The 57,671-nt window shown below is 61.2% G+C and carries 45 protein-coding genes and 1 riboswitch (1 of these 46 running past the window's edge); of the genes, 26 read left to right on the forward strand and 19 right to left on the reverse strand.

Annotation, left to right across the window (positions count from 1 at the left end; genetic code table 11):
- The first annotated feature begins 595 nt into the window (after nucleotides 1-595).
- A riboswitch (SAM riboswitch) is annotated at nucleotides 596-705 on the forward strand.
- 72 nt (nucleotides 706-777) lie between these two features.
- The 3 genes from metK (at nucleotide 778) to H6B31_RS01490 (ending at nucleotide 3,377) form a co-directional block, all read left to right on the forward strand.
- Nucleotides 778-1,959 carry a methionine adenosyltransferase gene (metK, locus tag H6B31_RS01480; RefSeq protein WP_204896878.1) on the forward strand — a complete coding sequence of 394 codons (1,182 nt, stop codon included), beginning with the start codon at nucleotides 778-780 and terminating at the stop codon, nucleotides 1,957-1,959.
- 270 nt (nucleotides 1,960-2,229) lie between these two features.
- Nucleotides 2,230-2,688, forward strand: coding sequence for a MarR family winged helix-turn-helix transcriptional regulator (locus H6B31_RS01485; RefSeq protein WP_204896879.1), 459 nt, complete (start codon nucleotides 2,230-2,232; stop codon nucleotides 2,686-2,688).
- Nucleotides 2,685-3,377, forward strand: a complete 693-nt coding sequence (locus H6B31_RS01490; RefSeq protein WP_204896880.1) for a YczE/YyaS/YitT family protein — start codon at nucleotides 2,685-2,687, stop codon at nucleotides 3,375-3,377. Before H6B31_RS01485 ends, H6B31_RS01490 begins: the two co-directional genes overlap by 4 nt.
- A gap of 81 nt (nucleotides 3,378-3,458) precedes the next feature.
- On the opposite strand, the gene H6B31_RS01495 is transcribed toward H6B31_RS01490, so the two are convergent.
- Nucleotides 3,459-4,403: a LysR family transcriptional regulator gene (locus H6B31_RS01495; RefSeq protein ID WP_204896881.1), complete on the reverse strand. Its 945-nt coding sequence runs from the start codon at nucleotides 4,401-4,403 to the stop codon at nucleotides 3,459-3,461.
- A 65-nt stretch (nucleotides 4,404-4,468) separates the two neighbouring features.
- Between H6B31_RS01495 and H6B31_RS01500 the strand changes: the two genes are divergently transcribed.
- Both H6B31_RS01500 and H6B31_RS01505 read left to right on the forward strand, forming a co-directional pair.
- Nucleotides 4,469-4,654 carry a hypothetical protein gene (locus tag H6B31_RS01500; RefSeq protein WP_204896882.1) on the forward strand — a complete coding sequence of 62 codons (186 nt, stop codon included), beginning with the start codon at nucleotides 4,469-4,471 and terminating at the stop codon, nucleotides 4,652-4,654.
- Complete coding sequence (locus H6B31_RS01505; RefSeq protein WP_243418792.1) at nucleotides 4,651-5,700, forward strand: alcohol dehydrogenase; 1,050 nt, start codon at nucleotides 4,651-4,653, stop codon at nucleotides 5,698-5,700. The genes H6B31_RS01500 and H6B31_RS01505 overlap by 4 nt, the downstream gene beginning before the upstream one ends.
- Nucleotides 5,701-5,760: 60 nt before the next feature.
- Here H6B31_RS01505 and H6B31_RS01510 read toward each other — a convergent pair whose 3' ends face one another.
- The 5 genes from H6B31_RS01510 to H6B31_RS01530 form a co-directional block, all read right to left on the reverse strand.
- Entirely contained in the window at nucleotides 5,761-6,504 is a 744-nt protein-coding gene (locus H6B31_RS01510) for a tRNA threonylcarbamoyladenosine dehydratase (protein WP_204896883.1), read from the reverse strand.
- 854 nt (nucleotides 6,505-7,358) lie between these two features.
- A complete protein-coding gene (locus H6B31_RS01515; RefSeq protein ID WP_204896884.1) occupies nucleotides 7,359-9,095 on the reverse strand; it encodes a [FeFe] hydrogenase, group A in 1,737 nt (578 codons plus the stop codon).
- Nucleotides 9,089-10,924 carry an NAD(P)-binding protein gene (locus tag H6B31_RS01520; protein ID WP_204896885.1) on the reverse strand — a complete coding sequence of 612 codons (1,836 nt, stop codon included), beginning with the start codon at nucleotides 10,922-10,924 and terminating at the stop codon, nucleotides 9,089-9,091. Before H6B31_RS01520 ends, H6B31_RS01515 begins: the two co-directional genes overlap by 7 nt.
- Before the next feature lie 210 nt (nucleotides 10,925-11,134).
- The gene (locus H6B31_RS01525; RefSeq protein ID WP_204896886.1) at nucleotides 11,135-12,193 is read right to left on the reverse strand and encodes a DUF3810 domain-containing protein; all 1,059 of its coding nucleotides are present in this window, start codon (nucleotides 12,191-12,193) and stop codon (nucleotides 11,135-11,137) included.
- A 69-nt stretch (nucleotides 12,194-12,262) separates the two neighbouring features.
- Nucleotides 12,263-13,471, reverse strand: coding sequence for a tRNA(Met) cytidine acetate ligase (locus tag H6B31_RS01530; protein ID WP_204896887.1), 1,209 nt, complete (start codon nucleotides 13,469-13,471; stop codon nucleotides 12,263-12,265).
- 215 nt (nucleotides 13,472-13,686) lie between these two features.
- On the opposite strand from H6B31_RS01530, the gene H6B31_RS01535 reads away from it, so the two are divergent.
- Nucleotides 13,687-14,883, forward strand: coding sequence for an acetate/propionate family kinase (locus tag H6B31_RS01535; protein WP_204896888.1), 1,197 nt, complete (start codon nucleotides 13,687-13,689; stop codon nucleotides 14,881-14,883).
- A 346-nt stretch (nucleotides 14,884-15,229) separates the two neighbouring features.
- On the opposite strand, the gene tsf is transcribed toward H6B31_RS01535, so the two are convergent.
- From tsf to H6B31_RS01550, 3 genes are all read right to left on the reverse strand, one after another.
- Entirely contained in the window at nucleotides 15,230-16,150 is a 921-nt protein-coding gene (tsf, locus tag H6B31_RS01540; RefSeq protein ID WP_204896889.1) for a translation elongation factor Ts, read from the reverse strand.
- Nucleotides 16,151-16,238: 88 nt separating this feature from the next.
- Nucleotides 16,239-16,973: a 30S ribosomal protein S2 gene (rpsB, locus tag H6B31_RS01545; protein ID WP_087291238.1), complete on the reverse strand. Its 735-nt coding sequence runs from the start codon at nucleotides 16,971-16,973 to the stop codon at nucleotides 16,239-16,241.
- 205 nt (nucleotides 16,974-17,178) lie between these two features.
- Nucleotides 17,179-18,759 (reverse strand): S-layer homology domain-containing protein, encoded by a 1,581-nt coding sequence (locus H6B31_RS01550; protein ID WP_204896890.1) that lies wholly within the window; start codon nucleotides 18,757-18,759, stop codon nucleotides 17,179-17,181.
- A 206-nt stretch (nucleotides 18,760-18,965) separates the two neighbouring features.
- Between H6B31_RS01550 and H6B31_RS01555 the strand changes: the two genes are divergently transcribed.
- The 6 genes from H6B31_RS01555 to H6B31_RS01580 all read left to right on the forward strand — a co-directional run bounded on the left by H6B31_RS01555 (nucleotide 18,966) and on the right by H6B31_RS01580 (nucleotide 24,015).
- On the forward strand, nucleotides 18,966-19,634 hold the full coding sequence (locus H6B31_RS01555; protein ID WP_204896891.1) for a FadR/GntR family transcriptional regulator: 669 nt from the start codon (nucleotides 18,966-18,968) through the stop codon (nucleotides 19,632-19,634).
- A gap of 129 nt (nucleotides 19,635-19,763) precedes the next feature.
- Entirely contained in the window at nucleotides 19,764-21,227 is a 1,464-nt protein-coding gene (locus tag H6B31_RS01560) for an NAD(P)/FAD-dependent oxidoreductase (protein WP_204896892.1), read from the forward strand.
- Complete coding sequence (locus H6B31_RS01565; RefSeq protein WP_204896893.1) at nucleotides 21,227-22,492, forward strand: NAD(P)/FAD-dependent oxidoreductase; 1,266 nt, start codon at nucleotides 21,227-21,229, stop codon at nucleotides 22,490-22,492. Before H6B31_RS01560 ends, H6B31_RS01565 begins: the two co-directional genes overlap by 1 nt.
- Nucleotides 22,486-22,872, forward strand: coding sequence for a DUF1667 domain-containing protein (locus H6B31_RS01570; RefSeq protein WP_204896894.1), 387 nt, complete (start codon nucleotides 22,486-22,488; stop codon nucleotides 22,870-22,872). Before H6B31_RS01565 ends, H6B31_RS01570 begins: the two co-directional genes overlap by 7 nt.
- A 49-nt stretch (nucleotides 22,873-22,921) precedes the next feature.
- Nucleotides 22,922-23,569: a YigZ family protein gene (locus tag H6B31_RS01575; RefSeq protein ID WP_204896895.1), complete on the forward strand. Its 648-nt coding sequence runs from the start codon at nucleotides 22,922-22,924 to the stop codon at nucleotides 23,567-23,569.
- 2 nt (nucleotides 23,570-23,571) lie between these two features.
- Nucleotides 23,572-24,015 carry a hypothetical protein gene (locus tag H6B31_RS01580; protein WP_204896896.1) on the forward strand — a complete coding sequence of 148 codons (444 nt, stop codon included), beginning with the start codon at nucleotides 23,572-23,574 and terminating at the stop codon, nucleotides 24,013-24,015.
- 132 nt (nucleotides 24,016-24,147) lie between these two features.
- Here the strand turns inward: H6B31_RS01580 and H6B31_RS01585 are convergent, their stop codons facing one another.
- Nucleotides 24,148-24,318, reverse strand: coding sequence for a hypothetical protein (locus H6B31_RS01585; protein ID WP_204896897.1), 171 nt, complete (start codon nucleotides 24,316-24,318; stop codon nucleotides 24,148-24,150).
- 83 nt (nucleotides 24,319-24,401) lie between these two features.
- On the opposite strand from H6B31_RS01585, the gene H6B31_RS01590 reads away from it, so the two are divergent.
- The 12 genes from H6B31_RS01590 to galT all read left to right on the forward strand — a co-directional run bounded on the left by H6B31_RS01590 (nucleotide 24,402) and on the right by galT (nucleotide 40,243).
- Nucleotides 24,402-24,695 (forward strand): AbrB/MazE/SpoVT family DNA-binding domain-containing protein, encoded by a 294-nt coding sequence (locus tag H6B31_RS01590; RefSeq protein ID WP_204896898.1) that lies wholly within the window; start codon nucleotides 24,402-24,404, stop codon nucleotides 24,693-24,695.
- Between the two features lie 4 nt (nucleotides 24,696-24,699).
- Nucleotides 24,700-25,905: a macrolide family glycosyltransferase gene (locus H6B31_RS01595; protein ID WP_204896899.1), complete on the forward strand. Its 1,206-nt coding sequence runs from the start codon at nucleotides 24,700-24,702 to the stop codon at nucleotides 25,903-25,905.
- A 35-nt stretch (nucleotides 25,906-25,940) separates the two neighbouring features.
- Nucleotides 25,941-27,131 (forward strand): diaminopropionate ammonia-lyase, encoded by a 1,191-nt coding sequence (gene dpaL, locus H6B31_RS01600; protein ID WP_204896900.1) that lies wholly within the window; start codon nucleotides 25,941-25,943, stop codon nucleotides 27,129-27,131.
- A 180-nt stretch (nucleotides 27,132-27,311) separates the two neighbouring features.
- Nucleotides 27,312-28,670: a response regulator gene (locus H6B31_RS01605; RefSeq protein ID WP_243418793.1), complete on the forward strand. Its 1,359-nt coding sequence runs from the start codon at nucleotides 27,312-27,314 to the stop codon at nucleotides 28,668-28,670.
- Nucleotides 28,671-28,676: 6 nt separating this feature from the next.
- Nucleotides 28,677-30,395 (forward strand): histidine kinase, encoded by a 1,719-nt coding sequence (locus H6B31_RS01610; protein WP_204896901.1) that lies wholly within the window; start codon nucleotides 28,677-28,679, stop codon nucleotides 30,393-30,395.
- On the forward strand, nucleotides 30,382-31,359 hold the full coding sequence (locus tag H6B31_RS01615; protein ID WP_204896902.1) for a substrate-binding domain-containing protein: 978 nt from the start codon (nucleotides 30,382-30,384) through the stop codon (nucleotides 31,357-31,359). The genes H6B31_RS01610 and H6B31_RS01615 overlap by 14 nt, the downstream gene beginning before the upstream one ends.
- 175 nt (nucleotides 31,360-31,534) lie before the next feature.
- Nucleotides 31,535-32,827, forward strand: a complete 1,293-nt coding sequence (locus H6B31_RS01620) for a substrate-binding domain-containing protein (protein WP_204896903.1) — start codon at nucleotides 31,535-31,537, stop codon at nucleotides 32,825-32,827.
- Between the two features lie 198 nt (nucleotides 32,828-33,025).
- A complete protein-coding gene (locus H6B31_RS01625; RefSeq protein WP_204896904.1) occupies nucleotides 33,026-34,534 on the forward strand; it encodes a sugar ABC transporter ATP-binding protein in 1,509 nt (502 codons plus the stop codon).
- Between the two features lie 15 nt (nucleotides 34,535-34,549).
- A complete protein-coding gene (locus tag H6B31_RS01630) occupies nucleotides 34,550-36,205 on the forward strand; it encodes an ABC transporter permease subunit (RefSeq protein ID WP_204896905.1) in 1,656 nt (551 codons plus the stop codon).
- Nucleotides 36,206-36,421: 216 nt separating this feature from the next.
- A complete protein-coding gene (locus H6B31_RS01635; protein ID WP_243418794.1) occupies nucleotides 36,422-37,714 on the forward strand; it encodes a galactokinase in 1,293 nt (430 codons plus the stop codon).
- Between the two features lie 37 nt (nucleotides 37,715-37,751).
- Entirely contained in the window at nucleotides 37,752-38,744 is a 993-nt protein-coding gene (gene galE, locus H6B31_RS01640; protein WP_204896906.1) for a UDP-glucose 4-epimerase GalE, read from the forward strand.
- Nucleotides 38,745-38,746: 2 nt separating this feature from the next.
- Complete coding sequence (gene galT, locus H6B31_RS01645; RefSeq protein WP_204896907.1) at nucleotides 38,747-40,243, forward strand: UDP-glucose--hexose-1-phosphate uridylyltransferase; 1,497 nt, start codon at nucleotides 38,747-38,749, stop codon at nucleotides 40,241-40,243.
- An 81-nt stretch (nucleotides 40,244-40,324) separates the two neighbouring features.
- Here galT and H6B31_RS01650 read toward each other — a convergent pair whose 3' ends face one another.
- The 5 genes from H6B31_RS01650 to H6B31_RS01670 all read right to left on the reverse strand — a co-directional run bounded on the left by H6B31_RS01650 (nucleotide 40,325) and on the right by H6B31_RS01670 (nucleotide 45,507).
- Complete coding sequence (locus H6B31_RS01650) at nucleotides 40,325-40,915, reverse strand: metallophosphoesterase family protein (RefSeq protein ID WP_204896908.1); 591 nt, start codon at nucleotides 40,913-40,915, stop codon at nucleotides 40,325-40,327.
- Nucleotides 40,916-40,963: 48 nt separating this feature from the next.
- The gene (locus H6B31_RS01655) at nucleotides 40,964-42,901 is read right to left on the reverse strand and encodes a BMP family ABC transporter substrate-binding protein (RefSeq protein WP_204896909.1); all 1,938 of its coding nucleotides are present in this window, start codon (nucleotides 42,899-42,901) and stop codon (nucleotides 40,964-40,966) included.
- Between the two features lie 51 nt (nucleotides 42,902-42,952).
- Nucleotides 42,953-43,858, reverse strand: a complete 906-nt coding sequence (locus tag H6B31_RS01660; RefSeq protein ID WP_204896910.1) for a LysR substrate-binding domain-containing protein — start codon at nucleotides 43,856-43,858, stop codon at nucleotides 42,953-42,955.
- 78 nt (nucleotides 43,859-43,936) lie between these two features.
- Nucleotides 43,937-44,773 carry a glycosyltransferase family 8 protein gene (locus H6B31_RS01665; RefSeq protein ID WP_204896911.1) on the reverse strand — a complete coding sequence of 279 codons (837 nt, stop codon included), beginning with the start codon at nucleotides 44,771-44,773 and terminating at the stop codon, nucleotides 43,937-43,939.
- 122 nt (nucleotides 44,774-44,895) lie between these two features.
- Complete coding sequence (locus tag H6B31_RS01670) at nucleotides 44,896-45,507, reverse strand: TetR-like C-terminal domain-containing protein (protein WP_204896912.1); 612 nt, start codon at nucleotides 45,505-45,507, stop codon at nucleotides 44,896-44,898.
- Nucleotides 45,508-45,812: 305 nt separating this feature from the next.
- Between H6B31_RS01670 and H6B31_RS01675 the strand changes: the two genes are divergently transcribed.
- Nucleotides 45,813-48,320 carry an MMPL family transporter gene (locus H6B31_RS01675; protein WP_204896913.1) on the forward strand — a complete coding sequence of 836 codons (2,508 nt, stop codon included), beginning with the start codon at nucleotides 45,813-45,815 and terminating at the stop codon, nucleotides 48,318-48,320.
- Nucleotides 48,301-52,179 (forward strand): GLUG motif-containing protein, encoded by a 3,879-nt coding sequence (locus H6B31_RS01680; RefSeq protein WP_204896914.1) that lies wholly within the window; start codon nucleotides 48,301-48,303, stop codon nucleotides 52,177-52,179. Before H6B31_RS01675 ends, H6B31_RS01680 begins: the two co-directional genes overlap by 20 nt.
- Before the next feature lie 462 nt (nucleotides 52,180-52,641).
- Here H6B31_RS01680 and H6B31_RS01685 read toward each other — a convergent pair whose 3' ends face one another.
- The 4 genes from H6B31_RS01685 to H6B31_RS01700 form a co-directional block, all read right to left on the reverse strand.
- Nucleotides 52,642-53,208 (reverse strand): hypothetical protein, encoded by a 567-nt coding sequence (locus H6B31_RS01685; RefSeq protein ID WP_204896915.1) that lies wholly within the window; start codon nucleotides 53,206-53,208, stop codon nucleotides 52,642-52,644.
- A 511-nt stretch (nucleotides 53,209-53,719) separates the two neighbouring features.
- Entirely contained in the window at nucleotides 53,720-54,427 is a 708-nt protein-coding gene (locus H6B31_RS01690) for a M48 family metallopeptidase (RefSeq protein ID WP_054338597.1), read from the reverse strand.
- Nucleotides 54,427-57,519: a type I restriction endonuclease subunit R gene (locus H6B31_RS01695; protein ID WP_204896916.1), complete on the reverse strand. Its 3,093-nt coding sequence runs from the start codon at nucleotides 57,517-57,519 to the stop codon at nucleotides 54,427-54,429. Before H6B31_RS01695 ends, H6B31_RS01690 begins: the two co-directional genes overlap by 1 nt.
- Before the next feature lie 11 nt (nucleotides 57,520-57,530).
- Nucleotides 57,531-57,671 carry the 3' end of a hypothetical protein gene (locus tag H6B31_RS01700; protein WP_204896917.1) on the reverse strand. Its footprint extends 957 nt past the window's final position, so only the last 141 of its 1,098 coding nucleotides appear in the window; the start codon falls outside the window, past its right edge; its stop codon occupies nucleotides 57,531-57,533.

Genomic DNA, 57,671 nt, shown 5'->3' on the forward strand with positions numbered 1-57,671 from the left:
TCCATTTTTTCGCCCCCATATCTGTTTCTATTTTACCAGATATGGGGGCTTTGTGCTTGTTTTTTGACAGACTGAGAAATCCCCGCCAAATGGCGGGGATTTCTTTTTGCCAAGGTATTGTGCAGCCGCCCTCGGGGCCCCACGAAGGGGACCCAAAGCGGGCCCAGCGCAGCGGGCCGCTTTGGGAGAGGAGGAGCAAGGGAGCGGGCGCAGTTTTCGCCGTTAGGCGGAAACGGAGCTCAGCGGACTTTGCGACGACGATGGGGCGGCGCCGTAAGGCGCGTACAAGCGTTTTGTCCGAAGGACAAAACCTTGGCGGAAGGGCGGCTTTGCCGCCCTGAGCATTTAGATTAAGAGGTGTACCCGCGAAAGCAGAGCTTTCGTGGGACTGGCCGCACCGAGGGAAAAGCGTTGTTATCGACATCGAGGAGTAATTCTTACTCTTTGCGGAAATCCCCGCCGTTTGGCGGGGATTTCTTTTTGCCTGATTTCATGCGGTTTTTCTTGGTTATAATTGCGGGAAAGAGAATATTTTTCAAAACCTAGTTGACAGACTGGGAAAACCTGATATAATATTCCCTTGTAAAATTGAATTACCTTATCAAGAGCGGCGGAGGGAACGGCCCGATGAAGCCCGGCAACCTGCGGAGGAAGGAAAACTCTGCAAGGTGCTAAATCCGGCGGCAGTGGATCGAAAGATGAGGGTGCGAAGAATCCAAACGCTCCGCCGCGGCGGGGCGTTTTTTTCGCCTCAACACCAGAGAAAGGAATTGTACTATGGCAAAAAGACTGTTTACATCGGAATCCGTCACCGAGGGGCATCCCGATAAAATCTGCGACCAGATCTCCGACGCGGTGCTGGACGCGATCCTGGCTCAGGACCCGGCTGCGCGGGTGGCCTGTGAGACCACAGTGACTACCGGCCTGGTCCACGTGATGGGGGAGATCACCACCAGCTGCTATGTGGACATCCCCAAGATCGCCCGGGATGTGGTTCGGGACATCGGTTATGACCGGGCCAAGTTTGGCTTTGACTGCGACACCTGTGCGGTGCTCACCTCTATTGACGAGCAGTCCCCCGACATCGCCATGGGCGTGGACAAGTGCCTGGAGGCCAAGGAGGGGGAGCAGGACGACGGCCTGGACAACGGAGCCGGAGACCAGGGCATGATGTTCGGCTACGCCTGCGATGAGACGGAGGAGTATATGCCTCTGCCCATCTCCCTGGCCCACAAGCTGGCCCGCCGTCTGACCCAGGTGCGCAAGGAGGGGCTGGTGAACTATCTGCGTCCCGACGGCAAGACCCAGGTCACCGTAGAGTATGACGAGAATGACAAACCTCTGCGCATTGACGCGGTGGTGGTGTCCACCCAGCATGGGCCCGAGGTGGAGCTGTCTCAGATCCGCCAGGACATGATTGACCTGGTGATCCGTCCCACTATTCCGGCCAGCCTCATGGACAACGACACCAAGATCTACGTGAACCCCACAGGCCGTTTCGTGGTGGGCGGTCCTCAGGGGGACTCCGGCCTCACCGGGCGGAAGATCATCGTGGACACCTACGGCGGCAGCGCCCCTCACGGCGGCGGCGCCTTCTCCGGCAAGGACCCCACCAAGGTGGACCGCTCTGCGGCCTATGCCGCCCGGTGGGTGGCCAAGAACGTGGTGGCCGCCGGCCTGGCCACCCGCTGTCAGGTGCAGCTGGCCTACGCCATCGGCGTGGCCCAGCCGGTCTCCGTGCGGGTGGACACCTTCGGCACTGGGAAGCTGAGCGATGAGGAGCTGTCTGATATGGTCACCGCCGTCTTTGACCTGCGCCCCGCCGCCATCATCCGGGACCTGGACTTGCGCCGTCCCATCTACCGCCAGCTGGCCGCCTATGGACACTTCGGCCGGGACGACCTGGACCTGCCCTGGGAGAAGACCGACCGGGTGGATGCGCTTCTGGCCCAGAGATAAGCAAGCGAATGTGTGCCGGTTTAGGTATGCCGGCGTCCCGCGTTTTTTAGCGCGGCAGGTATCAATTTGAATCCATAAAATCCAGCCCAGCGAGGTTTCGCTGGGCTGGATTTTTTATGGGCTCATATCAGGTCATATAATAAAATTTACTCAATCTTTTGCCATGAGAGATGTGAATTTGAGGCACAATAGATCTTGACGAAAAATAATAAGCTTTCTTATAATAATGTCTGATACAGTAAGAATACATATTGTTTCAGAGGTGACTCTATGGAATCGCTGCACTATCTGTTGATGAAGACCCATACCATTCTGAACCGGCAAATTTTAAACTGCGCGGGAAAGGCAGGGCTGACGGCGGGACAGCCTAAGGTTTTAGAGTTTCTCTCTCAGCATGGGGAATCGGACCAAAAGACCATTGCCTCCTACTGTGAGATTGAGCCGGCCACGGTGGGCAGCATTCTGCTGCGGATGGAGCGCTCCGGCCTGATCGTCCGGCAGCAGCACGAGGGAAACCGCCGCTCCCTGTTCGTGTCGCTGACAGAGCAGGGGGAGCAGGCGGCAGCGGCAGTGGCAGAGATTTTCAGGGAGACAGAGACGGCTGCGGCTTCCGGCCTTTCTGCAGAAGAACTGGAACAGCTGAAAGGACTTCTGGACCGGTTGTGGAGGAGTATGGAGGCACATCGCATGCAGCATAACAGCGGAGAGGAGAAGAACGAAATCCAATGACAACAAAACGAACCATAGAAGAGTGGGGAAAGCGGTATCTGGTCTTATGTGTGGGACTTTGGATTATGTCCCTGGGAGTGGCCTGTTCTATCAAGGGGGCGCTGGGTACGTCGCCTATTTCCAGCCTTCCATACGCCATGAGCGGCTTTCTGCCCCTGACCGTAGGGACCTGCACCATTATCATGCACGTGGGCTTTATTCTGCTGCAGATTTTGATACTGCGGCGGCAGTACGACCCCATGCAGCTGATTCAGCTGCCTGTGGCCCTGTTGTTTGGGTATCTGACGGATTTTGCGCTGTGGGCAGTGGACTGGATTCAATGTACCGCTTACTGGCAGCAGTGGCTGGTGTGCCTGGCAGGTATCTGCCTGGTGGCTGTGGGGGTCAGCTGTGAGGTAATCGCCGATGCAGCTGTCCTGGCGGGAGAGGGTGTGGTCCTGGCCGTGTGTAAGGTTGCGCCGGTCCAGTTTTCCGCCATGAAGGTGATTTTCGATGTGACCCTGGTAGTCAGTGCCTGTGCCCTCTCACTGACGTTTACCGGAGAGATCTCCGGCGTCCGAGAGGGTACCCTGGCCGCGGCTCTCCTGGTGGGGACGCTGACTCGCCAGATCCGCCGCCCTATGGGGAGGCTGGAAGACTGGTTTACCGCGCAAAAGCCGAAGATTGGGGCGGAGTCGCCTCAGATGTGACGGACTGACATTTATGTAAGTCAAAATGCCCAGGAACAGAGATTACTCTGTTCCTGGGCATTTTTGTGGGCAGAGAGACGGTCAGCGGTCCGTCAGGGCGGAGCCCCGGTCGAACTGCCGGTAGTAGTCCTTGATGAGGTTCATAAAGGTACGGGCGGCGGGGGAGAGGAAGCCATTTTTCTTGTACACCAAGGCCATGGGGCTGGTGAGTGGGGGCTCCCCCACGGTAAAGAAGGAGAGGCGGTCCATATAGGGAGTGCGGCGGATGCCGCTCTCCTGAAGGAAGGTGAAGCCCATATTCTCGGCCACCAGGTTGATGGCAGTGGTGTTGTTGGTGGTGGTGAGGATGTTCACCGGCTCTACGCTCTGGACACTGAACATGTTGTAGAGCAGCTTGGACAGCCGCCAGTCCTCGGGGAGCATCATCAGCCGCTCCTTCTCCAGACGGCGCAGATCGCCGAAGGGGAGCGGGTCGTCGCAGGAGCTCTCCAGCCCCCGGACCAGAGGGTGGTCCCGATGGGCGATGAGCAGGATGCGCTCATGCATCACCAGCTCATAGCTCAGGTCGGTGAGGTCGCTGGGAATGTGCATGAGGCAGAAGTCGGTGACGCTGCTGGCGGCCAGATTCCCCAGCTGGGGCACCGGGGCCTCATGGAGGACCACCTGCACCTCCGGATAGAACTGGACGAACCGGGGCAGGATGTCCGGCAGAAGAATGGACCCCCTCCAGGTGGACACCCCGATGTGGAGCTGCTGGGGCTTTTGGGACTGCAGGGTCCTCAGATCGCTCTCCAGCTGGCGGTCCAGGTAGTCCTGCCGCTCCAGATAGGCGTAGAACAGCTCGCCCGCCGGCGTCAGCCGCAGGGGGGTGTGGGAGCGGTCCAGCAGGGTCACCCCCAGATTGGACTCCAGCTTGGCCAGGTACTGGCTGAGGTAGGGCTGAGACAGGTAGAGCCGGTCGGCGGCCTTGGAGATGCTGCGCTCCTTGACAATGGCGAGAAAGTATTCCGGATTTTTGACAAACATGGGAGAACGCCCCCAAATCGACGAATTTACAGCCATTATCATACCATGAAATGGAGAAAAAGGGAATGGAAAATGAAGATTTCTCCCTGAAAGAGGAAAAGCACGGCAAAATTCCGGACCGCTTGCCGCAGTTTCCCTCCTGTGGTACACTAAGAAAAAGCGGGGAGGCGGGCCATGGGCTCAACCGGGACGCGCCGGAGAGCCTGGCCCGGCTGCTGAATGGATCTTTGTGGGAGGAGGATGTGGGATGAAAGAGAACATGAGGGCGGTGGTCTACCGGGAGAAGGGCGTTTTTGCCCTGGAGGAGCGGCCTGTCCCCAAAATTCAGGACCCGACAGATGCCGTCGTCCGGGTGACCCTGGCGTCCATCTGCTCCAGCGACCTGCACATCAAGGGTGGATTTGTGCCCAGGGCGGTGCCGGGGACCATTGTAGGGCATGAGTTTGTGGGCGTAGTGGAGTCGGTGGGGGCACAGGTGGCCTCCGTACAGCCGGGGGACCGGGTGGCGGTAAACGTGGAGACCTTCTGCGGCAGCTGCTTCTTCTGCCAGCGGGGCTTTGTGAACAACTGCACCGACCCCAGCGGGGGCTGGGCCCTGGGCTGCCGCATCGACGGGGGACAGGCGGAGTATGTCCGGGTTCCCTACGCGGACAACGGCCTGACCAAAATTCCGGATTCTGTCACCGACCGGCAGGCTCTCTTTACCGGGGACATCCTGTCCACCGGCTACTGGGCGGCCCAGATCAGTCAGATCCAGCCGGGGGACACGGTGCTGGTGCTGGGGGCCGGCCCCACGGGCCTGTGCACCATGATGTGCGCCCGGCTGTACCGGCCCGCCCACATCCTGACGGTGGAGCCCGACCCGGCCCGCCGGGCGCTGGCCCTGGCTCAGGGCTGGGCGGACGAGGCGGTGGAGCCGGGGCCCCGGGCGGCGGAGGTGCTGAAGAGCTGGACCGATGGCCGGGGGGCCGACGTGGTGCTGGAGGCGGCCGGTGGGAGGGATACCTTCCAGACCGCCTGGCAGCTGGCCCGGCCCAATGCCACAGTCACTGTGGTGGCCATGTACGAGGAGCCCCAGGTGCTCCCCCTGCCGGATATGTACGGCAAGAATCTGACCTTCAAGACCGGGGGTGTGGACGCCTGCCACTGTGGGGAGATTTTGGAGCTCATCGCGGCGGGGAAGCTGAACGCCGAGCCCCTGATTACCCACACCTATCCCCTGGAGCGGGTGATGGAGGCCTACGACCTGTTTGAACAGAAGGGGGACGGTGTGTTGAAAATTGCCGTTCAGCCGTAAGAAAAAGCCCGGCGGGGCGCGTCTTAAAAAGGCGCGTCCCGCCGGTTTTGTGTGCAGGCATCAAAACTGCCCCAGATCCCGTACCACCGCGGAGGCCAGCACCAGCCCGGCGGCGGCGGGGACAAAGGAGATGGAGCCTGGGGTGTCCCGCCGGGCGGAGGTGCCGGGGCGGGTGTTGCTCCCCGCCGGGGCCTCCGCCTGGGCGGGGCGGATGGGGGAGCGGGGCTCCTCGGTGGAGTAGACCACCTTCAGGTGCTGAATGCCCCGCCTGCGCAGCTCCTTGCGCATCACCCGGGCCAGGGGACAGCCCTGGGTCTTGCTCAGGTCTGTGACCACAAAGGCGGTGGGGTCCAGCTTGTTGCCGGAGCCCATGGCGCTGATGATGGGGATGTTCAGGGCGGTGCACCGGACGGCCAGCTCCAGTTTGGCGGCCACGGTGTCGATGGCGTCCACCACATAGTCGTACTGGGTGAGATCCACTGTGTCCGCATTTTCCGGCAGATAGAACATCCGAATGGCCTCCACGTGGCAGGCGGGATTGATGTCTTGGACCCGCTCCTTCAGCACCTCCCCCTTGGGGCGGCCGATGGTGGAGTGGAGAGCGGCCAGCTGCCGGTTTAAGTTGCTCTCGGAAACGGTGTCGTCGTCGTACAGGTGCAGCGTACCGATTCCGGCCCGGGCCAGTGCCTCTACGCAGAAGCCGCCCACGCCGCCCACGCCGAAGACGGCCACCTTGGCGGCGGCCAGACGGGAAAGCGGCTCATCCCCAATGAGCATGCGGGTGCGGATGAATGGATCGGACATAGGGAAATCCTCCTTGTGCTGCGTTCAGATGGTCCCAGAATAGCACAGCTTGTCCCGCGCCGTCAAGCGGCGCCGGCGGCATCGGCTGGGGCGGCGGGCTGCCCCGCCGGAGCGGGATTCGTCTCTTTCACGGAAAAGGGTACTGCACCGTTCCATGCTGTTTTTGAATGCTATTGGAAAAATAATTGATTAAAACAAAAAAGGAAGAAAAGAGGTATTTTTTCAAAAATAATATTTTATTTTTACACATGGGCATAAACACGAAAATGTTGCACAAGACAGCCCGGGAGAGGGGAGAAAAGAACTGTCAGAGTGTACATTGACGGACTGGGGGAGATGGAGTAGGATATGTCTGAAAGAAAGGAGTGAGCGTATATGATGGATGCGATCACCGTTTTGGGTATGCTGGCTGTGGTGTGCGGCATGCTGTGGGCCTTCCAGTCCGAGAAGCTGCGTCTGGGCCGCCACGAGGGCTGATCCCAAGATAAGAAAGACAGGCCGGAGGTTCCTGCGGGAACAGTTCCGGCCTTGCTTTTTGTGTTTCGAATGACGAAGGAAGCGGACCATATTTTGGTCCGCTTCCTCAGGCTGTCGAAAAAGTCCAAGGACTTTTCCGACAGCCTGAAAAAATGCCGTTACTTTCCCGCCACTGCGCGGTGGAAAAGTCCTCGCTGCGCTCGCTGAACGCCTTGCCAAGCAAGGCATTCAGGGCATTCGATCCCACTCGAGGCGGGCTGCCGCCCCCTCGAGCTCCCCCGCCAATACTCGGGCGGATTCGTCTAAACAGAGGTTTTTCGACAAGCTGAGGAAGCGGACCATATTTTGGTCCGCTTCCTTTTTGTATCTGGAGACAATCACTTGGGCATATCCCAGGCCCTGTGGTCGGTGTGGAGGAGCTCCTCGGAGCGGTGGCTGAGGGGCTCGCCCAGAAACTCCCGGTACAGCAGCTGGACCTCCGGATTCTCGTGGGAGAAGCGCATCTTGCAGGCGCGGTCGATGTCATACAGACGCTCTCCCCGCACGCCGTAGAGCTCCTCGTCCTCCACGGACACCGGCTGGCCTCCGCCGCCCACGCAGCCGCCAGGGCAGGCCATGACCTCCACAAAGTCGTACTTGGCCCGGCCCGCCTTCAGATCCTGGATCAGCTTCCGGGCGTTGCCCAGGCCGCTGACCACCGCGCAGCGGATTTTACTTCCGCCCAGCTCATACTCCGCCTCCCGCAGGCCGGGGCCAGTGCGGACGGCGGCAAAGGCGTCCGGGTCCGGGTTCTCCCCGTTCACCAGATAGGCGGCGGTGCGCAGGGCGGCCTCCATCACGCCGCCAGTGGCCCCAAAGATGGCACCCGCCCCGGTGTAGGCGCCCAGGGGGCTGTCCAGCTCCTCCTCGGGCAGCTCCATGGGGTTGAGCTTGTCCGCCCGGATCATCCGCACAAACTCCCGGGTGGTGAGCACTAGGTCCACGTCGGGCCCGGTTTCCGTACGCATGGTGGGCAGCTCGCACTCCGCCTTTTTGGCCACGCATGGCATGATGGACACGCAGAAGATCTTCTCCGGAGCCACCCCCAGCTTCTGGGCAAACCAGCTCTTGGTGACGCTGCCGAACATCTGCTGGGGGGACTTGGCGGTGGACAGCTGTCCGGTGAGCTCCGGGTACTGGCTCTTCAAAAACCGCACCCAGCCAGGGCAGCAGCTGGTGAACATGGGCCAGCGCTCCAGGCCGCCCACCTTCAGCCGGTGGAGGAACTCGCTGCCCTCCTCCATGATGGTCAGGTCGGCAGAGAAATTGGTGTCAAACACATAGTCAAAGCCCAGACGGCGAAGGACGGCGGCCATGCGCTCTATGGTGGCCTGCTCCCGGGGCATGTCGAAGTATTCTCCCCAGGCGGTGCGCACTGCAGGGGCCACCTGGACCACGGTGATCTTGTCCGGGTCGGCCAGGGCGTCAAAGGCCCGCTGGGTGTCGTCCCGCTCCCGCAGGCCGCCCACAGGGCAGTGGGTGATGCACTGGCCGCACAGGGCGCAGTCCGAGTCCTTGATGACCCGGTTGCCCGACACGTCGATGGTGGTCCGTCCGCCGGTGCCCGCCAGATCCCAAATGCCAAGAGTCTGAATCTTCTCGCACACCTGAATGCACCGCATGCACTTGATGCACTTGTTGTAGTCGTGGTACAGGGGGAAGGTGGTGGTCCAGGCTTTCCGCAGGCCCTGGGGCAGCTGGGTCTCGTAGGGCAGGGTGAGGATGCCCAGATCGTTGGCCACGCTCTGCAGGTGGCAGCTGCCGCTGCGCACGCAGGTGGCGCACTTGCAGTCGTGCTGGGACAGAATCAGCTCCACATTGGTGCGGCGGGTGGCCCGGGCCCGGGGGGAGTTGGTGTGGACCACCATGCCCTCCCGCACCGGGGTGTTGCAGGCGGTGACCATGGCCCGCTCCCCCTCCACCTCCACGCAGCACACCCGGCAGGCGGCAATCTCATTGAGCCCTTTCAGATAGCACAGGTGGGGGATGTGGATGTCCGCCTGGGCGGCGGCCTCCAGGATGGTGGTGCCCTTCTCCACCTGGAGCACCTGTCCGTTGATGGTCAAGGTTACCATTCTGTATTCCTCCCTCCCTTAAAGCTGCCGAAGCCGAAGTGGTCGCACCTCAGACAGCGGCTGGCCTCCTGGTGGGCCTCCTCGTCGGTCATACCCTCCTTCACCAGGGAGAAGTCCCCGGCGTAGCACTCCAGCGTCCGGCTGTGCAGGTTTACCCGGCCGCAGGGGGGCATACTGGTCAGATGGGCCGGGGGGACCTCCACGTCGGTGCGGATCTTGTGGTTGAAGCCCAGGAAGCTGTCGATGTTGGCGGCGGCCACCTTGCCGGCGGCCACAGCCCGGATGACGGTGGCGGGGCCGGAGACCGCGTCGCCCCCAGCGAACACGTTGTCCACCCCGGGGACCGCGCTGGTGAGGTCGGCCTGGATGGCCCCCCGCTTGGTGGATACCCCGATGGCCTCGAAGGGCTTGGCCTCAATGGCCTGGCCGATGGCCACAATCACATAGTCACAGGGGATGCGGAACTCCTTTGCCTGGGCGTTCCCGGGGGCGGGCCGCCCGTCCCGGCCGTAGCGGCCGATGAGCTGGGGCCGGGTCCACAGGGCGGCCACCTTGCCCTCCTCGTCCGCCTCAATGCGGGCGGGGGCCTGGAGGGGCAGAATCTGGCACCCCTCCGCCATAGCCTCTTCAATCTCTTCTGCCAGGGCGGTCATGTCCTCCACCCGGCGGCGGTAGACGCAGATAACCTGCTCCGCTCCCAGGCGAAGGGCGGTGCGGGCGGCGTCCATGGACACGTTGCCGCCGCCGATGACGCACACCCGCTTGCCGGTGAAGTCGGGGGAGCTTCCTTCGCCCACCCCTCGGAGGAGCTCCACAGCGCTGATGACGTTGGTACTGTCCTCCCCCTCCAGGCCCAGCTTCTTGTCTGTGTGGGCTCCGATGGCGATGTACACCGCGTCAAAGCTGTTCTGAACGGTTTCCATGGGCAGGTCCCGGCCGATGGAGACCCCGGTCCGCACGGAGATGCCGGCGGACAGGATGTGGGTAATGTCCCGGTCCAGGATGTCCTGGGGCAGGCGATAGTCGGGGATGCCGTAGCGGAGCATGCCGCCCAGCTTGGGGCGCTGCTCATAGACGGTGACCTTGTGGCCCATGAGGGACAGGTAGTAGGCCGCCGTCAGACCGCCCGGCCCGCCGCCGATGACGGCCACCGTCTTGCCCGTGTCCTCCGCCCGCTCCGGGGCGGGCATGTCGGCCACATGGTCCACGGCGTACCGCTTCAAGCCGCAGATGTTCACCGAGTCGTCCACCATCCGCCGGCGGCACTGGCCCTCGCAGGGGTGCTCGCACACATAGGCGCAGGCGGCGGGGAAGGGGTTGTCCTTTCGGATGAGGCGCACCGCGTCCTCATACCGCCCCAGCCGGATGAGGGAGATGTACCCGGGGATGTCCACATGGGCCGGGCAGGTGGAGACGCAGGGCACCGGGTGGCTCAGGCCGCTGATGCACCGGCCGTGGAGCACGTGCTCCTCGTAGTCCTCCCGGAAGCCCCGCACCCCCCGGAGCACCATGTGGGCCGCCTCATAGCCGATGGCACAGTCGGCGGAGTCGGCGATCACCTGGGCGGTGCGCTCGATGAGGTCGATGGTCTCCATGGCGGCGGTGCGGTCCAGCACCTGCTCGATGAGCACCGCCAGCTGGCCCAGGCCAATCCGGCAGGGCACGCACTTGCCGCAGGTCTGGGCGTGGCACAGCCGCAGGAAGTTCAGGGACATGTCCACCGGACAAAGCCCCGGCTGGCTGGCGCTGATGCGCCGGCCCATGTCCCGGTACAGGTCGTTTAAGACCGTTTGGGCCCGGTCGGGGATCTCAATGGATAGACGGCTCAATGGTTTTCCCTCCTCGTTTATCGTAATGCAGTAGTTGTCAGTTCTCACAAAAAACAGATCGAAATACGCCCCCTGCTTTGATTTCTATGATACCGCCGGAGGATTCCACCGTCAACCTCTTTTTCCGAAAGGGCCTGCCCGGAATTTTCCCCTCCGGGCAGGGGAATAAAAAATCTGCGCCGCGCACTCAGTGCGCGGCGCAGAAGATTTTCAGACATTGTTTCCGAAATAGGACACCAGCAGGTCTACGCATGCCCCGTAGGAGCGGATGCCCAGCTCCTGGTCGTTGCCCTTCAAGAAGGAGTCGTACACCTGCTCCGCCGTCTCCTCCACGGGGGAGGACAGCTCCGCCCAGTAGGCGTTGTTGGCGTTCCAGTCGTTGGCCATCTCCTGGGTAAAATACTGCTGGACGATGGTGTTCCAGGCGTCTCGGTCCACGGGAGCCAGGGCGTTGCACAGCTGGACCAGGCCGAACAGGTACCCGGAGTATTGAAAGACCGGGTCCCCGCTGGTGACGGCAGCGGCGATGCCCACAAAGTTGGCCTCCTGCTCGGAGGCCACCATCCGCTGATGGGCCATCTCGTGGGCCACAGTGGCGGGGATCATGCAGGCCGGGGCGTCGATGTTCACGTTGGCCTCTCCGGTGAAGGGAAAATACACCCCGGTAAAGCCCAAAATACTCTGGAGCCGGGAGAAAAAGAGGGGCTTCACCCGCACAGAGGGCTCCAGCTCCAGAAAGGGAAACTCCTGGACCAGGTTCTCATAGACGGCGGGGCCCCGGTCAAAGACCTCCTCCAGGGACTCGGCAAACAGGCCGTTCTCGTCCCGCTCCACCTGGGTGGAAAACTCCGCCGCCTTCTGAGCAAACAGGGCGGTCACCTGGGCCAGGGTCTCCACCGAGTAGGGCTCTGCTTTGAGTCCGCTCCTCTCCTGAAAGCTGGAGGCATAGTAGGCGGCATTCCACATCCAGCTCACCGCCGCCCAAAGCCACAGCAGGGCGGAGCCGAAGGCCAGCAGGCGGCGCAGAAAGGGCCGGCCTGCCCGGTCCCGGACCAGCAGGACCACGGCCCGGATGAGCCAGACGGCGCTTCCCGCTAAAAACAGGGCGGTGAGCACCTCCGCCACAGAAAACCAGGGGAGCAGGGACCACACCCGCCCCAGGAACTGCTCCACCGGGGCCATGAAGCCGGACACCCAGCCGTCCATCAGGGCTTTTTGCCCCTTGAGGCACTCAAAGAGCAGGACCAGCAGAGCGGGCAGGATCAGCATGACGGGCAAAAGAATTTTTTGGGGAGGAAATCGGCGCATAGGGACTCCTTTCCGAGAAAATAGCGTGGGTCAGAGGCGGACCGGGCTGGTGGTCCACTCCCGGCCGGGGGTGGGGACGGCCTCCAGGCACAGGTCGTACAGGTCGGTGCACCGGGCCTCCAGGTCAAAGAGCCGCCGCCCCGGGCCGTCCAGGCTGCGGGCGTGGGCGGGTTTGGTGAGGATGGGCAGATGGGCCCGCTCCTTCATCTCCTTCAAAACGGCCTGCCCCCGGCTGTTAAAGCCCAGCACCCGGAGATAGGGGGGCTGGTCGGGCCGGTCCTCCCGGGTGAGGCCCAGCCAGGCCCACACCAGCAGCCGCCGCATGCGGGCCTGGGTCCAGTGCTTGGGCTTGGCCAGAGCAGTAAACTCCTCCAGAGAGCGGCACTGCTTTCCCGCCCGTTCCAGCCGGGGCGGCAGGCCCTCTCCGGCACCGCTGTCCGGGATGCGGGCCCAGTCCTCCGCCGTCATGGTGCGCAGGCGGGCCAGCAGGCCCCGCTCCGCCCGCTCCAGGCTGGGGAAACCGCTCCAGCCGGCCAGCAGCACTGCCGGCCCGTTTTGGGGGAGGTAGGGCTCCAGGGCCGCCCAGTCCTCCCCATTCAGAAAGGCGCGCAGCTGGGTTGCGGAGCAGAACCGGGGACGCTCCGTTCCCCGCAGCAGGCTGTCATGGGGGGCGCCCTCCCGGCGGACGGTCATGGGCCGAATGTCACGGTTCAGCCTGTCCAGGGCCCGAATGTATTCCACCCCCAGGTTGTTGTTGGGGGTGGACAGCAGTTCGGCCAGCTCCGGCCCCAGCAGCCCTTCTACCGCTCCCTGCCGGGCGGCAGCAAAGGGGGTCCCCCCCTCCACAAGGCGGCGCAGGCCGGCCTCGTACTCCGGGCTGTTGAGGCAGATGGCGGCGCGCTGGAGCTTGTCCGCGTCCCCGCACTCACTGCCGAAGGAGAGCACGTCCACCACCTGGGCGGCGGCCAGCAGCCCCACCGCCCCCCGGGCAAACGTCTCCGCCGAGGACACCGCCCACACTGTGGGCAGTTCCAGCACCAGGTCCGCACCCCCCAGCAGGGCCAGCCTGGTCCGGGTCCACTTGTCCGCAATGGCGGGCCGCCCGCCCTGCACCCAGTGGCCGCTCATCACTGCCACAATGGCGCAGTCCTCCCCCAGCTGTGCCCGGGTGCAGGCGATTTGATAGGCGTGTCCCGTATGAAAGGGGTTATACTCCGCCACGATGCCGGCGATTTTCATAGCGTGCCTCCCTGTCTGCGAAAACGGATTTGGAAAAAGAGTTTCTTTTTTCCCCGGGAAAAAAGAAATTTTTTCCCCGAAAGTGGTTGTCCTGGCGGTGGAAAAGCGTTACAATAAATTGAACCGCGGCGTTGGACTGTCTCTTTAGTTTACTACACTCCAAACGTCAAAGACAAGCCCGGCAGTTGTAATTTTGGAAAAGGAGATTGATTCCCATGAACATTCTTGTCATCAACGCAGGAAGCTCTTCCCTGAAGTACCAGCTTCTCAACCCGGACACCCAGGAGGTGCTGGCGAAGGGCCTGTGCGAGCGCATCGGCATCGACGGCAAGTTCACCTATAAGCCCGCCGGCAAGGACCCCATCAAGGACGCCGACGTGGCTATGCCCACCCACTCTGAGGCCATTCAGACCGTGCTCCACGCCCTGGTGGACGAGAAGAACGGCGTCATCAGCTCCATGAAGGAGATCGACGCGGTAGGCCACCGGGTGGTCCACGGCGGCGAGAAGTTCGCCCAGTCTGTTCTGATCACCGACGAGGTGATGGCTGCCATCGAGGAGTGCAATCCTCTGGCCCCCCTGCACAACCCCGCCAACATCATCGGCATCAAGGCCTGCCAGGAGCTGATGCCCGGCACCCCCATGGTGGCCGTGTTCGACACCGCCTTCCACCAGACCATGCCCCCCGTGGCCTACACCTACGCCCTGCCCTACGAGTACTATGAGCAGGATAAGGTCCGCCGCTACGGCTTCCACGGCACCAGCCACAAGTACGTGTCCCAGCGGGCTGCCGCCATGCTGGGCAAGCCCATCGAGGAGCTGAAGCTGATCTCCTGCCACCTGGGCAACGGTTCCTCCATCACCGCCATTGACGGGGGCAAGAGCGTGGACACCTCTATGGGCTTCACCCCTCTGGCCGGCCTGCCCATGGGCACCCGCTCCGGCGACCTGGACGCGGGCATCCTGGAGTACCTGATGCACAAGCACGGCTACAACATTGACGAGATGCTGAACGTGCTGAACAAGAAGTCCGGCGTGCTGGGCGTCTCCGGCGTCTCCTCCGACTTCCGCGATCTGGAGGCCGCCGCTCCCCAGGGCAACCAGCGGGCTCAGCTGGCGCTGGACGTCTTTGATTACAGCGTAAAGAAGTTCATCGGCTCCTACGCCGCCGCCATGGGCGGGGTGGACGCCATCATCTTCACCGCCGGCGTGGGTGAGAACGGCCCCGACACCCGGGCCAACGTGGTCTCCGGCCTGGAGTTCATGGGCGTGAAGATCGACCCCGAGAAGAACAACACCCGGGGCAAGGAAGTGGACGTGGCCACCGACGACTCCAAGGTGCGGATTCTGGTCATCCCCACCAACGAGGAACTGATGATCGCCATGGATACCGCCGCCATTGCCCGCGGCTGATTTCTAACGCAGCAGCCCTCCCGGCGCAGTGCGCCGGGAGGGCTTTCTTTGTTGGTGGGGATGACCAGAGAATTGCCGCGGCGCGGCAATTCGCGCAGGGCGAATTCACTTCGCCCGAGCATAAAAAAGGACCGGGGTCCCCGGCGGGCCTTGGCCCGCTGGGGAGCATCCCCACCAACGAGGAGCTGATGATCGCCATGGATACCGCCGCCATTGCCCGCGGCTGATTCCTAGCATTGAGGTCCTCCCGGCGCGCTGCGCCGGGAGGATTTTTTATAAAATATGAGGCCGAGGCAGCTGTGCTGCCTCGGCCTCTTTTTAGTCAATCCGTATTCAGGAAAGAGAATCAGTGGATCATGCTGGCCACTTCGGCAGCGAAATCCTCCTCGGCCTTCTCGATGCCCTCGCCGGTCTGGAAGCGGGTGAAAGCCTTGACGGCGATCTTGCCGCCCAGCTGCTTGGCCACCTCGGCGATGTGCTTCTCCACGGAGGTCTTGTTCTCCTTCACGAAGGCCTGCTGCAGCAGGCAGTTCTCCTCGTAGTACTTGCCGATGCGGCCCATGACCATCTTCTCGATGATGTTCTCGGGCTTGTTGGCGTTCTTGGGGTCCTCCTTGGCCTGGATGAGCAGGATCTCCTTCTCCTTGTCCAGAGTGGCCTGGTCCACGTCGGACTTGTCCAGGTAGGCGGGGTTCATGGCAGCGATCTGCATGGCAATGTCCTTGCCCAGCTCGGTGACCTTGTCGGCCTCGATGCCCTCAACCTCCAGGTTGACCAGCACGCCGATCTTGCCGCCCATGTGGATGTAGGGCACGTTCACGCCCTCGGCATAGCGGACGAAGCGGCGGACCTGGATGTTCTCGCCGATGGCCAGGACCTTGTCGGCGGTGACGTCGGCCACGGTGCGGTCAGTGCCGGGGTAGGTGCAGGCCTTCAGGGCCTCTACGTCGGCGGGGTTCTCGTTGGCCACGATGGTGGCCAGGTCCTTCACGAAGCCCTGGAATACCTCGTTCTTGGCCACGAAGTCGGTCTGGGAGTTGACCTCGATGACCACGCCCACGCCGTTGTCGGCGGTGATGGCGTAAGAAACACCCTCGGCGGCAATCTTGCCGGCCTTCTTGGTCTGGGCGGCCAGGCCCTTCTCACGCAGCCACTCAATGGCCTTGTCAAAGTCGCCGTCGGCCTCGGTGAGGGCCTTCTTGCAGTCCATCATGCCAACGCCGGTCATCTCGCGCAGCTTCTGTACGTCTTTCGCGGAAATTGCCATAGTGCATTACCTCCAAATAAAATAAAAATGGGAGCCATTCAAAAAAGCGCCCGCCCTCCGGCGGGCGCTTTGAAAGCGGTGTCGGGAATTACTCAGCGGTCTCGGGAGCGGCCTCAGCCTCGGCGGCGGGAGCCTCGTCCTGGCCCTGCTTGCCCTCCTGGATGGCGTTGGCCATCACGCCGGAGATCAGCTTGATGGCGCGGATGGCGTCATCGTTGCCGGGGATCACATAGTCAATCTCGTCGGGGTCGCAGTTGGTGTCCACGATGGCCACGATGGGAATGTGCAGCTTGCGGGCCTCGTTGATGGCGTTGCGCTCCTTGCGGGGATCCACCACGAACAGGGCGCCGGGGAGCTTCTTCATCTCGGTGACGCCGCCCAGGTACTTCTCCAGCTTGGCAATCTCGCCCATGTGCTTCATGACTTCCTTCTTGGGCAGCATGTCAAAGGTGCCGTCCTCCTGCATGCGCTTGAGCTGGTTCAGACGGTCCACGCGGCCGCGCATGGTCTTGAAGTTGGTGAGCATGCCGCCCAGCCAGCGGGCGTTCACATAGTACATGCCCACGCGGGAGGCCTCCTCCTTGATGGCCTCCTGGGCCTGCTTCTTGGTGCCCACGAAGAGGATGGTCTCGCCCTTCTCGCCCAGCTCGCGGACGAAGTTATAGGCCTCCTCCAGCTTCTTCACGGTCTTCTGCAGGTCGATGATATAGATCCCGTTGCGCTCGGTGTAGATGTAGGGCGCCATCTTGGGGTTCCAACGACGGGTCTGGTGGCCGAAGTGCACGCCGGCCTCCAGCAGCTGCTTCATAGATACGACTGCCATGTTTTGTTTCCTCCTAAAATTCAGTTTGATCTTTCTGGGCGCGTCATATTCCCCGCCAACCGGAGCGGTTCTGCCCCAGCACCGGGCGGAAAATCAGCACTCCCAGGCATAATGCCCTGGTAGTATACCACAGGTTTCGGTGGATTGCAAGCAGTATTTCCCAAAAAACGGCGGAATATTTACGAATTTCGAGGATGGGTCAGTCCTACGGCAGCTTGGAGAGCATCACTGCCAGCTCCGCCCGGGACACCGGGGCCCCGGGCCGGAAGGTGCCGTCGGGCATGCCGGTCACCACCCCGGCGGCGTACAGCCGCAGGACGGCCTCGTAGGACCAGGCGTTACCCCCGGGGCTCAGATCCGGAAATGGATTTTTCAGCGCGGTCCCACCGAGGCCGGGCCGGACCCGGTCCAGCATGACGGCGATCTCCTGCCGGGTGACCGGTTCGTCGGGAGCATACCGGCCGCCGCCCACCCCGGCGGCCAGCCCGGCCTCATAGGCGGCCTGGACATACCCGGCGGCCCAGTGGCCCCTCAGGTCGGAGAAGGCGGAACTGGAGCCCCTGGGGCTCAGCCCCGCTAGGCGGCACAGGACCACCGCCGCCTCGCCCCGGGTGAGGGTGCGGTCGGGGCCGAAGGCGGTGGCGGACAGTCCGGTCATCTTCCCCTGGTCCGCCGCGTCAATGATGTAGGGGACCGCCCAGTGGCCCTGGCTGTCCGCAAAGGTCCAGCCGTTGAGCCACAGGGAGTAGTAGTCCCACACCCGGGTGTCCTCCTGGCCAAGGCTCCAGCTCCCCGCCCCCAGCAGGCCGTACTCCTCCACCAGGGAGAGCTGGTTTTTCTTTGAAATCTCCGACTCGTACCAGATGGTATAAGTACCGGCGGTGAGGGTCACCCCGTTGATCACCGGCTTGGGGTCGGCGGCGGTTACGGTGATCCGGGCGTATGCGGAGCCGGAGGCGGCGTCCTGGGTCACCTGGCCCCGGTAGTTGGCAATCAGGGCCTGGATCTGGCTCTCGCTGATCCCGTGGCCCTGCATGAGGGAGCCGCTGTCGCTCCAGATGCGGCCGAAGAAGGGGAGGCCCAGCACCAGCTTGTCCGCTGGGACGTATTTGAGGGCGTACTGGATGGACTGCTCCTGAAAGGCCCGGCTGGCCACCGGGCCGGAGGGGCCCCCCTGGTAGTGCTCGTCGTAGGTCATAAGCATCAGGTAGTCGGCCGCCGCCCCCAGCCGCCGGTAGTCATAGGAGCCGTGCCAGCCCTGGGTGTAGCCGTAGGGGTTGGCAGCCACCGACACCGCCACAATTTTGTCCTCCGGCAGCTTTTGCCGCAGAAGCTCCACAAACTCCGAGTAGGCGTTCCGGTCCTGGTGGGTCACATTCTCAATGTCCACGTTCACCCCATCCAGGCCGTACTGGACCACCGCCCGGGCGATCTGCTCCGCCAGCTTTTTTCGATTGCTCAGGGCCTTCCGCCCCAGCTCCCGGTCCCAGTGGTTGCTGAGAAAGGGGACCACCTGCACCCCGCGCCGGTGCATCTGCTCCACGAAGGCGGCGGCGTCGCTCCCACCGGTGAAGTCCAGGGTGCCGTCGGAATTTAGGTTGAAGTAGTTGGGAGAGATCTCGTCCAGGGAGCCCTGGGTCCCATCCACCCGCTCCACATAGGAGGAGGGGCTGCCGAAGTAGACATAGGACATGCTAAACCGCCGGGCGGCCGCCGTGGGGGTGAGGAGGGCGGCCAGCAGCAGGGCGGTGCAGAGCAGGGAAGATAGGCGTCTTTGAACTCGCATGAAAAAACTCCTTAACATATTGAATAAGTAGGAATATACACAGACCAGTATACGGATTTTCAAGGCGGGTGCAAGGCAAAATGTTTTCCAGGAGTGGAGATGAGCTGGCCGGAGCGGGAAAAAGAGGCGTGGACAAGGGAACGCCGCCTGTGGTAAAGTGGAGAAAAGAGTGCGGCCGCAGGCCGGGCGGAAGCGGGAGGTGTCCTATGGAAAAACAGACTCTGGTGGAACAGACCACCCAGCGGCTTTTGGAGATGATCCAGCGGGAGGGGTACGGCCCGGGGGACAAGCTGCCCACCGAGACGGAGCTGGTCCAGCATCTGGGGGTGGGCCGGAATACCGTGCGGGAGGCCCTGCGGAGTTTGGCATCCCGAAACGTGGTGACCGTCCGCCAGGGGGCAGGCACCTTTATCTCGGAGAAGAACGGAGTGGCGGACGACCCCCTGGGCTTTGCCATGATGGAGGACCCGGAGAAGCTCACCCGGGACCTGCTCCAGATCCGGGTGATGCTGGAGCCCCCCATCGCCGCCCTGGCCGCCCAGAATCGGGGGGAGGAGGACCTGGAGCGGCTGCGGGCCCTGCTGGAGGAGATCGAGGGGCGCATCGCCCGCCGGGAGGAGTACGCCCAGCTGGACTCCCAGTTCCACGCCCAGATTGCGGTGTGCAGCCACAACGCAGTGGTGTCCAATCTGATCCCGGTGATCACCGAGGGGGTGCGGACCTTTGCACGGACGGTGGCGGAGCCGGAGTACGTCCAGACACTGGCCTCCCACCGGGCCGTCTATGAGGCCATCCGGGAGGGCCGAGCGGCGGACGCCCAGGAGGAGATGCTCTACCACCTGCTCTACAACAAAAAGCGCTACCGCCACGGGTAGCGGAAACAGGGAAGATTTATGGGAGGAATTTTGCGAAAATTCCTCCCATCCTTCTTGACACCACGGGATCAATGTGGTATATAAGGTCTTAAATTCATAGGATGAATTTAAGACCTTAGGAGGGTGGATATGGAGCAGCTATATGATGTGCTGATCATTGGCGGCGGCGTGGTGGGCAGCGCCATTGCCCGGGAAATGAGCCGGTACCGCCTGAAAATCGGCGTACTGGAGAAAAATCTGGACGTGTGCTATGAGACCAGCGGGCGGAACTCCGGGGTGGTCCACGGGGGCTTCGCCTACGACACCGGCTCTTTGAAGGCCAGGCTGTGTGTGGAGGGCAACCAACTCATGGGACAACTGACCCAGGAGCTGGACGTGACCTTCCAGCGCTGCGGCAAGGTGCTGGTGGGCAACACAGAGGAGGACCTGGAGAACCTGCGGCGCACCATCGCCCAGGGGGAGGCCAACGGAGTGCAGGGCCTGCGTCTGGTGGACGAGGCGGAGCTTCACCAGCTGGTGCCGGCGGTGGTAGGGAAGTTTGCCATGTTCTCCCCCAACAGCGGCATTGTGGACCCCTTCGGACTGACCATCGCCTTGGCGGAGAACGCTCACCACAACGGGGTGGACTACCACTTCGGCTGTGAGGTCACCGGCCTGCGCCGGGACGGGGACGGGAACTGGCGTGTCTCCACCGCCAGAGGGGAGTTTGCATCCCGCTGGGTGGTGAACAGCGCCGGACTGGGCTGCGGGGCAATTTCGGAGCTGCTGGGCATCCGCGGCTACCATGTGGTGGGGTCCAAGGGGGACTACATCATCCTGGACAAGCGGGTGGGCCATCTGCTGCCCATGCCCGTGTACCCGGTGCCCAGCAACACCTATATGGGCATCCACGTGACCAATACGGTGGACGGAAACGTGATTGTGGGCCCCAACGCGGAGCTCACAGACAACTTTACATACTACGGTGTGCCCCGGAAGAACATGGACTACCTGGCCCAGAGCGCCTCTCAGCTCTGGCCCCACATCCACAAGGGGGACTACATCCGCAACTACTCCGGTATCCTGCCCAAGTGGGTGGATGAGAACGGGGTGATTCAGGATTTCAAAATCGAGATCCGGGACGACCTAGCCCCCAACGCCATCAATCTGGTGGGCATCGAGTCCCCCGGCCTCACCGCCTGCGTGCCCATCGCCCGGTACGCTATCGCCCTGATGGGGGAGCGGGAGAAGCTGGAGCCCAACCCGGACTTTGACCCGGTGCGGAAGGGCATCCGCCGCTTCGCGGACATGTCCCAGGCGGAGCGGGAGGCGGCCATCCGGGAGAACCCGGACTACGGGGAGCTGGTGTGCCGGTGCGAGAAGGTAACCCGGGCGGAGCTGCTCCAGGCCATCCACAACCCTCTGGGGGTGAGCACCATGGTGGGCATCAAGTACCGCACTCGGTCCATGATGGGCCGGTGCCAGGGGGGGTATTGCCAGATGCGGCTGGCCCGGATGCTGGAGGAGGAGCTGGGCAGGAAGGAGACCGAGATCCTCTACGCCCGGGAGGGCTCCCAGATGTTTTACGGAAAAGTGCGGGAGGAGGCGGAGTGATGGAAGCGAATATCGTGCAGGAACTGGCTCTGGAGCCTGTGGATGTGGTAGTGGTGGGCGGCGGCCCCGCCGGCCTGGCCGCCGCGGTGGAGCTCCACAAGAAGGGGATCACCCGCGTGGTGGTGCTGGAGCGGGAGAAGCAGCTGGGGGGCATTCTGCGCCAGTGCATCCACGACGGCTTCGGCCTCACCCGGTTTCAAACCACCCTCAGCGGGCCGGAGTACGCCCAGCGCTTCATCCGGGAGGCGGAGGAACTGGGGGTCCGGTGCATCACCAACGCCTCGGTGGTGGAGATCACCCCGGACAAGGTGGTCACCGCCGCCACCCGGGCGGGACTGCGCCGGTGGAAGGCAAAGGCGGTGGTGCTGTCCATGGGCTGCCGGGAGCGCACCCGGGGGGCTCTGGGCATCCCCGGCGAGCGGCCGGCGGGGGTGTTCACCGCCGGCGTGGCCCAGGCCTACATCAATCTCTATAACCGCATGCCCGCCAAAGAGGTGGTCATCCTGGGCTCCGGAGACATCGGCATGATTATGGCCCGGCGGCTCACCTTGGAGGGGGCCCATGTCCACGGGGTGTTTGAGGTGCAGCCCTACCCCAGCGGCCTGCCCCGGAACATCCGGCAGTGCCTGGAGGACTACGACATCCCCCTGTATCTGAGCCACACGGTCACCGACATCCACGGGGGCAGCCGCCTGACGGGGGTCACCGTCTCCCAGGTGGACGAGAAGGGGACCCCCATCCCCGGCACAGAGCGGGAGTATCCCTGCGACACCCTAATTTTGTCGGTGGGGCTCCTGCCGGAAAATGAATTGTCCCAGGAGGCCGGAGTGGTGCTGGACGGCCGTACCCGGGGGGCGGTGGTGGATGAGCACTACCAGACCAGTGTGGCGGGGATCTTTGCCGCCGGCAACGTGCTCCATGTCCACGACCTGGTGGACTTCGTCTCTCTGGAGGCGGAGCGGCTGGCGGACTGGACCGCCCGCTATGTGCGGGAGGGGACATTGTCTCTGTGTCCTCTGGATGTTCAGGCCGGGAACGGCGTGGGCCACACGATCCCACAGAAAATCAGCGGGACGGAGGACGTGCGCCTGTCCCTGCGGGTGCGCGCCCCCTTCCGGGACGGGAGCATCGTGGTACGGCAGAACGGCCGGGAGGTGGTCCGAAAGCCTATGAAAAAGGCCCTCCCCGCCGAGATGATCTGGCTGGAGATTCCGGCGGACCGGCTGGACCGGCAGGGCGATTTGGAGGTGTGTGCGGAATGGTGAAGGAGTTTACTTGCATTGTGTGCCCCAATGGGTGTACTATTACAGCAGAGGCGGAGGCCAGAGGGGACGGCACCTATGCCGTCCGCTCGGTCCAGGGGGCGGCCTGTCCCCGGGGGACGGCCTACGTGGAGCAGGAGCTCACCGACCCCCGGCGGACCATCGCCACTTCGGTGCCGGTGAAGGGGGGCGAGCTCCCTCTGGCCAGCGTGCGCCTCACCGCTCCCATCCCCAAGGGGGAGATCTTTGCGGCCATGGAGGCCATTAAGGGCTGCGTGCTCACCGCCCCGGTGGAGGCCGGGACGGTGGTGATCTCCCGTCTGCTGGGATATGAGGCGGACGTGATTGTGACCAAATCGGTGGGGGAGAAGGGGCGCGCTTAGGCCCGTCCGGGGCCCCCGGAGGCCGAAAACCGACCAGTGAGGTGACCCCATGACGGAGTATTACATCCCCACCCAGGCCAGTGAGACGGAATTTGTGGAGAAACGCTCCCGATTCATCGGCCACGTGTGGCGGGTGGACAGCGAGGAGGAGGCGCGCGCCCGCATTGAGGAGATGAAGAAGCGCTACTACGACGCCCGGCACAACTGCTGGTGCTACCTGATCAAGGACGGCCCGGTGCGCTACTCCGACGACGGAGAGCCCCAGGGTACGGCGGGGCAGCCCATGCTCAACGTGTTTCAGCGGGAGGGCGTGGTCAATGTGGTGTGCGTGGTCACCCGCTACTTCGGCGGCATCCTGCTGGGGGCGGGCGGCCTGGTCCGGGCCTATACCCAGAGCGCCAAGGACGCCCTGGACGCGGCGGGGATCTCGGTGGTCCGCCGGTGGGTGGAGATTCTGCTGCCCTGCTCCTACGCCCAGTACGAGCGGGTGAAGCTGGAGACCGAGGGCTTCGGCGGCGTCATCGCCGAGGCGGACTACGGGGCGGACATCGCCCTCACCGTCCTGCTGCCCGAGGAGCGCTGGGAGGACTACCTGGCCCACATGCTGGACATCACCGCCGGGACCGTGGAGGGCATGGTCTGCGGCGAGCGGTTTCAGGACGTGCCCTGGCGGGCGCCCATAGAGAAGGAGGAGTGACCATGGAAGGGACTGCGGTAAACACTCTGTTGGCCTGTATGGAGAACTACAACGAGGCGGTGAAAAAGATGACCGCCAAGCTGCGTCCGGGGGACGGACTGCTGGGCTTTGGCCGGGACCCCAAGCGGGATCCCTGCCACATGGAGTTTTATGAGGCCGTGGGGGAGGCGGTGGGCCGGATGGTCCAGGAGGGCCTCACCCCGGCGGAGGCGGAAGAGACCGTACGGTTTTTGGTCACCCTGGCTCAGGAGGAGCGGTATTTTGACCTGACCCAGCCCATGCGGGAGGCCGTCCAGGGCCACGCCCGAACCTTGGTCCCCCTCCTGGAGCCGGAGACGGCCCGGGAACTGGCCGCCTGGTACAATAAAACGTATCCCCGCCGCCGCCGTCTGCCGGTGCAGAACCAGCTGCTCAAGGAGCTGGAGCGGCGGGCCAATGGAAAATAGGAATAGAACCGCTTGAGGGCCGGAGCTGGTATTAGCTCCGGCCCTCAGATTGTCAAAAAACCGCTGTAGAGATGAATCTGATCAAATTGGGGCGGGGGAGCTCGAGGGGGCAGCCGCCCGCCTCGAATGGGATCAAATGCCCCGGAAGCCTTGCTGTGCAAGGATTCCGGCAAGCGAAGCGCGGACTTTTGCGCCGCAGTGCGGCGCAAAAGTAACGGCATTTTTCAGGCTGTCGAAAAAGTCCAGGGACTTTTTCGACAGCCTGAGGGCCGGAGCTGGCATCAGCTCCGGCCCTTTTTGCATCTGCCGGCGGATTTGTCCTTGACAGAGGTGGGGCATAAAAGTATAATTAGTAATACAAGTAATACCGTGGAGGAGAGCAAAAGATGGAGGCCGGAAAATACATGAGCTCCGTGAAGGTGGGACCCAAGGGACAGATCGTCATTCCCAAGGAGGTGCGGGAGATGTTCCAGATTCAGCCGGGGGACACCATGCTGATTTTGGCCGACGCCCAGCGGGGCATCGCCCTGGAGCGCTACCAGGTGTTTGAGCAGATCGCCGACGCCATCTTTGCCGAACGGGCCAAGGAGTTCTACCCCGAGCACAGCGAGTCGGACTCCCGGGCCTTTGCCCAGGCCATCCGGGAGCTGAAGGATCCGAAGAACACGGAGGAGGGGTGAGGCCGTGGCGCGCATCGCCTTTTTCAGCATCTACGCCTTTGGCCACACCAATCCAACCCTGGCCGTGGTGAGAGAGCTGACCCGGCGGGGGCATCGGGTGCGCTACTACTCCTTTTCCCCATTTCAGAAAGCGATCGAGGCGGCGGGTGGAGAGTGCGTCCTGTGCGACGCCTATCTTCCGCCTCCTCGCCCTGATGTGGACCGCCAGGTGGGCCGGGATTTTGCGGGGCTGGTGGAGATGATTACGGACACCACCCTGGCCATGGACGGCCCCATCGGCCGGGATCTGCGGGAGTTTGCCCCCCACTGCGTGGTGTCCGACTCCCTGTGCTTCTGGGGAAAGCTGTGGAGCGCCAAGCTGGGGCTGCCCTACGTGTGCTCCACCACCACCTTCGCTTTCAACCGGGAGACGGCTGGGATGATGAAGCAGACGCCGGGGCAGCTGTTCCGCCTGCTGATGGGGCGAGGGCGCATCCGGCGGTGTATGAAACGGCTGCGGGAGGCGGGATACCCGGTGAGCGGCCTGCTGGACCTGATTCAGAACAGCAATGACACGGACACCATCGTCTACACCTCTCGGGCCTTCCAGCCCAAGGCGGATACGTTCTCCTCAAAATACGCCTTTATCGGTCCGTCCATCCCGGAGCAGATTGGAGCGGGGGAGGCGGAGTGGAAGGGGTGCTGCTACATCTCTCTGGGGACGGTGAACAACCGGAACCTCCCTTTTTATCAGGCGTGCATTGAGGCCCTCCGGCAGGAGAACTTCCCCGTGGTGATCTCCGTGGGGGAGCAGACCGACCTGGCCGTCTTTCGGGACGTGCCGGAGCATATATTCCTCCGGCCCAGGGTGGACCAGCTGGCGGTGCTGGCCCGGGCCGGCGTGTTTGTGACCCACTGCGGCATGAACAGCGCCAGCGAGGGCCTCTATTTTGGAGTGCCCCTGGTCTTGTACCCCCAGCAGGCGGAGCAGGGGCTTGTGGCCCGGCGGGTGGAGGAGCTGGGGGCGGGGCTCCGGCTGAAGAGGACCTCGCCGGAGGCCGTTCGGGCGGCGGTGCGCCAGATCCGGGAACAGCAGTCCTACCGCAGCCGGGCCCGGGAGATCGCCGCCGGATTCCGGGAGGCCGGGGGATACCGGCGGGGGGCGGACAAGATTTTGGAGGCGGCGGCCCGGGGAGGAGGGACTTGTGCGGAACATACCCCTATGCTATAATCCAGGCATCTAACAAAAGACAAAGGAGGCATACCGTGAAGCTTCAATACTGTGTGAACCGGACGGGGGCCATCCCCCCGGAGAAGCTGGCCCTCACCGGCCTGGAGGTGCAGAAGGCGGCCCAGACCTTCCACAGCACCATTCCGGGCTATGAGGCCACCCCGCTCACCGCTCTGGACCATCTGGCCCATCGGCTGGGGGTGTCCCAGGTGCTGGTGAAGGACGAGTCCAGGCGCTTCGGCCTGAACGCCTTCAAGGCCCTGGGGGGCAGCTATGCCATGGCCCGGCATCTGGGGGAACAGCTGGGGCTGTCCCAGGACCAGCTCACCTTTGAGGCGCTGGGGACGCTGGAGGCCCGGGAGAAGCTGGGGGAGCGGACCTTCGTCACTGCCACCGACGGCAACCACGGCCGGGGAGTGGCCTGGGCCGCCCGGCAGCTGGGCCACCGGGCGGTGGTGTACATGCCCAAGGGGAGCGCCCGGGAGCGGCTGGAGAACATCCGGGCCCAGGGGGCCCAGGCGGAGATCACCGACCTGAACTATGACGATGCGGTGCGCCTGGCCGACCGGATGGGCCGGGAGCACGGCTGGACCCTGATCCAGGACACCGCCTGGCCGGGGTATGAGGAGATCCCCGCCTGGATCATCCAGGGCTACACCACCATCGCCCAGGAGATCGCGGACCAGCTGGAGGAAAAGGGCTGGGAGAAGCCCACCCACCTGTTTCTCCAGGCGGGGGTGGGCAGCTTCGCGGGGGCCATGCTGGGCAGCTTTGCCGCCCGGTGGGGCAAGGACTGTCCCGTCACCTGCGTCGTGGAGCCGGACCGGGCGGACTGCCTCTACCGCAGCGCCAAGGCGGGGACCATCACACCGGTGACCGGTGACCTGGACAGCATGATGGCCGGCCTGTGCTGCGGCGAGCCCTGCACCGTCAGCTGGCCCATCCTCCAGAGGGGGGCAGCCGCCTTTGTGTCCTGCGGGGACGAGTACGCCGCCCGGGGCATGCGCCTGCTGGGCCGGCCCGAGCCGGGGGACCCGGCCATCATCTCCGGGGAGTCCGGGGCGGTGGGCGTGGGGGTGCTGGCCGCCATCCTGTGCGAGGAGGGGCTGGAGGACCTGCGCTGGACCCTGGGGCTCAATGAGAACTCCCGGGTGCTGTGCATCAGCACCGAGGGGGACACCGACCGGGAGAACTACCGCCGGGTCTTGGATGGCGCGCGGTTCTGAAAACGCCGCTGCTCTCCCGGCCTGTGCTATTATTTGCAATTTTTAGCAGCCTTGGGCGGACACGTTTGTGTCCGCCCTTTCCTTGTCCCTGCCCAAAATGGCGGGGGTTCCGCGGCAAGAAATATTTGAGCCCCATAGAATCATCTGCTATAATATTTCTAACATAAAGGCAGAAAACAGATGGGAGATTCCGGCCTGGAGCCGGATCTGCGCCGAGGCGGTTTCCGCAGGGCGCACTCCCATGTGGGAAAGGACGGGTACGCCATGGCTGGAAAAACGCCGTACACGGTGATTGTGGCGGATGACGAGGACGAACTGCGGGAGGCGGTCTGCATGATGACGCCCTGGCAGGACTTTGGCTTCTGCCTGGTGGGGAGCGCCAGCAACGGACTGGACGCCCTTCAGCTGGTGGAGAAGCACGAGCCGGACCTGCTGATCACGGATATCCGGATGCCCTTCATCTCTGGAATCGAACTGGCCCGGCAGGTGCGGGAGATCCGCCCCGCCACCAACATCGCCTTTCTAAGCGGCTACGACGACTTTGAGTACGCCCAGCAGGCGATCCAGTACAACATCATCAGCTATATGCTCAAGCCGCTGACCATGGAGGGGATAGCGGCGGAGCTGCGGAGAATCCGGGAGAAAATCGACGCCCAGTTTGCCCGGTTCCGGCAGGCGCCCTCCAAGATGCATGGGGTGGATCTGCAGGCCGCCATGCTGATGCCCCTGGTGCTGGACGACTACGCCGATCCGGAGGGAGCGGTGCAGGCGGAGGAGTACGCGCGGCAGTGCGGCCTGCTCCGGGATCTGGACGACCGGCCGTGCTGTACGGTGATGGTGTCCGTCCTGCTGAATGAGGGCGGGGCCAACTGCACCACCCCTGCCTTTGTGGCGTCGGTGGACCAGCTGGCCGCCAAATACCTGCGCTGCGTCAGCTTCTACACCTCCGGGAAGGTGGTTTCGGTTCTGATGGGCAGCCCCTCGGATTTCAGCGAATACCTGCATATTCTGGCCGACGAGATTCCGCAGATGGCGGAGCGGGTTTTGGGCAGTCAGTGCCGCATCGGCGTCAGCCGCATGGTGCACACCCTGACCGCCCTCCACGACGCCTACCGGGAGGCGATGGACGCCCTGCGCCAGGGGGACGGCGCGGAGGGAGGGACGCATTTCAGCCGGGACCTGGCCCCCGCCGCCAAGGGGGGCTCACTGTTGTGCCAGCGGGCCCTGGACGCCTTGGATCAGCTCTATATGGATGCGGACCTGTCCCTGGTCTCCCTGAGCGAGCGGCTGGACGTAAGCCCCAACTATCTCAGCGCCTGCATCAAAAAGTACGCCGGCGAGACCTTTATGAACATCCTGATCCGCAAGCGGATGGAGGCGGCCCGGGAGCTGCTGTCCACCACCCCACTCAAGGTGCAGGAGGTTGCTGGCCGGTGCGGTTATACCGATCAGCACTATTTCAGCTACTGTTTCAAAAAATACTGCGGCGAATCGCCCAACGCCCTGCGCCGCAGGACGGAGCAGGAAAGGGAAGGGTGAGGCGGCGTGAAGAGGGATATTTCCCGGCCGGGGCCCCGGACGACCACCATTCTGGTCGCTATGGTGGTAGGGGTAGTGGCCATTATTCTGTGCTGCTGCATTGTGCTGTTCCTGGACCGCTACCGCAGCGCTATGGTGCAGAGCGCCCGGACCGGCAGCGCCCAGACGGTCTCCCAGGTGTCCAGCACGGTGGGAAACTACCTGCGGGACATGGACCAGGCTATGGAACTTGTGGTGCGTTCCATGTCGGAGCCGCAGCAGAGCCGGGATGAGCTGCTGTCCGCCTTTTTACAGTTCCGGCCCGACGTGGTGGCCGTTACCAGCTACTCGGAGGCGGGGGAGCTGGTGGAGTGCTGGTCCCTGGGCCGGGAACCCCGGAAGGAGATCTTCCAAAATCTCTCCTTTGACTTGGATACGGCCCGAGCCTCCGACGGCCCCTATATGAGCACCCCCCATGTGGAGACCATCTTTGAGAGCTACTACCCCTGGGTGGTCACCATGACCGCATCGCTGGAACAGGGGGGCGAGGCCGCCTGGGTGTCCCTGGATCTGAGCTTCTCCAATATCTCCAACCACATCAACAATGTTGGCATCGGCCAGCGGGGCTACTGCTTTTTAATGGACCGCATGGGGAACATTATGTACCACCCCCAGCAGCAGCTGCTGTATGCGGGGCTGAAGTCGGAGGACACCGCGGCCCTGGCCGCCCTGGAGGACGGCACCTATGTGGAGGATACCGTGATCTATGCCGTCACCAGCGTGGAGGACAGCAGTTGGCGGGTGGTGGGCGTCAGCTTTGTGGACGAACTGGTCAACCGCAGCGTGCGGGAGATGATCGGGATCTCCGCCGGCCTGGCGGGTCTGGTGCTGGCGGCTGCCCTGCTGACCAGCTGGATTCTGTCCCGGATGCTGAGCCGTCCCCTGTGGGGGCTGGCCTCCGCCATGGAGCGCTTTGAGCGGGACGCCGACCACTTTTCCTACCGCCCGGTGGGGGGCACCCGGGAGGTGCGGGAGCTCTCCCAGTCCTTTGGACACATGGTGCTGCGGATTCAGCAGCTTATGTCCACTGTGCGGCAGGAGGAGATCAATCTGCGCAAGACTGAGCTGAAGGCCCTCCAAGCCCAGATCAACCCCCATTTTCTGTATAATACCCTGGACTCCATCGCCTGGATGTGCGAGCGGGGGCGGAACGCCGACGCGGTGAATATGGTGCACGCCCTGGCACGGCTGTTCCGCATCAGCATCAGCCGCGGCCACGAGCTCATCCCCATCGCCAAGGAGATCGAGCACGCCGAGAGCTATCTCCAGATCCAGAAGTACCGCTACAAAAACCAGTTCACCTATGAATTTGACGTGGACCCGGGGTGCCTGGATTACTACTGCAACAAAATCACCCTGCAGCCCATCATTGAAAATTCCATCAACCACGGCCTGGATCTTCTGGTGGAGGAGGGGCGCATCCAGGTGGAGGTGCTCCAGGACGGGGAAGACATCCTGTTCCGGGTACGGGACAACGGCGTGGGTATGAGCCAGGAGCAGGTGGACGCCATTTTGGAGCAGGACCCGGAGGACCGCACCGGCATCGGCATTCGGAATGTAAACGACCGGCTTCGGATCTATTTCGGAGCGCCCTATGGTCTGAACATCACCAGCGAACTGGATGTGGGCACCTGTGTGGAGATCCGGATGCCCAAGGTGAGGGAGGGAGAATATGAGGCGAAATAGGCGTGCCGTTCTGTGGGGGGCGCTGGCCCTCGCCCTTCTGTGCGGCTGCGGCGGGGAGCAGGACGCGTCCCAGCGGCACTCGGTGGCCCTGGTGGTCAAATCCACCCAGTCGGAATTTTTCCGCTCCGTCTTTGCCGGGGCGGAGGCCGCGGCCGCGGAGTACAATTTAGAGCTGAGCATCGCCGGTCCGGAGACGGAGGAGGACTACGAGACCCAGAACCGGCTGATCGCGGAGGCGGTGCGGGCCGGGGCGGAGGCCATTGTGTTTTCCGCCATTGACCAGGAAGAAAATGCTGCTGCCATTGACGCCGCCGCCCAGGCCGGGCTCCAGATCGTAACCATCGACAGCAGCGTGGACTCCGACCAGGTGAGCACCTACATCGGCACCGACAACTACGCCGCCGGACAGATGGCGGCCGACGCCGTTCTGGATCGGGTATCCGGCCCCCTGTATGTGGGGGTGGTCAATTACGACGTGAGCACCGCCAACGGGCAGGAGCGGGAGCGGGGAGCGTCCGACGCCTTCGCTGCCAGCGGCCGGGCGGAGATCACCGCGGTGGTCAACACCCTGACGGAGGCCGGCCGGGCCCAGGCGGATACCGCCGCCCTCCTGACCGAACACCCGGAGATCAACGTGCTGCTGGCCCTGAATGAGCCCACCAGCGTGGGCGCGGCCCAGGCCGTGAAAGCGCTGGGCCGCTCAGAGGATGTGTTTTTTGTGGGGTTTGACTCCAATGTGGTCACCGTGGACGGGCTGCAGGACGGGTGTGTGGACGCCCTTGTGGTGCAGAACCCCTACGCCATGGGCTATCTGGGGGTGGAGAGCGCCTATCAGCTGCTTGCTGGGCAGGGCGGGGCTCTGGATGAGACGGTAGATACCTCCACCCGGGTCGTGGATCGGGACAACTTGTTCACATTGGACAGCCAGAAGGCCCTGTTTTCCTTTGAAGAGCACCTGGATTAGACGTTTTCCACAAAAATGAAGTGAAAATTTTTTGCATATTATTTGCCCTGGATAAAATTTTAACTTTTTTTCAGTGGTTTTTTCCCTTGCTTTTTTGTGCATTTTCCTCTACTATAAACTTATCTTAAATAGAGTTTTTGTGCTCTATTTAAAACATGAGAAAAGGAGAATTGCTATGAAAAAAGCTCTTGCACTGACCCTGGCCGCCGCTATGGCCCTGGGCCTGGCTGCCTGCGGCAATGGCGGAGGAACCTCCAGTGCCGGTTCCACTTCCGGCTCTAACTCCGGTTCCACCTCTACCACCGAGGTCGCCAACAAGGACAAGCCCCTGGTCTGGTTCAACCGCCAGCCCTCCAACAGCTCCACCGGCGAGCTGGACATGAACGCCCTGTCCTTCAACGACAACACCTACTACGTGGGCTTCGACGCCAACCAGGGCGCCGAGCTGCAGGGCGAGATGGTCCTGAAGTACATCACCGACAACATTGACACCATCGACCGCAACGGCGACGGCATCATCGGCTACGTCCTGGCCATCGGCGACATCGGCCACAACGACTCCATCGCCCGTACCCGCGGCGTCCGCTCCGCTCTGGGCACCGGCGTTGACGCCAACGGCGCCATCGATTCCAACCCCGTGGGCACCAACACCGACGGCTCCTCCACCATCGTGCAGGACGGCACCATTGATGTGGGCGGCACCACCTACACTGTCCGTGAGCTGGCCTCTCAGGAGATGAAGAACTCCGCCGGCGCCACTTGGGACGCCGCCACCGCCGGCAACGCCATCACCACTTGGTCCGCCTCCTTCGGCGATCAGATCGACGTTGTGGTCTCCAACAACGACGGCATGGGCATGGCCATGTTCAACGGCTGGTCCCAGGCTCAGGGCGTGCCCACCTTCGGCTATGACGCCAACTCCGACGCCGTGGCCGCCATCGCCAACGGCTACGGCGGTACCATCAGCCAGCACGCCGACGTGCAGGCCTACCTGACCCTGCGCGTGCTGCGCAACGCTCTGGACGGCGTGGACATCGACACCGGTATCGGCACCGCCGATGACGCGGGCAACGTGCTCAGCGAGGACGTGTACCGCTACGATGAGGCCTCCCGCTCCTACTACGCTCTGAACGTGGCCGTCACCGCGGAGAACTATGAGGACTTCCTGGACTCCACCGTGACCTACGCCCCCGTGTCCAACCAGCTGGACGCCGAGGCTCACCCCACCAAGAACGTGTGGCTGAACATCTACAATTCCGCCGACAACTTCCTGGGCTCCACCTATCAGCCCCTGCTGCAGAAGTATGACGATCTGCTGAACCTGAACGTGGAGTACATCGCCGGCGACGGCCAGACCGAGGCCAACATCACCAACCGCCTGAGCAACCCCAGCGCCTATGACGCCTTCGCTATCAACATGGTGAAGACCGACAACGCGGCCTCCTACACCGCTCTGCTGAGCCAGTAATCGGACCCGCGGCCGGTTTTACCGGCGGCTGAATCAGGTAATATGACACGCTATTAGGGAGAAGGAATTCTTCGTTCGGGAGAAATAGATCTCCCTTCGGCAGAAGGAATTCTCCCTAATAGCGCTTTTTTGAGGGAAAGATCCGGCAGAATCGGACTTTTTACGGAAACTACTACTACATAAACGGGAGTAACGAGAATGGCAGATACGAAAGACGATATCGTCCTGTCGATTCGCGGTATGTGCAAGTCTTTCGGCCGCAACCGGGTGCTTGACCATATCAACCTGGACGTAAAGCGTGGAACGGTCATGGGACTGATGGGCGAAAACGGCGCCGGTAAGTCTACCATGATGAAGTGCCTGTTCGGCACCTACCAGAAGGACGAGGGAAAGATCTATTTGAACGGAAAGGAAATCAGCTTTTCCGGTCCGAAAGACGCCCTGGAAAACGGGATCGCCATGGTCCACCAGGAGCTGAACCAGTGCCTGGAGCGGAACGTCATCGACAACCTGTTCCTTGGACGTTACCCCACCAATTCCATGGGGGTCGTGGATGAAGGTGGCATGAAAAAGAAGGCCTCCGAGCTGTTCCGTAAGCTCGGTATGACCGTGAACCTGACCCAGCCGATGCGGAACATGTCCGTTTCCCAGCGGCAGATGTGCGAGATCGCCAAGGCAATCTCCTACAATTCCCAAGTAATCGTCCTGGACGAGCCCACCTCCTCTCTGACAGTCCAGGAGGTGGACAAGCTCTTTGAAATGATGCGGATGCTGAAGGAGCAGGGCATCGCTCTGATCTACATCTCCCACAAGATGGATGAGATCTTTGAGATCTGCGACGAGATCTCGGTCCTGCGGGACGGCAATCTGGTCATGACAAAGGCCGCCAAGGACACCAACATGAACGAGCTGATTACCGCCATGGTGGGCCGCTCCCTGGAGAGCCGCTTCCCTCCGGTGGACAACACACCTGGCGACACCATTTTCTCTGTCCAGCACCTCTCCACCAAATACGCCCCCCATCTTCAGGACATCTCCTTCGACGTGAGAGAGGGCGAGATCTTCGGCCTGTACGGCCTGGTGGGCGCTGGACGGACCGAGCTGCTGGAGACCATCTTCGGCGTGCGCACCCGAGCCGCGGGCCGCGTCTACTTTAAAAACCGGCTGATGAACTTCAACAACGCCAAGGAGGCCATCGAGCATGGCTTCGCCCTGATCACTGAGGAGCGCAAGGCCAACGGCCTGTTCCTCAAATGTGACCTGACCTTCAACACCACCATCGCCAGTCTGGAGCAGTACAAGACGGGCCTGGCCCTGTCCGACTCCAAGATGGTGAAGGCCACCAACAAGGAGATCAAGATCATGCACACCAAGTGCATGGGGCCGGACGACATGATCACCAGCCTGTCCGGCGGCAACCAGCAGAAGGTCATCTTCGGCAAATGGCTGGAGCGGGAGCCCCAGGTCTTTATGATGGACGAGCCCACCCGCGGCATCGACGTGGGCGCCAAGTATGAGATCTATGAGCTGATCATTCAGATGGCAAAGCAGGGCAAGACGATCATCGTCGTCTCCTCTGAGATGCCCGAGATCCTGGGTATCACCAACCGCATCGGCGTCATGTCCAACGGACGCCTCTCCGGGATTGTGAACACCAAGGAGACCGATCAGGAAGAACTTTTGCGACTGAGTGCAAAATACCTATAATGGGAGAAATTGCATATGGCAACGGAAAACACAAAGATTCTCACGGCGGAACAGGAACAGCAGCTCCGCCAGCCGATCGACGAGTATGTCGGCGGCATCCAAGCAAAGATTGACGCCCTGCGCAAGGACGGTACCGACCAGGTGGTCGAGATCCAGAGCAGCATGGACAGTCTGAAGCGCGACCGCATCTACACCCAGCAGGAGAAAGAGGCCAAGCTGGCCCAGCTGAAGGCCGAGCTGGAGAAGGCCAAGGCCGTGGAGAGCCAGAACAAGGGCGAGGTGGACAAGCTTATCGCCGAGGCGGAGAGCTATCTGAACAGCCACTTCGGCGAGTACTACCAGGCCGTGGTGGAGAGCGGAAAGGCGGAAAAGGTCCAGGCTCAGGAGAAGTACCAGGCCGCCGTGGCCCAGCTCAACAAGGAGCACCAGGAGACCATGGCCAAGCTCAGCGACCAGCAGGAGATCAAGGACGAGAAGTACGTCTATAAGAACCGCCTGTTTGACGCGAAGATGGACCTGAACAAGGACCTCCAGGAGATCAAGGACCGCCAGCATGCCGCCTTTGATCACAAGTACCACCTGATCGACATGCTGCGCATGTCCAAGTTCACCTTTGCTGAGACTGTGGCCCAGCGCTGGGAGAACTACAAGTACACCTTCAACCGCCGGGACTTCCTGCTGAAGAACGGCCTGTATATCGCCATCATTATCATCTTCATCGGCCTTTGTATTGCCACCCCCATCCTCAAGGGCGGCACTCAGCTGCTGACGATGAACAACGTCCTGAACATTCTCCAGCAGGCGTCCCCCAGAATGTTCCTGGCTCTGGGCGTGGCCGGCCTGATCCTGCTGGCCGGTACCGACCTGTCCATCGGCCGTATGGTGGGCATGGGCATGACCGCCGCCACCATCGTGATGCACCAGGGACCCAACACCGGCGGCGTCTTTGGACACATCTTCGACTTCAGCACCATGCCGGTGCTGGTGCGGGTCCTTCTGGCCCTGGTGGTGTGTATCGTTCTGTGCACCGTGTTTACCACCATCGCCGGATTCTTTACGGCCAAGTTTAAAATGCACCCCTTTATCTCCACCATGGCCAATATGCTGGTCATCTTCGGCCTGGTGACCTACTCCACCAAGGGCGTGTCCTTCGGCGCCATTGATCCCAGCATCCCCGGCATGATCATTCCCCGGTTCAACGGCTTCCCCACCATCATTCTGTGGGCTGTGGCCGCGGTGGTCGTGGTTTGGTTCATCTGGAACAAGACCACCTTCGGCAAGAACCTGTTCGCCGTGGGCGGCAACCCTGAGGCCGCGTCGGTCTCCGGTATCTCCGTGTTCTGGGTCACCGTGGGCGCCTTCGTGCTGGCCGGCATCCTGTACGGCTTTGGCTCCTGGCTGGAGTGTATCCGCATGGTGGGTTCCGGCTCCGCCGCTTACGGTCAGGGCTGGGAGATGGACGCCATCGCCGCCTGCGTGGTGGGCGGTATCTCCTTCACCGGCGGCATCGGTAAGATTTCGGGCGTGGTCGTGGGCGTGTTTATCTTTACCGCTCTGACCTACTCCCTGACCGTGCTGGGCATTGACACCAACCTGCAGTTCGTGTTCTCCGGCATCATCATCCTTGTGGCTGTCACGCTGGACTGCCTCAAGTACGTCCAGAAGAAGTAATTCTTCTCATTTGTGCAGAAAGCCGCTGCAAGGCAGACATAGGAATCCGTCTGCTTTGCGGCGGCTTTTCCCCGGCTCTCCGGCCGGGGCGGCGCCGCGTCAGAAGGCCCCATAGAATGCTTGGAAAAGCAGGCGGGCTGTGCTATGATAAAAAGACAGAAGACCGGGCCGGACGGAATCAACAGACCGGCCGCCCGGAGAGAAAAAGGAGTTCGGATGACCATGCATAATTTGGGCGAAGTACGCACTGCGCTGGCGGCCGGCGAGCTGGACGAGGCTCTGGCCCGCCTGATGTGCGGGGACCCCGCGCCCGGCCGGCAGCGGGTATCCCAGCTGCTGGACGGTTTTCAGCGGACCTTCGGCGGGGGGGAAGACACCCCTGTGACGCTGTGTTCCGCACCGGGCCGCACGGAGATCTGCGGCAACCACACCGACCACCAGCACGGCAGGGTGCTGGCCGCGGCGGTGAACCTGGATTTTTCGGCCTGCGCCGCCCCCAACGGCACCAACACCATCCGCTTCCAGTCGGAGGGCTGGCCCCTGGTGGAGGTGGAGCTGGACACCCTGGACCCCAGGGAGGAGGAGAAGGAGTCCACCGCCGCCCTGGTGCGGGGGATGGCTGCCCAGGCCGCCCGGCGGGGCTACCCTGTGGCGGGCTTTGACGCCTACGCCCTCTCCGACGTGCTGCCTGGCTCCGGCCTGTCCTCCTCGGCGGCCTGCGAGGTGCTGCTGGGCGTCATCGAAAACCACCTGTTCTGCCGGGATGAGCTGACTGCGGTGGAGATCGCCCAGATGGGCCAGAAGGCGGAGAACCTCTACTTCGGCAAACAGAGCGGCCTCATGGACCAGACCGCCTCCTCCGTGGGAGGGGCCGTGGCCATCAACTTCGCCGACCCGGCCGACCCGGTGGTGCGGTCGGTGGCGGTGGACCTGAACGCCCTGGGCTACGCACTGTGCATCGTGGACTCGGGGGCCAGCCACGCCGCCCTCACCGGCGAGTACGACTCCATCCCCAAGGAGATGCGGTCGGTGGCCGCCTTCTTCGGCAAAAACGTGCTGCGGGAGGTGGACGAGGCCCAGGTGCTGAGCCATCTGCCCCAGCTGCGGGAGGCGGCGGGAGACCGGGCGGTCCTCCGGGCCCTCCACTTCTTTGCCGATGACCGGCGCGCGGAGCAGGAGGCCGACGCCCTGGAACAGGGAAACATGGAGGCCTTCCTGACCCTGGTGGAGCAGTCGGGCCGCTCCTCCTGGGAGCTGCTCCAGGACATCACCCCCACCGGGGCGGTCCGGGAGCAAGCCATGGCCGTGGCCCTGACGGTGGCCGAGCGGGCCCTGAACGGCCGGGGCGCCTGCCGGGTGCACGGCGGCGGCTTCGCCGGCACCATCCAGGCCTTTGTCCCCCTGGACCTGCTGGAGTCCTTCAAATCCCAGGTGGAGAGCGCGCTGGGCGCGGGCAGCTGCCACGTGCTGAGTATCCGCCCCGTGGGCGGCACCGTCCTCTGGGGCTGATTTTCGATCGGAATCGAAGAAAGGAGCGCATAGAACTATGGCGATCTTAGTATTGGGCGGAGCCGGCTACATCGGCTCCCACACGGTATATGAACTCATCGACGCGGGCCGCGAGGTGGTGGTGGCCGACAACCTTCAGACCGGATTCCGGGCCGCCGTCCACCCCAAGGCGAAATTCTATCAGCTGGACATCCGGGACAAGGGCGCCCTGGACACCCTGTTCCAGGCGGAGCACATCGAGGGCGTGATCCACTTCGCCGCCTCCTCCCAGGTGGGGGAGTCCATGTCCGACCCTTTGAAGTATTACGACAACAACCTCCACGGCACCATGGTGCTCCTGAGGTCCATGGTGGAGCACGGGGTGGATAAGATTGTCTTCTCCTCCACCGCCGCCACCTACGGCGAGCCCGAACGGGTGCCCATCCTGGAGGACGACAAGACCGTCCCCACCAACTGCTACGGCCAGACCAAGCTGGCCATGGAGCACATGATGGGCTGGGTGTCCAAGGCCCACGGTCTTCGGTATGTGGCTCTGCGGTACTTCAACGCCTGCGGCGCCCACCCCTCCGGGGCCATCGGCGAGGCCCACAACCCGGAGACCCACCTCATCCCCATCATCCTCCAGGTGCCCCTGGGACAGCGGGAGGCGGTGTCCATCTTCGGCGACGACTACCCCACCAAGGACGGCACCTGCATCCGGGACTATATCCACGTCACCGACCTGGCCCAGGCCCACATCCTGGCCCTGGACTACCTGCTCAATGGCGGGGACAACAACGTGTTCAACCTGGGCAACGGCGTGGGCTTCACGGTGAAGGAAGTGGTGGACGTAGCTCGGGCGGTCACCGGCCACCCCATCCCGGCCAAGATCGCCCCCCGCCGGGCGGGCGACCCGGCCCAGCTCATCGCCTCCTCCGAGAAGGCCATCCAGGTGCTGGGCTGGAAGCCCAAGTACAACGACCTGAACACCATCGTGGCCTCCGCCTGGGCCTGGCACAAGAGCCACCCCCACGGCTTTGAGGAGGGATGAACATGGAACGGGATCAGGCCATTGCCAAGCTGATCTCCTACGCCCTGGACAAGGAGCTGATCCAGCCGGAGGAGAAGATCTGGGCGGTGAATGCCCTGCTGGAGGCCCTGGAGCTGGACGGCTGCACCCTGCCGGAGGGAGTCTCCTGTGGCGCGGAGGAGCTGCCCCAGGTGCTGGATGCCCTGCTGGACGACGCCTATGCCCGCGGGGTGCTCAAGGAGAACTCCATCGTCTACCGGGACCTGTTTGACACCAAGCTGATGGGGGCGCTCACCCCCCGGCCCGCCCAGGTCATCGGGAAGTTCCAGTCCCTGCGGGAGCAGGACCCGAAGAAGGCCACCGACTGGTACTATCAGTTCAGCCAGGACACCAACTATATCCGCCGGGACCGCATTGCCAAGGACGTGCAGTGGAAGACGGACACCCAGTACGGGGAGCTGGACATCACCATCAACCTGTCCAAGCCGGAGAAGGACCCCAAGGCCATCGCCGCCGCCCGGAACCTGCCCGCCTCCAACTACCCCCGGTGCCAGCTGTGCGCCGAGAACGAGGGCTACGCCGGTCGGGTGAACCACCCTGCCCGTCAGAACCACCGCATCGTGCCCATCACCATCAACGGATCCCCCTGGTTTTTGCAGTACTCCCCCTATGTGTACTACAACGAGCACTGCATCTGCCTGAACCGGGAGCACGTGCCCATGAAGATCGACCGGGCCTGCTTTGCCAAGCTACTGGACTTTGTGGGGCAGTTCCCCCACTACTTTGTGGGCTCCAACGCGGACCTGCCCATCGTGGGCGGTTCCATCCTGGCCCACGACCACTTCCAGGGCGGGCGGTACACCTTCGCCATGGAGAAGGCCCCGGTGGAGACGGCTATCTCCTTCCCGGGGTATGAGGACGTCCGGGCGGGCATCGTCAAGTGGCCCATGTCGGTCATCCGCCTCACCGCCCCCCAGCCGGACCGGCTGGTGGACCTGGCCGACCGCATCCTCACCTCCTGGCGGGGCTATACCGACGAGAGTGCCATGATTTTGGCTGAGACCGACGGAGAGCCCCACAACACCATCACCCCCATCGCCCGCCGGCGGGGGGAGGACTATGAGCTGGACCTGGTGCTGCGCAACAACCTGACCACGCCGGAGCACCCTCTGGGCCTCTACCACCCCCACGCGGAGCTCCACCACATCAAAAAGGAGAACATCGGCCTCATCGAGGTGATGGGTCTGGCCGTCCTCCCCGCCCGCCTGAAGGCGGAGCTGGCCGCAGTGGCGGACAAGCTGGTCTCCGGCGGCGATCTGCGGGAGGACCCCCTGATGGCGGCTCACGCCGACTGGGCGGAGGGCTTTGCACCCAACTACACCTTCACGGCGGACAACGCCATGGACATCGTGCGCAAGGAGACCGGCCTGGTCTTTGCCCAGGTGCTGGAGTGTGCCGGCGTCTATAAGCGTACCCCAGAGGGACAGGCGGCTTTCCTGCGCTTTATCCAGCAGGTGTAAACGGCTGAGCTCCAAGAGAAAAGAGAACATCCCGGCTTCGGCGGTCCGCCGAAGCCGGGGTGTTTTTTGCATGTTATTTCGTCAGTAGTCAAATTTGCAGTAGTCGTAGGCATTGATGATGTTGGTTGTCCCCCGCACCGTCCACTGGGGGATGTTGACCCCGTAATTTCGGTGGATGTGGCCGTGGACGAAGTACTTGGGCTGGTACCGGTCCAGAAGCCCCACGAAGCACTGAAATCCCTGGTGGGAGAGGGTGTCAAAGTCGTTGATGTGCCGGGCGGGGGCGTGGGTGAGCAGGATATCGAACCCCTTGTTTTTCCACAGCTGGAACTGCATTTTTCGGATGCGGCGGCTCATCTGCCCCTCGGTGTACATATTGCGGCCGTTCTGATAGCGGTGGGAGCCGCCCAGCCCCAGAATCCGCACGCCCCCGCAGACCACAATGCGGTCCTCCGCACAGATGCAGCCCTCGGGCGGCGAATCCAGAAAGCTGTCGTTGTGGTTGCCCCGGACGTATACCACCGGGCAGCGGGCCAGGGTGGCGAGAAATTCCAGATACTCCCGCCGCAGATCCCCGCAGGCCAGAATCAGGTCGAACTCGCTCAGCTTGCCCGGGGTGTAGTAGTCGTAGTAATAGGCGGACTCCTTGTCCGCGACAGCCAATACTCTCATGTATCCGCCCTCCTGTCCAGACAGCGGGCGGCGTTCCCCCATCCGGTGTTAAGTGTCAGTCTGTTTTTCCTTGGTGGAGGGGACCCCCACAATGCCCACCGTGGCCTTGGCGGCCTCGCTCAGCTCATCATAGGTGGGGATGGAGCCCACGATGTTGTCCACCAGCCAGTCCATGTTGATAATGTCCTCTGTGCTCAAGGTGTCGGACGCTCCAATGATCTGCCGGCCGCCCTGTGCGTACAGGGGGCCGCGGAAGGGGTGGCAGTTCCCGCTGCAGATGCCGTCCCGGAGGATGGCGGCCAGCTTCTGGGCGCTGTCCGGCAGCTTATCCGAGCAGCACAGCTCCACCACGCCGGCGGACATGCCCCAGTAGTAGTTCAGGGCCTTCCGGCTCTCCTGGTACTCCGACTGGAAGGATTTGTTTCGGATGCGCCGCAGCAGCTCCTCGTAGTACACACCCCACCGCCAGACCGGCATGGCCAGGTTTACCTGGCCGTCCTCCCCCACCAGAGAGAGACCGAAGCTGCTGTCCTTCCAGCCTCCCAGCTTGGTGAGGTCCTGGGCGGAGATGAGGCGGATGCCCCGGTCGGTCAGACGCTGGACCGCCGACTCCCCGCTGGACACGGAGGACCACTCCAGATAGACCCGGGTGCGGGGATTGGTCAGCTGGACCCCCAGAGCGAAGGCGTTGATGGAGGCCACCTGGCCGAAAATGGGGTAGTCCCCCACATAGCCGATGCTGTCTCCGCCGGCCAGCGCCCCCGCGATGGCGCCGCTGATGAACTTTACCTCGTACATCCGGGCGTAGTAGGTGCGGATGTAGCGGTGGGAGGTGTTCAGCGAGCAGTTCAGGATGAGCGCCTCCGGGTGGTCCACTGCCGCCCGCAGGCTGGAGGGGAGGAGACGGGGGGAGGTGGTGAAGAGCACCTGACACCCCTCCCGGATGGCCTGTTCCATTACTACCAGGGGATCGCCGTCCAGAGCATTGCAGTAGGCGCAGGTCTCCACCTGTCCGGGAAACACCGCCTCCAGGTGCCGGCGGCCCAGCTCATGCCCATAGGTCCATCCGGAGGTCTCCGGCGCCTTGTCGTGGAGAAAGGCCACCTTTAGGGGCTTTGGGGCCGCTTTTGGGAGCATCTTGGAGAGCAGGTCCCGCTTTCGGGGCTCCTCCTCGGGGGTCAGCTTCACGTCGATGGGCTCTTCCTCCTGCTGGAGGGTGATCTCTTCCCAGGCCCGGGCCACTGCCCGCCGGATCTCCTCACCGCTGACGCCCCGGAGGCTGGGGTAGCCGTAGATCTCCATGTAGGCCAGCATGGCGTCCCCCACCGTGGAGGTGAGCCGCCGGCCGCCGTTGTCCTCATAGGCCCGGCGGAAGTAGTAGTAGGCGGTGGAGAAGCCGCTGCGCTCCTCGTCGGTCCAGGAGTCGCCCACCCGCTTGCCCACCAGCTCCTGGAGGCGGATGTAGCTGCCCGGCTTGGAGAACTCAATGAAGTTGATCCGGCTGCACCGGCAGAAGTCAATCAGCTCATAGTACAGCTCGGACTCCCGGGTATCCGTCCGCTTGGGCAGGATGCGGGTCACATGGGCATAGATGCTGTCCGCCTCAAAATACTTGAGGACGCTGACCCGCTTGTTCCCCTCCGTCACATAGTAGCGGTTCAGGTACTCATAGGCGGAGATGGGGTCCCGGATGCCCTCCTCCAGTTGGGACTGGCACAGTTTTTTCCACTTGAAGGCAAATTCCGACTCCTCTTCCATCAGCGGCATGAAGTTCCGGGCGAAGGCCTGGGTCCGCCCGTCCGTCTGGGTGCCCACCACAAACTCCAGCGGCACCTGGATGGTGCCCAGATCCACCGTCCGCAGCAGATCCTCTTGTGAGACAAATTCGTCCAGAACCGGGAGATAGGGGTACTCCCCCTTGGCGGTGCAGGAGCGAAATTCCTTCTGCGCCCGCTTCAGAGCGTCACGGTAATACTCAGAGGGCATAGCGTCATTCCTTTCCAGCGATAGAAGTGATCGGCAGATTGAAAGGGACAGTTAGTGGGGGGAACGCGGGACCTCAGGCTGTGCTGCGAGGGATATGTAGGTTTTAGAGTAGTCGAGAAAGGCGGCTGCGGCGGCGGAGAAAGGCTGTGCCTTTTTCCACACCAGAACTGTGTTGGACTCCATGCTGGGGGACAGAGGAATAAAGCGGAGCCCCTCGTAGGTGCAGTCCAAGTTCAGGGTAAGAACTCCGCTTCCGCTGTCACGGGCCAGGGAGGCCAGGTTGTAGAGCAGGTTTCCGCTGGCTGTGATGCGCAGTCCCTCGGCGTATGGGCCGAACCAGTTGAGCAGTTCGTTCTGGACGATTTCCCGCCCCGGCATGATCAGCGGAACGGCGGCCAGATCCGCCGGATAGACCCGATCCTTAGCGGCCAGCTTCGAGTCCTCCCGGATCAGGACGCCCCACTGCTCCCGGACCGGCGTGCGGACGAAGCTGTATTTGGTGATGTCCACCGGCTCCTGCAGAAGACCCACGTCCAAAAGACCACGCTCAATGCGCTCTTTGATGTTGTCCGCGTTTCCGCTGTAGATGGTGAAATAGACCAGGGGATGCTCCCGCTGAAAGGCGGTGATCAGCTGAGTCAGGAACCGGGAGCTGCGCAGCTCCCCGCTGCCGACGGCGATAGTACCCGAGAGCTGTTTCTGCCTGTGGTGCAGATCCTCCTTTGTCTTGTTGGCCAGGGATATGATCTCCTCCGCCCGGCGGCGCAGGAGCATGCCCTCCTGAGTAAGGACGATGCGGTGCTTGCTCCGATGGAACAGTTTGACGCCCAGTTCCTCCTCCAGCTGAATCATCTGCCGGGACAGAGTGGGCTGAGTCAGGTGCAAAAGGGTGGCTGCCTTAGTAATATTTTCCTCTCGAGCGACCATGAGAAAATAGTTCAGCACGCGGATCTCCACACGGAACACCCCCTTTTCTCTATGAGGATACCACAGGAGTTCATGAAATTCAACCGAAACAGAATGCGGTCCGCACCCTCAGCCGCCTGCGGCCCGGCAGGCCCTCCGGGTCAGCTGGGCGTAGTGGTGGTAGAGCACACCGAAGCGGTAGACGTAGCCGGGTTTCCACGGCTTGGCCTTTCCGCAGAAGTGGAGGATGGCGGTGTGCTGCATCACCCAGGGCAGGTCGTGGGTCCCGGCGCTGCGCAGCCGGTAGTTGTTGTAGTTGCGGGCGTCGTAGTTCCAAAGGGCGTCGTCCAGGGGCAGGATGCGCCGGCCGTACAGGGCGTTGAGCAGATCCTGGTCGGGGAGCAGCAGCTCCTTTTTGTGTTCGGCCACATAGCGGAAGATCTCCTCCGGGTCGATCTCCCTGCGGGCGGCGGCCAGGTCCATCAGCAGCACGCCGGAGTTGTAGTAGTCACTTCCGCTGTTGAGGCGCATCCGGTTGACGCTGTTGGCCAGCTCTGTCTTTCCCGTATGGGCGGCGGCCGCGAACAGATTGCCCGCCAGGTCGGTCTCCCACAGGGGGCGCAGGGGGTTGAGCACCAGAATGTCCGGGTCCAGATAGAGCACCCGGTCCAGCGTGTCCGGCAGCAGGCGGGAGGCCAGCAGCCGGTAGTACATCTCCTTGGGGTACTGGCGGCTGACTGGGGCGCCCTGGAACAGGGCGTCATCCACCAGCACCGGGAAAAATCCATAGCCGAAGGCGGCGCACTGCCGTTCCACTCCGGCCAGACCCTCCGGAGAGACGGCGCTCTGAAGCAGATACAGGTCCATGTGCTCTCCGGGGTTGTTCAGGCGCAGGGAGGTGAGCAGCACGTGGAGCTGAGGCAGGTAGTGCTCGTCCAATGCGGCTAAAATGGAAATGGTGTCCATGAAAAGATTCTCCTTTCAGATCCCACCGCACGGGAGGCGCTGGGGATGGGGTACAGGCTGTATTGGGCGGCAGACAAAGCGCTGGGAGAAATGGCACAGAGGCTGTTTCCGGAGCATAAACGTCAACCTCCAGGCAATTTGGAGTTCAGGCCCTCCCCCGTCAGCCGGAGGGCGGCGCCCCGGACATGGTCCTTCAGCAGCTGATCCACAAATTGAATCAGGGCCTCCGGGCTCTCCTGGATCTCCCCCAGCAGCCAGTCCTCCATCATGCCGGCCAGCGCCCCCACATAGACCTTGGTCAGCAGTGTGACCTCCCGCTCGTCGGCGGGGTACCGCAGCTCCGCGGCAATCTCCCGGATGGTGTTCTGGATGATGGCCTGGAGATCAGTCCGGAAAAAGTCCTTCAGGTGCTCGCGGCTCATGGAGTGGAGGGCACACAGACAGACCGCCCGGTTTTTCTGGAGATATTGGAACAGCTGGAGCAGGCCGTCCTGCCACAGGGTGACGCCTTCGTGTTCCCGCAGCAGGGCCACGGCCTCCTCCTCGAACATCCACCGCACCGCGTCGTAGATGTCTTCAAAATGGTAGTAGAAGTGCTGCCTGGCCATGCCGCAGGCGCGCATAATCTCGGTTACGCTGATCTTGGTCAGCGGCTTTTGCGCCATCAGTCCCTTGAGGGCGGCGCAGATCTCCCGCTTGGCGGTATCGCTCGCCAAATAGGTCCGTTTTTTCATGCCTGCCTCCCGTACCTGTCCCTTGGGCTCTCTCTTTCCATTCAAATTTAGCACAGATTCAAAAACAGGTCAAGTGTCAGATTTCTGACACTTGACCATATTCTGCATCTTGTATTTGCCGCGTCCATCTCATATACTGAAAGAAAATGGGGACAGCTCGGCTGAAAGACGGAGAGAGCCCCGCCCAGCCGAAACCACAGCGGGACGGGCGTCCCTGACCCGCCGCAAACCGCTTGCGGCGGGCTCTTTCAGCTTGGCCAGCGCTCCCCAGCGGCCATCCGCAATGTCCAGGAGGAATCAGCACTGTGAGCAAAAACACCGGAACGACATCCTTTTTTGAAAAGCTGGCCACATTCATTGTGGATAAGCGCAATCTCATCTTTTTTCTCTACGTCTGCGCCCTGATCTTCTGTCTGTTTTCCCGGAGCTGGGTTCGCGTCTGCAACGACATCACAGAGTATCTGCCGGATACCACAGAGACCCGCCAAGGGCTGACCCTCATGGAGGAGGAGTTTACTACCTTTGCCACCGCCCGGGTCATGGTTTCCCATGTAACCTATGAGATGGCGGAGGACTTGGCGGAGCAGATGGGACAGATCGAAGGAGTTTCCTCGGCCGCCTTTGGGAGCGGTGATGCCGGCGCGGACGCGGAGGAGGACAGCGAACCGGAGACACCGGAGGACATCGCAGAATACTTTAAGGGCGCGGACGCCCTGATCTCCGTGACCTTTGAGGGGGAGGAAGAGGACGAAGTCAGTCTGGCTGCCCTGTCGTCTATCCGGGATCTGCTGGAGCCCTACGACTACTACATCGACAGCACCGTTGGAAACTCCCAGGCCGCATCCCTGGCCAATGAGATGGGGATTATTCTGGCGGTTGCGGCGGTGATCATCGTGCTGGTGCTGCTACTCACCTCCCGCTCCTACGCGGAGATCCCGGTGCTGCTGCTCACCTTTGTGGCGGCGGCGGTGCTGAACCTGGGGACGAATTTCATCTTCGGAGAGATCTCCTTTGTGTCCAACTCGGTGACCGTGGTGCTGCAGCTGGCCCTGGCCATCGACTACGCCATCATCATGCTCCACCGCTTCCTGGAGGAGCGGGAATATGCCGGGGACCGGGAGGCCTGCATTGCGGCGGTCAGCGCCTCCATCCCCTCCATCTCCGCCAGCAGCCTGACCACCATCTCCGGTCTGGCCGCCATGATGTTTATGCAGTTCCAAATCGGCTTTGACATGGGAATCGTTCTCATCAAAGCAATTTTGTTCAGCATGCTGTCCGTTTTTACTCTGATGCCGGGCCTGCTGATGCTCTTTTCCAAGGCCATGGAAAAGACTCGGCACCGCAGCTTTATCCCCAAAATTGACCGCTGGGGCAAACTCACCCTGAAACTGCGCTATGTGGGGGCGCCCCTGTTCGTGGTGGCCGTTGTGGCGGGTTTTCTTCTGTCCAACCAGTGTCCCTATGTGTACGGATACAGCCAGATCGAGACCGCCAGGCAGAACGAGACCCAGATCGCGGAGCGGCGGGTAAACGAGACCTTCGGCACCCAGAACATCATGGCCCTGCTGGTGCCGAAGGGCGACTACGCCAGTGAAAAGGCTCTGCTGGACCGGCTGGAGAGCTATGACCAGGTGGACTACGCCATGGGGCTCTCCAACGTAGAGGTCACAGACGGCTATACCCTCACCGACTCCCTGACGCCCCGGCAGTTTTCTGAGATGACGGATCTGGACTATGATCTGGTGTGCCTGCTGTACACCGCCTATGCGGCGGAGGGGGAGGAGTACGGCCGGATTGTGGGCGGGCTGAATGACTACGCGGTCCCTCTGATGGATATGTTTTTCTTTGCCTATGACAAGGCAGAGGAGGGCTATGTAAATCTGGACGAGGAGCAGCAGGCGGATCTGGATGACTTGTACCAGCAGCTCTCTGACGCCCGGAAGCAGCTTTTGGGGGATACCTACACCCGCATGCTGATCAGCCTGGATCTGCCCGAGGAGGGGGAGGAGACCTTCGCCTTTCTCCAGACCATCCACCGGGAGGCGGAGCGGTACTATGACGCAGACCATGTCTATCTTGTGGGGGACTCCACCAGCGATTACGACCTGTCCGTCTCCTTCGCCCGAGACAATGTGATGATCAGCGTGCTGTCGGTGGTGTTCGTTATCATTGTCCTGCTGTTCACCTTCCAGTCGGTGGGGCTGCCCCTCCTGCTGATCCTGGTGATCCAGGGCAGCATCTGGATCAATTTCTCTTTCCCCGGCATCACCCGGCAGCCCATTTTCTTTATGAGCTATCTGGTGGTGACCTCCATTCAGATGGGCGCCAACATCGACTACGCCATTGTGATCTCCTCCTGGTACAACGAACTGAAAGGGAACATGTCCCGGCGGGAGGCCATCATCCAGGCGCTGGATCTGTCCTTCCCCACGGTGCTCACCTCGGGGAGCATCCTGTCCGCCGCGGGCTTTCTGATTGGCCGGATTACCACGGAGCCCGCCATCGTGGGCATCGGAGTGTGCCTGTGCCGGGGAACGCTGATCTCCATGTTTCTGGTCATGTTCATCCTGCCCCAGATCCTGTTTTTGGGGGACCAGGTCGTGGAGCGGACCCGCTTCAATCTCAAGGTGCCGGAGGTCAGCCGGACGGTCCACGGCACCGTCTATGTGAACGGCCGGGTCCGGGGCCGGATCTCCGGCGTGGTGGACGCCCATATTCAGGGCGTGATCTACGGCGACGTCTCCGGCATGCTGGAGACCGGAAACTATCAGAACAAGGAGGCTTCAAACGACAATGAAACGGAACATCAGTAAAATTCTGAGCCTCCTTCTGGCGGCGGTTCTGATTCTCTCTCTCATTGCTCCCGCCGCTCTGGCGGCTGAGAGGTCCGATACCGTCTACCTCCGCACGGCGGAGGATCTGGCGGAGCTGTCTCGGAACTGCACCCTGGACAGCTGGTCCCAGGGGAAGACGGTCTATCTGGAGGCGGACATCGACCTGACCGGCGCGGACTTCGTCCCCATTCCCACTTTCGGCGGCACTTTGGAGGGGCAGGGCCACACCATCTCCGGGCTGTCTATCACCGGCAGCGGCAATGTGCGGGGCCTGTTCCGGTACATACAGCCCAGCGGCGCCGTGCGGGATCTCAACGTCACAGGCAGCATCTCTCCCACCGACCGCAAAAACACCCTGGGCGGTCTGGCAGGGGAGAACCAGGGGAGCATCACCAACTGCTCGTTTTCCGGGGCGGTGAGCGGAGCGGACAGCATCGGCGGGATCGCGGGCATCAACGAGGCTCAGGGACAGATCATCAACTGTTCCTTCTCCGGCTCTGTCACTGGGGAGCACTATGTGGGCGGCATCGCCGGGCAGAACTACGGCTCCATCGTCCAGTGTGAGAACAGCGGCAGCATCAACACCACAGAGGTGGACGCGGAGCTGAACCTGGACAATCTGAATCAGGACCAGCTCAACGCCGCGGAGAATGTGCCGGTGTGCACCGATATCGGCGGTATCACCGGATTTTCCTCCGGCATCCTGCAAAGCTGCGTCAACACCGGGGCGGTGGGGTACGCACACGTGGGATACAACATCGGCGGCATCGTGGGGCGGCAGTCCGGCTATCTGAACGGCTGCACCAATTCCGGGACGATTTTGGGCCGGAAGGATGTGGGCGGCATCGCCGGACAGCTGGTACCGGAGGTGCGTCTGCTCTACAACGAGGGACAGGTGGGCGACCTGCTGGACGAATTGGATGTGCTGCGGGGCCTCATTGACCAGACAGGGGACGATGTCCGCGGGGCCTCCAATGAGATCTCGGAGCGGATGAAGGCCATCTCTGACCGGGCGGGGGAGGCCCAGGAGGCCATAAGCAATTTGATGGACTCCACCGCGGACTGGGCCAATGAAAATATTGACGAGATCAATGACCTGTCCGCCCGGCTCTCCTGGCTCACGGATGAACTGGCCCCCATCCTGGACGACGCCACAGACGCGATGGATCTGATGGAGGAATTGGCCAGCCAGATGAACGATGTGATGGACGAGGCGCAGGAGGCCGGCGGCCTGGCCCCCGATGCGGCGGGCCGGTTTGAGGATGCCATGGGGGATTTGGGCTCCGCCGCCCAGCGCGGCCGGGATTCCGTGGAGCACCTCAGAACAGCCCTGACCCACCTGCGGAACGTACTGGGCAAACCGGACGTGGAAACGGCCCTGTCGGAGATTCAGACGGCGGTCTTTGAACTGTCCACGGCACTATCGGACATTTCAAACTGCTTTGCGCGGATGCGGCAGATCCTGCAGGAGACGGAGAGCGAGCTCCAGGGGACGCCGGAGTGGGATGCATTTCTGGAAAAGCTGGAGGCATTTCAGGCGGCCTGCGGCGCGCTGCCGGGCTGCCTGCGGGAGGTCGGCGACGCGCTTGCCCAAGTGATTCGGACCGGTGCGGACAATTCGTACACACTGGCACGTCTGCAAACCGCTGCCGGGAACCTTCTGGCCGCCGGTCAGACATTTGGGGAGGCCGGCGCAGAGCTGGCCAAGGCGCTGGCAGATACCGCCCCCGGGCAGGAGCCCGATCTGACCGCCGCCTATGAGAGATTGCAGACGGCGTCCCAGCAGCTTACGGCCGCGCAGGCGGAGGTGGACAACATCCTGAGAGATTTAAGCGCCTCCGAAGCTGGACAAAATTTGCAGGCGGAGCTGGATGAGCTGAATGACGCCATCGCCGCCGCAGAGCAGGCCGCCACAGAGGTGGTGGACGCCCTTGCGGCACTGGCCGGCACGGAGGCGGCTCAGACCGCCGCTGAGGCACTTCGGACCGAATTGACCGCCATCTATGCCAGCCTGGGAGACGCCAAGACAGCCGTGCAGGAGATCGGAGCGGCCGCGGCGAAGCTGGTGCTGCCCTCTGTGGATACCGAGGAGCTGGAGGCCGCCCGCCAGGAGGCCCGGGCTGCCGGGGATAGCCTGTCCTCCGCCCTGCGGTCTCTGAAGCGCGGCTTGGACAGTGGGGAAAAGGCCGCCCGGCAGCTGCGGGAACTGCTGAAGCAGGCCGGAGACGTTATGGATGAGCTGCAGAAGGCCGGCGATACCATGGAGGAACTAGCCTCTCTGGCCGCAAATCTCAGCGGGGACCTCTACGATGTGCTGCACGAGCTGTCCGAGATGCCCACCATCACCATCCACCCCATCAGCAGCGGCTTGCGGGAGCAGGGGGACGCCCTGGGAGACATCTTCTCCAGCCTGCTGGACGACGGGGACGCCCTGCGGGAGTCTATGTCCAGCAGCACGGACATTCTGCTGGACGATTTGGACGCCATCAACCGGCAGTTCGGCGTCATTACCGACCTGCTGCGGGACATTCTGGCGGGTTCAGATGAGGAGCTTGAGGACCGGTTTGAGGATGTGTCGGATGAAGCGCCTGAAACCACAGATACGGGGTATCTGTCCGACGCCTGGAACGACGGAACTGTGAAGGGCGATATCAACGTGGCCGGGATCGTGGGCTCCATGGCCATTGAGTACGACTTTGATCCGGAGGACGACCTGATCCAGGAGGGAGACCGCTCTCTGGACTTCCGGTATCAGACCAAAGCTGTGGTCGCCTCCTGCATCAATACGGGGGAGATCACTGGAAAACAGGACTATACCGGAGGCGTAGTGGGCTTGATGGACCTGGGCCGGGTGAGCGGCTGTGAAAATTATGGCGGAATCTCCAGTTCCGACGGCGACTATGTGGGCGGGATCGCTGGGGCCTCCTGGGGCAGTATCCGGGAGTGCTGGAGCAAGTGCCGCCTGTCCGGCGGGGACTATGTGGGCGGCGTGGCCGGACTGGGGGCCACCCTGGTAAACTGCCATACTCTGGTGACCATCGACGAGGGCTCCGCCTATCTGGGCGCTGTGGCGGGAGATGTGGACGGAGAAGGTACCATATCCGGCAACACCTTTACCAGCGAGAGCATGGGCGCTCTGGACGGCATCAGTTATGCCGGGCAGGCGGAGCCGGTGGATTTTGACGCCCTGTGCAGCGCGAAGGGGGTGCCGGCACTGTTTTCCCGGCTGGAACTGACCTTTGTAGCCGACGGGGTCACCGTGGCTGTGGTCCCCTTCCAGTACGGGGAGGGGGTGGAATCTCTGCCGGAGATCCCGGCGAAAAAGGGGTACTCCGCCGCCTGGCCGGATTTGGATTATACCCATTTGACTGCCAGCCAGACCCTGGAGGCGGTGTATACCCCCTATACCTCCGCTTTGACCGATGGAGGGGAGCTGCCGCAGATCCTGGTGGACGGCAGCTTCAGCAGCCGGGCAGAAGTCTCCCACACAACGGAGGACGTGACCTGGACTGATGCCCGGGGGCGGACGCACACCGGAACCGCCTATACGGTCGCGGTGGAGGACCCTGACCTGGAGCAGGTGTCCTACACAGTACACTACCGGCTTCCGGACTCCGGAAAACGGTATGCCCTCTGGGTGCTGGGGGAGGACGGCTGGAACCAGGCGGAGCATGAGATCGACGGCCAGTATCTTCTCCTGACCAGCCGGCAGGAGGAAATTACATTCTGTGTCCTGGAACGCCCGGTCAACCTTCTGGCCTGGGGCGCGGCGGCAGGCGCTCTGCTGCTGGCAGCGGGAGTCTGTGCGGCTGTTCGGTTCCGAAAGAGGCGGCATTGAGCGGGGCGGAGAAAAGAAAGGCGCAGTATGGGAACGGAGTAAATAAAGATTCAGGCTGAGTGCCGTCCATCTCGACCGGCGACGATCCTTACTTGGAAGTGCCGCCTAGAGCGAGTAAAAATTAAGACTTTGCTGGCGGAGAATCTGCAAAAGATGGCATATTCTGAGTGTCAGCAATCACTTGAACAAAAACACAGGATCCCGATAAAAGGGACCCTGTGGCACTTATTTTTCAGTTATATCCATAAAAATCGGATGGAGAATACATTTTGGGGGTCAAAGATAAAATATTCGCAATTATATCGATGCTTTGTCCGCTGATTTGGAACGGTCTGTTTTATCGTAAAAATACCATGATCAAATCGAGAGATTGCACGGAGTTTAGGCCATAAATGGCTGCCACCAAAGATTCCCTCAATTTGAGACCGATTAAGACCACTGCCTCAAAATAAGTTTTATCGCTTATTCTTCTTCCGTATATTCGTAAAAGGCGTTAAAAATATAACCTTGATCCAAATCCTGGTCGCCCAAATGTTTTCCAAAATACTGGCAGAAAACTCTGGGCGGTTCCTGAGAGAAAATATCAATCCATGTGTCCTCGGCGGCAATGACATAGTGAAAAAAATCAGTTTCTCCCTCAAAAAAGCCCTGCTGCATACACCAATTATAGTAATTGGAGTATTTACACCGGTAGAAGTGAAAAATAGGCTGCGGCAAGTTTGCTGCGGCAGACCGATGCTGCAGGTCAAAAAGTTTATTTTCCTGATGTACTGTCATCGCAAACATCCGCATACTTTTGATGGTACAGGGAAAGACCACCTTCAGCGTGAAGGAGCGCGGATTGAAATTGTCCCCATCATTATATTGAAAAACAATGCCGCATTCATTCCAGAAAAATCCATCAAAATTGACAGCAGTATTTGGCGACAGGTTGGGGCAAGGCGTTAGGAATTCTACGCAGTAGCGGGGGTCCATTTCTTCAAAGTCATAAATAAGATTGCCTTCGTAAGCCGGCAGCTGTTGTTCCATGACACGGTCCTCCTGTTTATTGATTTAACGGTATTTTATTGATGGTGTGCACAGTATAACATAACAAATTGTGCAAAGCTTTTAATTATTTCTTAATTCCAGCTTCTTACCGCCCGCCAGAGTCAAAGAAGCGTCGGGCCGCTTACGGCCCTTTCCCACCTGTTGCCGCTGTTCAGAGATAGCTAGCAAATCTGGCTCGTACAGTCGATGGAACGCAAAAAACCCGCAGAGCCCGATCTGATGGGCTCTGCGGGTTTGAAATTCTAATTATTCCCACTCGCCGAGTTAAATCCATTTCTAAACTTTTTTGTATAGAGGATTTAATTCGTCGTGGTTTTCTTTGATGCAGATTATCCTTATCCTAAGGTCTATTCGGACTTTTGCTATCAAAAATCTATCCGAGCCATCCTATCAGGGGTTTTGCTTGAGATGGATGATTGGGTGGCTTAGGAGTATTATAGCATGGTTTTATCGAATTTTCTATAGAAATTTCATTTTGCCTAATCAGACATTACTCGCTCATATAATCCAGCATTTGCTGATTCAGTGTTTCCTTTACTACTCGCCACTCCGGGAAAAAGGCGTCCATATACTTCTGGAATAGCTCATTGTGATTTCGCTCCAGCAAGTGCACCAATTCATGGGTCACGACATAAGCGAGACACTCTGGAGTTTTCTTTGCAAGCTGGAGGTTAATCCAAATCCTTTTTCGGTCTATATTGCAGGTTCCCCATTTGGTACGCATGTTTTTGACCTTCCACTCAGATGCATGGACACCTACAACCTGTTCACATTTTTGAATCACTTCCGGCAGCTTGCTTTTTAGCTGCTCCCGATACCAATCATTCAAAACACGCTCGCGCTGCTCCGGGGTGCTTTCAGGCCTCACTTGCAAAATCAGATGCCCGCCTGTAAGGGACACCTCATTCCTAACATTTGAGTATTGCACATCCAGACGATAACGACGCCCCCAGACATAGTAGCTCTCTCCGGTCACATACTGTCGCTTCGTTTGTCGTGCCTGTGCTGCGAAGTTTGCACGCTGCTTTTTAATCCAGGAAATTCTGGATACCGCAAACATTCGGATTGCGTCATCCCCAGCAGAGTGCGGTGCAGTAATTTGGACTTTCCCATCGGGCGGCAGAACGCGGATGTACATATTCTTGATGTTCTTTTTTGTAACGGCAATACTCATGTTGCCGATTTGCAGTTCATCCACTAGAATTCACTCTGCTCCTTTACCAATGCAAGCAACTGATCGGCTTCCTGGTCATCTTTTACGACAGCACGAATAGCCCGCCAGATTTTACGCTCTTTGATTTTGCTTCCCCGGAAATTGTCCTGTTTGCTTGACATGACTGCGTCATATATCTGATTGGCAACAGCCGTATCCCCATTAAGATGGTCATAAAAGGCTCGCTTGGCAGCACTCTCCCGGATTTCCGGAGGATATTCTGCGCCACTTTCCGGCTTATGTACCTTCCTTGCCAGTTCCACAATCTGACGCAGATACTCCTCATAGTTGATCACGTCATTTTTGCGTTTTTCAATCAATTCACGAAGAAGCGCAGACATCTTCTCGTAGTATTTGGGGTTACTTTGGGTTCTTTCAACAATTTCCTTGCCAATATTGTTTTCAATAGTCTCTGCAACTGCTTCCTGCTCTTTGGGTGTGGAGGCAGGCATATCCTTCAGCGCGGAAATCCCGTTGTCTACCAGCAGCTCGACCAGTGTTGCTCCTCCAAAAGAAGTCAACACACGACTGGGATCGGCCGACAAATAGGTATCGATTAAATGGCGCATGTCCGGATCATATTTCTTCAAATCCACATAGTCACCGCTGGCCAGACGCACATCGTCACGCACTTTGATGTAGTAGGTAACTTCTCTCTCCAGCGCCTTGATCTGTTCCACAGTATAGTGGTACTTTTCCTGTAATTCGCCCGATACTTCACCAAAAGCGCGAAGAGCGGTTGCCGACAGATTATAAAGCTGTTCCCGCTTGGGCATATTCTCTTTCAATTCATCCAAGTCAAAGGCTTCGGTGTTGGCACCGCAGAAATAATGGTAGTAGTCCACCATATCTTTAGGCGGAGCCACAGGTTCGCACAGTGCACGAAGAGCTTCCAGCGAATCCTCCAGCTGTTCCTTAGCCTTGTCTAAACGATCTGTCAGCAGGCCGGAGACATCTTCCTTATCGTAGCAGTCAAATGCTTCGGAGGTATAGTCTGCAACCGCATTTTCCAAGGATCGAAACAGGTCTTTGTAGTCAATAATATACCCAAATTCCTTATCTTCACCATCCAGACGATTGACGCGGCAGATTGCTTGGAACAAGCCATGGTCTCGCATAGACTTATCAATATACAGATAAGTGGCAGGCGGAGCATCAAAGCCTGTCAGGAGCTTGTCAACCACAATCAGAAGTTTCATCTGTTCCGGCTGCTTGATAAACTTTTCCTTGACCTCTTTTTCAAATGCCTTCGGGTCTTTCCCACCCAGCATCTTCATGTAGATCTCGTATTGCTCCACAGCCTCAGTCTCGCCATCATCGCCCAAAGTTTCGGTACGAATATCGCCCACCGCTGGTTCGTAAGAGGTCACGATAGCGCACTTCCCCTTCAGCTCGGTCTCCTGGAACAATTCATAAAATTTGCACGCCTGATAGATACTGCCAGCCACCAGCATAGCATTACCCCGCCCATCGTGCAGGCGTGGTTTTGTCTCCATATCGAAAACAATATCCGCTACAATCTGTCCCAACCGGGCCTTGGAACTGAACATCTTTTGCAGATTACCCCAGCGCTGTTTTAGCTTGGCTTTTGCCACACCGGTCAGACCGCGCGTTTTTGCCTCAAACCAAGCGTCGATCCGATCCTGCTGGACAACATTCTGCTCCACTTCACGAGCCTCATAACGCAGATCCAAAACCACTTTATCCCGCACTGCTTCATCAAACTTGTAGCGATGGATGTAAGAGCCAAATACCTCCAGACTGGTCTCCTTATCCTTTTTCATCAATGGAGTTCCGGTGAAACCAATAAAGGTTGCATTCGGCAAAATGGTTTCCATCGCTTTGTGGAGTTTGCCGGATTGGGTACGGTGGCATTCATCCACAAAGACATAGAAATCGCCTTTGGGAGAAAAGTTTTCCGGCAGTGAGCGTTTCAGCTCCTCAATAAATCCAGCATAGTCAGTCTCGCCGCTCTTGCTTCTGTTTTTCTTGCCGAACTTATGGATCAGGGAACACATCATGACAGGCGAAGTGTCGTTGATCTTCTGAATCAATTCACTTCCCCGTCGAATGCGGACAATGCTCTCATTGACCCCGGCAAACACCTGCTCGATCTGCACATCCAGCTCGTCCCGGTCGGTGATAATCAGAATACGGCTGTCAGAAATATTTTCCTTAATCCACTTGCTGAGCCACACCATGGTCAAGGATTTTCCGGAGCCTTGGGTGTGCCAGATGATGCCTCCCTCACGCCGCCGCACAAAATCCCGTGCAGCCATATTGCCGAAGAACTGATTAGGCCGACAGGTCTTTTTCACTCCGCTGTCAAATACGATAAAATTGTGCAGCAGCTCTACAAGCCGCTCTTTCCGGCACAGAGAAATCAGGTTTTTGTCCAGACGCAGGGGATATTTTTCGATTTGAGTGCGTACCGCTACGGAAACCTCATCTTTGGCATTGGGATCTTCTTTCCAGGAAAGATAATACTTTTCTGGTGTGCCGGTGGTACCGTAACGCGCCCCCTCCGAATCATTGCCAGCCAGGACAAGCCCAATGGTGGCAAAGAACTGCATGATCATATCCGGGCGCTGGTTGGTCAGGTTCTGGCGGATGCCCTCCGACATGGAAACTGTGCTGCGCTTCAGCTCGATGACAGCAAAAGCGATGCCGTTGATGTACAGCACCAAATCAGGGCGCTTGTGTTTGATGGTTACTTCTTCGGCAATGTAAAAATCATTTTCCAGCGGATGCTCCCAATCCACAAACTGGACTGTGATCTTATGCTGGCCGACAGACTCGCTGACCTTGACGCCGTAGCGCAGCTTTTTATATGTCTGCTCATTCAGGTCGTAAAGGTTCACCGACTGATCGCCGGCAGCATCCTGCAGCTCCTTCAAGGCCCGGCTGATAAGTACCGGCGAATAGCCCTTGCGGGTCAGAAATTTCGTCAGCAGTTCGGTTTCAATATTGAAGTTTTTCCGTTCGGTGAAATCGCCCAGATAGGTATAACCAAGTTCCTGGGCAAATAGCTTTATGACACGCTTCTGCGTAGCTTTTTCTCGTTGGCCGACCCCCATCTTTATCCCTCCTAAGCACCACTTGTATTCCTGATGGAGTAAATCCACTCAAACACTACCGGAATAATAATTGAGCTTGCAAGAAATTCAAAAACCGTCGTACTTGCCTCGTATTCTTTAAAAAAGGGCTGATACCGGTTCAAAATCACTAT

The organism is Pseudoflavonifractor capillosus (assembly GCF_016899775.1).
Classification (GTDB): Bacteria; Bacillota; Clostridia; order Oscillospirales; family Oscillospiraceae; genus Lawsonibacter.

Excerpts from the sequence above, each read along its gene's own strand:
- metK (WP_204896878.1), top strand. The coding sequence starts at position 778 with ATGGCAAAAAGACTGTTTACATCGGAATCCGTCACCGAGGGGCATCCC.
- H6B31_RS01485 (WP_204896879.1), top strand. The coding sequence starts at position 2,230 with ATGGAATCGCTGCACTATCTGTTGATGAAGACCCATACCATTCTGAAC.
- H6B31_RS01490 (WP_204896880.1), top strand. The coding sequence starts at position 2,685 with ATGACAACAAAACGAACCATAGAAGAGTGGGGAAAGCGGTATCTGGTC.
- H6B31_RS01495 (WP_204896881.1), bottom strand. The coding sequence starts at position 4,403 with ATGTTTGTCAAAAATCCGGAATACTTTCTCGCCATTGTCAAGGAGCGC.
- H6B31_RS01500 (WP_204896882.1), top strand. The coding sequence starts at position 4,469 with ATGGAAAATGAAGATTTCTCCCTGAAAGAGGAAAAGCACGGCAAAATT.
- H6B31_RS01505 (WP_243418792.1), top strand. The coding sequence starts at position 4,651 with ATGAAAGAGAACATGAGGGCGGTGGTCTACCGGGAGAAGGGCGTTTTT.
- H6B31_RS01510 (WP_204896883.1), bottom strand. The coding sequence starts at position 6,504 with ATGTCCGATCCATTCATCCGCACCCGCATGCTCATTGGGGATGAGCCG.
- H6B31_RS01515 (WP_204896884.1), bottom strand. The coding sequence starts at position 9,095 with ATGGTAACCTTGACCATCAACGGACAGGTGCTCCAGGTGGAGAAGGGC.
- H6B31_RS01525 (WP_204896886.1), bottom strand. The coding sequence starts at position 12,193 with ATGCTGATCCTGCCCGCTCTGCTGGTCCTGCTCTTTGAGTGCCTCAAG.
- H6B31_RS01530 (WP_204896887.1), bottom strand. The coding sequence starts at position 13,471 with ATGAAAATCGCCGGCATCGTGGCGGAGTATAACCCCTTTCATACGGGA.
- H6B31_RS01535 (WP_204896888.1), top strand. The coding sequence starts at position 13,687 with ATGAACATTCTTGTCATCAACGCAGGAAGCTCTTCCCTGAAGTACCAG.
- tsf (WP_204896889.1), bottom strand. The coding sequence starts at position 16,150 with ATGGCAATTTCCGCGAAAGACGTACAGAAGCTGCGCGAGATGACCGGC.
- rpsB (WP_087291238.1), bottom strand. The coding sequence starts at position 16,973 with ATGGCAGTCGTATCTATGAAGCAGCTGCTGGAGGCCGGCGTGCACTTC.
- H6B31_RS01550 (WP_204896890.1), bottom strand. The coding sequence starts at position 18,759 with ATGCGAGTTCAAAGACGCCTATCTTCCCTGCTCTGCACCGCCCTGCTG.
- H6B31_RS01555 (WP_204896891.1), top strand. The coding sequence starts at position 18,966 with ATGGAAAAACAGACTCTGGTGGAACAGACCACCCAGCGGCTTTTGGAG.
- H6B31_RS01560 (WP_204896892.1), top strand. The coding sequence starts at position 19,764 with ATGGAGCAGCTATATGATGTGCTGATCATTGGCGGCGGCGTGGTGGGC.
- H6B31_RS01565 (WP_204896893.1), top strand. The coding sequence starts at position 21,227 with ATGGAAGCGAATATCGTGCAGGAACTGGCTCTGGAGCCTGTGGATGTG.
- H6B31_RS01570 (WP_204896894.1), top strand. The coding sequence starts at position 22,486 with ATGGTGAAGGAGTTTACTTGCATTGTGTGCCCCAATGGGTGTACTATT.
- H6B31_RS01575 (WP_204896895.1), top strand. The coding sequence starts at position 22,922 with ATGACGGAGTATTACATCCCCACCCAGGCCAGTGAGACGGAATTTGTG.
- H6B31_RS01580 (WP_204896896.1), top strand. The coding sequence starts at position 23,572 with ATGGAAGGGACTGCGGTAAACACTCTGTTGGCCTGTATGGAGAACTAC.
- H6B31_RS01585 (WP_204896897.1), bottom strand. The coding sequence starts at position 24,318 with ATGCAAAAAGGGCCGGAGCTGATGCCAGCTCCGGCCCTCAGGCTGTCG.
- H6B31_RS01590 (WP_204896898.1), top strand. The coding sequence starts at position 24,402 with ATGGAGGCCGGAAAATACATGAGCTCCGTGAAGGTGGGACCCAAGGGA.
- H6B31_RS01605 (WP_243418793.1), top strand. The coding sequence starts at position 27,312 with ATGGGAGATTCCGGCCTGGAGCCGGATCTGCGCCGAGGCGGTTTCCGC.
- H6B31_RS01615 (WP_204896902.1), top strand. The coding sequence starts at position 30,382 with ATGAGGCGAAATAGGCGTGCCGTTCTGTGGGGGGCGCTGGCCCTCGCC.
- H6B31_RS01620 (WP_204896903.1), top strand. The coding sequence starts at position 31,535 with ATGAAAAAAGCTCTTGCACTGACCCTGGCCGCCGCTATGGCCCTGGGC.
- H6B31_RS01625 (WP_204896904.1), top strand. The coding sequence starts at position 33,026 with ATGGCAGATACGAAAGACGATATCGTCCTGTCGATTCGCGGTATGTGC.
- H6B31_RS01630 (WP_204896905.1), top strand. The coding sequence starts at position 34,550 with ATGGCAACGGAAAACACAAAGATTCTCACGGCGGAACAGGAACAGCAG.
- H6B31_RS01635 (WP_243418794.1), top strand. The coding sequence starts at position 36,422 with ATGACCATGCATAATTTGGGCGAAGTACGCACTGCGCTGGCGGCCGGC.
- galE (WP_204896906.1), top strand. The coding sequence starts at position 37,752 with ATGGCGATCTTAGTATTGGGCGGAGCCGGCTACATCGGCTCCCACACG.
- galT (WP_204896907.1), top strand. The coding sequence starts at position 38,747 with ATGGAACGGGATCAGGCCATTGCCAAGCTGATCTCCTACGCCCTGGAC.
- H6B31_RS01650 (WP_204896908.1), bottom strand. The coding sequence starts at position 40,915 with ATGAGAGTATTGGCTGTCGCGGACAAGGAGTCCGCCTATTACTACGAC.
- H6B31_RS01655 (WP_204896909.1), bottom strand. The coding sequence starts at position 42,901 with ATGCCCTCTGAGTATTACCGTGACGCTCTGAAGCGGGCGCAGAAGGAA.
- H6B31_RS01665 (WP_204896911.1), bottom strand. The coding sequence starts at position 44,773 with ATGGACACCATTTCCATTTTAGCCGCATTGGACGAGCACTACCTGCCT.
- H6B31_RS01670 (WP_204896912.1), bottom strand. The coding sequence starts at position 45,507 with ATGAAAAAACGGACCTATTTGGCGAGCGATACCGCCAAGCGGGAGATC.
- H6B31_RS01680 (WP_204896914.1), top strand. The coding sequence starts at position 48,301 with ATGAAACGGAACATCAGTAAAATTCTGAGCCTCCTTCTGGCGGCGGTT.
- H6B31_RS01685 (WP_204896915.1), bottom strand. The coding sequence starts at position 53,208 with ATGGAACAACAGCTGCCGGCTTACGAAGGCAATCTTATTTATGACTTT.
- H6B31_RS01695 (WP_204896916.1), bottom strand. The coding sequence starts at position 57,519 with ATGGGGGTCGGCCAACGAGAAAAAGCTACGCAGAAGCGTGTCATAAAG.